At 44.5% G+C, this 57,671-nt stretch carries 42 protein-coding genes (2 of these 42 only partly in view); 25 read left to right on the top strand and 17 right to left on the bottom strand.

Annotated elements, in window-relative coordinates; translation table 11 throughout:
* The 7 genes from ACFSR5_RS17665 to ACFSR5_RS17635 all read right to left on the bottom strand — a co-directional run.
* Positions 1 to 958: the 5' portion of a hypothetical protein gene (locus tag ACFSR5_RS17665; RefSeq protein ID WP_380905796.1), read on the bottom strand. Its footprint begins 455 nt before the window's first position; 958 of the gene's 1,413 nt are visible here — the first part of the coding sequence; its start codon is at positions 956 to 958; its stop codon lies beyond the left edge, outside the window.
* Complete coding sequence (locus ACFSR5_RS17660) at positions 933 to 1,730, bottom strand: hypothetical protein (RefSeq protein ID WP_380905795.1); 798 nt, start codon at positions 1,728 to 1,730, stop codon at positions 933 to 935. Before ACFSR5_RS17660 ends, ACFSR5_RS17665 begins: the two co-directional genes overlap by 26 nt.
* 25 nt (positions 1,731 to 1,755) lie before the next feature.
* Positions 1,756 to 2,274 carry a hypothetical protein gene (locus tag ACFSR5_RS17655; protein ID WP_380905794.1) on the bottom strand — a complete coding sequence of 173 codons (519 nt, stop codon included), beginning with the start codon at positions 2,272 to 2,274 and terminating at the stop codon, positions 1,756 to 1,758.
* A 308-nt stretch (positions 2,275 to 2,582) separates the two neighbouring features.
* Complete coding sequence (locus ACFSR5_RS17650) at positions 2,583 to 2,936, bottom strand: VOC family protein (protein WP_380905793.1); 354 nt, start codon at positions 2,934 to 2,936, stop codon at positions 2,583 to 2,585.
* 160 nt (positions 2,937 to 3,096) lie between these two features.
* Complete coding sequence (locus tag ACFSR5_RS17645) at positions 3,097 to 4,203, bottom strand: Fic family protein (protein WP_380905792.1); 1,107 nt, start codon at positions 4,201 to 4,203, stop codon at positions 3,097 to 3,099.
* 153 nt (positions 4,204 to 4,356) lie between these two features.
* On the bottom strand, positions 4,357 to 4,701 hold the full coding sequence (locus ACFSR5_RS17640; protein WP_380905791.1) for a DUF3024 domain-containing protein: 345 nt from the start codon (positions 4,699 to 4,701) through the stop codon (positions 4,357 to 4,359).
* Between the two features lie 12 nt (positions 4,702 to 4,713).
* Positions 4,714 to 6,090: a Fic family protein gene (locus ACFSR5_RS17635; RefSeq protein ID WP_380905790.1), complete on the bottom strand. Its 1,377-nt coding sequence runs from the start codon at positions 6,088 to 6,090 to the stop codon at positions 4,714 to 4,716.
* 1,088 nt (positions 6,091 to 7,178) lie between these two features.
* Here ACFSR5_RS17635 and ACFSR5_RS17630 point away from each other — a divergent pair.
* From ACFSR5_RS17630 to ACFSR5_RS17620, 3 genes are all read left to right on the top strand, one after another.
* Positions 7,179 to 9,584 (top strand): TonB-dependent siderophore receptor, encoded by a 2,406-nt coding sequence (locus ACFSR5_RS17630; RefSeq protein WP_380905789.1) that lies wholly within the window; start codon positions 7,179 to 7,181, stop codon positions 9,582 to 9,584.
* A gap of 180 nt (positions 9,585 to 9,764) precedes the next feature.
* Positions 9,765 to 10,547 carry a hypothetical protein gene (locus ACFSR5_RS17625; RefSeq protein ID WP_380905788.1) on the top strand — a complete coding sequence of 261 codons (783 nt, stop codon included), beginning with the start codon at positions 9,765 to 9,767 and terminating at the stop codon, positions 10,545 to 10,547.
* A 97-nt stretch (positions 10,548 to 10,644) separates the two neighbouring features.
* Positions 10,645 to 11,802, top strand: coding sequence for a sialidase family protein (locus tag ACFSR5_RS17620; RefSeq protein WP_380905787.1), 1,158 nt, complete (start codon positions 10,645 to 10,647; stop codon positions 11,800 to 11,802).
* Between the two features lie 175 nt (positions 11,803 to 11,977).
* On the opposite strand, the gene ACFSR5_RS17615 is transcribed toward ACFSR5_RS17620, so the two are convergent.
* Positions 11,978 to 13,219: a tyrosine-type recombinase/integrase gene (locus tag ACFSR5_RS17615; RefSeq protein ID WP_380905786.1), complete on the bottom strand. Its 1,242-nt coding sequence runs from the start codon at positions 13,217 to 13,219 to the stop codon at positions 11,978 to 11,980.
* 475 nt (positions 13,220 to 13,694) lie between these two features.
* Here ACFSR5_RS17615 and ACFSR5_RS17610 point away from each other — a divergent pair, with 475 nt between their 5' ends.
* The 22 genes from ACFSR5_RS17610 (at position 13,695) to ACFSR5_RS17505 (ending at position 39,608) form a co-directional block, all read left to right on the top strand.
* Positions 13,695 to 14,525 (top strand): helix-turn-helix domain-containing protein, encoded by an 831-nt coding sequence (locus tag ACFSR5_RS17610; protein ID WP_380905785.1) that lies wholly within the window; start codon positions 13,695 to 13,697, stop codon positions 14,523 to 14,525.
* 959 nt (positions 14,526 to 15,484) lie between these two features.
* The gene (locus ACFSR5_RS17605; RefSeq protein ID WP_380905784.1) at positions 15,485 to 16,903 is read left to right on the top strand and encodes an exopolysaccharide biosynthesis polyprenyl glycosylphosphotransferase; all 1,419 of its coding nucleotides are present in this window, start codon (positions 15,485 to 15,487) and stop codon (positions 16,901 to 16,903) included.
* Positions 16,904 to 17,140: 237 nt separating this feature from the next.
* Positions 17,141 to 17,893, top strand: a complete 753-nt coding sequence (locus ACFSR5_RS17600; protein WP_380905783.1) for a tyrosine-protein phosphatase — start codon at positions 17,141 to 17,143, stop codon at positions 17,891 to 17,893.
* A gap of 29 nt (positions 17,894 to 17,922) precedes the next feature.
* Entirely contained in the window at positions 17,923 to 18,735 is an 813-nt protein-coding gene (locus ACFSR5_RS17595; RefSeq protein ID WP_380905782.1) for a polysaccharide biosynthesis/export family protein, read from the top strand.
* An 84-nt stretch (positions 18,736 to 18,819) separates the two neighbouring features.
* A complete protein-coding gene (locus ACFSR5_RS17590; protein WP_380905781.1) occupies positions 18,820 to 21,186 on the top strand; it encodes a GumC family protein in 2,367 nt (788 codons plus the stop codon).
* 24 nt (positions 21,187 to 21,210) lie between these two features.
* Positions 21,211 to 22,752: a hypothetical protein gene (locus ACFSR5_RS17585; RefSeq protein WP_380905780.1), complete on the top strand. Its 1,542-nt coding sequence runs from the start codon at positions 21,211 to 21,213 to the stop codon at positions 22,750 to 22,752.
* Positions 22,749 to 23,735, top strand: coding sequence for a nitroreductase family protein (locus ACFSR5_RS17580; protein ID WP_380905779.1), 987 nt, complete (start codon positions 22,749 to 22,751; stop codon positions 23,733 to 23,735). The genes ACFSR5_RS17585 and ACFSR5_RS17580 overlap by 4 nt, the downstream gene beginning before the upstream one ends.
* Positions 23,735 to 24,820 carry a polysaccharide pyruvyl transferase family protein gene (locus ACFSR5_RS17575; RefSeq protein ID WP_380905778.1) on the top strand — a complete coding sequence of 362 codons (1,086 nt, stop codon included), beginning with the start codon at positions 23,735 to 23,737 and terminating at the stop codon, positions 24,818 to 24,820. Before ACFSR5_RS17580 ends, ACFSR5_RS17575 begins: the two co-directional genes overlap by 1 nt.
* Positions 24,821 to 24,827: 7 nt before the next feature.
* Entirely contained in the window at positions 24,828 to 26,087 is a 1,260-nt protein-coding gene (locus ACFSR5_RS17570; protein ID WP_380905777.1) for a hypothetical protein, read from the top strand.
* Entirely contained in the window at positions 26,074 to 27,186 is a 1,113-nt protein-coding gene (locus ACFSR5_RS17565) for a glycosyltransferase family 4 protein (RefSeq protein WP_380905776.1), read from the top strand. Before ACFSR5_RS17570 ends, ACFSR5_RS17565 begins: the two co-directional genes overlap by 14 nt.
* Positions 27,179 to 28,306 (top strand): polysaccharide pyruvyl transferase family protein, encoded by a 1,128-nt coding sequence (locus ACFSR5_RS17560; RefSeq protein WP_380905775.1) that lies wholly within the window; start codon positions 27,179 to 27,181, stop codon positions 28,304 to 28,306. The genes ACFSR5_RS17565 and ACFSR5_RS17560 overlap by 8 nt, the downstream gene beginning before the upstream one ends.
* Before the next feature lie 2 nt (positions 28,307 to 28,308).
* The gene (locus ACFSR5_RS17555) at positions 28,309 to 29,190 is read left to right on the top strand and encodes a glycosyltransferase family 2 protein (RefSeq protein ID WP_380905774.1); all 882 of its coding nucleotides are present in this window, start codon (positions 28,309 to 28,311) and stop codon (positions 29,188 to 29,190) included.
* A gap of 26 nt (positions 29,191 to 29,216) precedes the next feature.
* Entirely contained in the window at positions 29,217 to 30,287 is a 1,071-nt protein-coding gene (locus ACFSR5_RS17550) for an acyltransferase family protein (RefSeq protein WP_380905773.1), read from the top strand.
* Positions 30,288 to 30,298: 11 nt separating this feature from the next.
* Positions 30,299 to 31,087: a WecB/TagA/CpsF family glycosyltransferase gene (locus ACFSR5_RS17545; RefSeq protein ID WP_380905772.1), complete on the top strand. Its 789-nt coding sequence runs from the start codon at positions 30,299 to 30,301 to the stop codon at positions 31,085 to 31,087.
* A 17-nt stretch (positions 31,088 to 31,104) separates the two neighbouring features.
* A complete protein-coding gene (locus ACFSR5_RS17540) occupies positions 31,105 to 32,490 on the top strand; it encodes a nucleotide sugar dehydrogenase (RefSeq protein WP_380905771.1) in 1,386 nt (461 codons plus the stop codon).
* Between the two features lie 63 nt (positions 32,491 to 32,553).
* Entirely contained in the window at positions 32,554 to 34,104 is a 1,551-nt protein-coding gene (locus tag ACFSR5_RS17535) for a capsule assembly Wzi family protein (protein ID WP_380905770.1), read from the top strand.
* Between the two features lie 318 nt (positions 34,105 to 34,422).
* On the top strand, positions 34,423 to 34,911 hold the full coding sequence (locus ACFSR5_RS17530; protein ID WP_380905769.1) for an adenylyltransferase/cytidyltransferase family protein: 489 nt from the start codon (positions 34,423 to 34,425) through the stop codon (positions 34,909 to 34,911).
* A gap of 71 nt (positions 34,912 to 34,982) precedes the next feature.
* On the top strand, positions 34,983 to 35,426 hold the full coding sequence (locus ACFSR5_RS17525) for an adenylyltransferase/cytidyltransferase family protein (protein ID WP_380905768.1): 444 nt from the start codon (positions 34,983 to 34,985) through the stop codon (positions 35,424 to 35,426).
* Positions 35,427 to 35,434: 8 nt separating this feature from the next.
* Positions 35,435 to 36,433 carry a mannose-1-phosphate guanylyltransferase gene (locus tag ACFSR5_RS17520; protein ID WP_380905767.1) on the top strand — a complete coding sequence of 333 codons (999 nt, stop codon included), beginning with the start codon at positions 35,435 to 35,437 and terminating at the stop codon, positions 36,431 to 36,433.
* Position 36,434: 1 nt separating this feature from the next.
* Complete coding sequence (locus ACFSR5_RS17515; RefSeq protein WP_380905766.1) at positions 36,435 to 37,313, top strand: aldose 1-epimerase family protein; 879 nt, start codon at positions 36,435 to 36,437, stop codon at positions 37,311 to 37,313.
* A gap of 70 nt (positions 37,314 to 37,383) precedes the next feature.
* Positions 37,384 to 38,406, top strand: coding sequence for a class 1 fructose-bisphosphatase (gene fbp / locus ACFSR5_RS17510; protein ID WP_380905765.1), 1,023 nt, complete (start codon positions 37,384 to 37,386; stop codon positions 38,404 to 38,406).
* Positions 38,407 to 38,606: 200 nt separating this feature from the next.
* Positions 38,607 to 39,608, top strand: coding sequence for an acyltransferase family protein (locus ACFSR5_RS17505; protein ID WP_380905764.1), 1,002 nt, complete (start codon positions 38,607 to 38,609; stop codon positions 39,606 to 39,608).
* Positions 39,609 to 40,077: 469 nt separating this feature from the next.
* Here ACFSR5_RS17505 and ACFSR5_RS17500 read toward each other — a convergent pair whose 3' ends face one another.
* The 9 genes from ACFSR5_RS17500 to ACFSR5_RS17460 all read right to left on the bottom strand — a co-directional run.
* A complete protein-coding gene (locus ACFSR5_RS17500) occupies positions 40,078 to 40,890 on the bottom strand; it encodes a hypothetical protein (protein WP_380905763.1) in 813 nt (270 codons plus the stop codon).
* 579 nt (positions 40,891 to 41,469) lie between these two features.
* The gene (locus tag ACFSR5_RS17495; RefSeq protein WP_380905762.1) at positions 41,470 to 42,588 is read right to left on the bottom strand and encodes a glycoside hydrolase family 26 protein; all 1,119 of its coding nucleotides are present in this window, start codon (positions 42,586 to 42,588) and stop codon (positions 41,470 to 41,472) included.
* Positions 42,589 to 43,836: 1,248 nt separating this feature from the next.
* Positions 43,837 to 45,027: an ATP-binding protein gene (locus ACFSR5_RS17490; protein ID WP_380905761.1), complete on the bottom strand. Its 1,191-nt coding sequence runs from the start codon at positions 45,025 to 45,027 to the stop codon at positions 43,837 to 43,839.
* Between the two features lie 345 nt (positions 45,028 to 45,372).
* On the bottom strand, positions 45,373 to 47,859 hold the full coding sequence (locus ACFSR5_RS17485) for a sugar-binding domain-containing protein (RefSeq protein WP_380905760.1): 2,487 nt from the start codon (positions 47,857 to 47,859) through the stop codon (positions 45,373 to 45,375).
* A 96-nt stretch (positions 47,860 to 47,955) separates the two neighbouring features.
* On the bottom strand, positions 47,956 to 49,869 hold the full coding sequence (locus tag ACFSR5_RS17480) for a family 43 glycosylhydrolase (protein ID WP_380905759.1): 1,914 nt from the start codon (positions 49,867 to 49,869) through the stop codon (positions 47,956 to 47,958).
* A 131-nt stretch (positions 49,870 to 50,000) separates the two neighbouring features.
* Positions 50,001 to 50,678, bottom strand: coding sequence for a DUF3823 domain-containing protein (locus ACFSR5_RS17475; RefSeq protein WP_380905758.1), 678 nt, complete (start codon positions 50,676 to 50,678; stop codon positions 50,001 to 50,003).
* A 12-nt stretch (positions 50,679 to 50,690) separates the two neighbouring features.
* Positions 50,691 to 52,538 carry a RagB/SusD family nutrient uptake outer membrane protein gene (locus ACFSR5_RS17470; protein WP_380905757.1) on the bottom strand — a complete coding sequence of 616 codons (1,848 nt, stop codon included), beginning with the start codon at positions 52,536 to 52,538 and terminating at the stop codon, positions 50,691 to 50,693.
* Between the two features lies 1 nt (position 52,539).
* Entirely contained in the window at positions 52,540 to 55,668 is a 3,129-nt protein-coding gene (locus tag ACFSR5_RS17465; RefSeq protein WP_380905756.1) for a SusC/RagA family TonB-linked outer membrane protein, read from the bottom strand.
* Positions 55,669 to 56,458: 790 nt separating this feature from the next.
* Positions 56,459 to 57,671 carry the 3' portion of a two-component regulator propeller domain-containing protein gene (locus tag ACFSR5_RS17460; RefSeq protein WP_380905755.1) on the bottom strand. 2,807 nt of this gene lie beyond the right edge of the window, so 1,213 of the gene's 4,020 nt are visible here — the last part of the coding sequence; its start codon lies off the right edge, out of view — the gene reads right to left on this strand; the stop codon is at positions 56,459 to 56,461.

The raw sequence follows: 57,671 nt of genomic DNA, 5'->3' as shown, positions 1-57,671 counted from the left end.
GATAAGCAGAGGCAAGCTTATTCCAGGCATATGTGATAGGAACGTTGTAAGTTCCCGCTTGGACAAAGCTTGATTTCAGGTTTGCTCCAGAAATCGAAAAGACGGCTGTGAGCGTCTGGTTGTTCGTGGGAGGAACGGCTATACCAGCCGTTGTGGTCAATCCCTGTACGGCAGTCGACAGCGTAATCGGCGATGCATTAACAATACCGGTCAAACCTACTGAGACTGTCCCCACCGGACTGCTGGGCAATTGATTATACGGAACTGTTGTACTGAAGTTAAAACTTGTCGCTCCGCTCTGCAAAGTGGGTTGATAGGGAACCGTCGTGGACATGGCTATAGATTTGTTGACCGCGATGCCAGATACCCCTCGGTAATAACTGAGGTTGTTTACTGCGATCTGCGTATTTCCCACTGTCGCGGGCGGGGCAATGAATCCCGGTACGTTGATCGTGATATCCTGCGTCGGTGGATTGATTTGATTTCCTACGCCGAGAAGGCCAGGCGCGAGAAAACCCAGCTGTCCAGTATAGGCACCCGCCAGCCATCGATGGTTGGCGGTCCGCAGCCGTAGATTCACCGTAACAGGGCCAGAAAGCAAGCTGACCAAGGATGCATAAATTTGCTGATAACCCGTGCTCAGCGCAACTTCGGAGGCTACATTTACTAGTGACACACTGCCCACACTGACCATTTTGATATATGCTAAATTTAAAGGTGCTGTTTCAGTACCTGCGAGTAGATTCGTGAAGTTCGGCGTATTTGATCGGACACTAAAGGTCGGCAGCAAGCCCAAGAGGCTCGTATATTGTCCGGCCGCGATAGTCTGTTGATAGTCTGTTCTATTCTGAATGTTTGCCCTAGGCAGATTGACGGTTACTTGTGCCAATGCGACCGTAGAACATCCGCCTACCAACAACGTGAGATAGCGCTTAATATGTAATTTCCTTTTCCGCAACTTTTAGATCGTATTGCCGCCCCGCATCCAGGATAGCTACCGCTAGATAGCGCCCCGTTAAGTCGGCTGGCAGGTCCAGCTGAATCCATTGTTCTGCTTCCGGCAACATGGCTACGGCAACTGCCTTTACCGGGATTTCTGCACCGGATTCGATACTTGTCAGCTCAAAACGTACGTAAGCATCTTTGTTAATCTGTCCAGTATTTTTTACTTTGACGGCCATGCGGCGTACAACCCGGCCTGCCTGTTCGATCCGACCACGATCTTCAAACGCCAGGAACTCGAGATCGCCAGCGGTGAGCCCGGAGGGAACATGGTAGACCTGAATGCCTACCTCCAGCAAAACATTGACGGCCACCCCTTGTCTGATCATCTTGCTCTGTTCATTCGCCTGCGTGAAAAACAACATGCTGTTCGTCAGTAAAGGCGCATGGTTAGCAAGTGGTATCGTCATTGACAGTACGACGCTCTTCGATTCTCCGGGTGCAAGGCGTAACGTGCTTTCCGATAAAGAAAGCCATTCTGCATTGCTGTGCCTGCCGCCACCCGTCGGATAGTACCGCTTTACCCCCAAAGAGTCCCTATCCCAGTCTTTAAACTGGGCTACAAAATCAAGCGTACCGTTTGATCCGTTTTGAAAGGTGATGGCTTGACTCACCGTCTGTCCTGCCTCCCCTTTAAAAAACACCCGTGACGGGGAAACCGAAATACCCTGACCGAAGACCAGGGTAACCGTAGAGTATAGAAAAAACAGTGCGAATAAATATTTCACAGGCAATCTTTAAGTTGAATGCGTCTTACAATTGGGTTGCCGTATACACTACCGTTGTTGTATAAACGGCGCGCGTCACATCCAACAATGTTGTAGCATCCTCAATGGTATAGTCCACATTGTAAACTGCATTATTAGAGGGTGGTGCATCAGTTACTAATAACGCATCGCCTGTCGCCAGCGTCGCTTCCGTCAACGTCGCGCCGTTTGCTGTCGCAGGTTCAGCGTTGATGGTCACCACGTCGAGTCCGGGACCTCCTGCCGGCGCAAAAGCCGCCGAGGCTGCCACCGTAATACTATAGGGTTCGTTACTTACGACTACCAAATGTCCTGGCTTCGATACCGTCTGAGCAACCGTATAGTCAGCAGCGTCATCATAGGTAAAAAGAACATCCGGTGTCCCGCCCAAATTGATCGAAATAACTGGGGCCGTGAGATCGATGCTGACATTTACGGGGTCAGTATTGTCCGTCTGTGCATGAACGCGCTGTCCAACGCAGATGGCAACAAATACAAGGAGAGTGAGGATTAATTTACTTTTCATAGGTGTGTTATTTATCACATCATCAAAAATCGCCCATATCCCCTACAAACGCAAACGAGGGCCGTCACATAATGATGTTATATTTTCGCATTAATTCTAAAATATTTCCTTGATAAAAGGATCATTCATCCGCCAAACCACTTCTATAAAACTTTAAGAAATTTGATGTATAACCAACATTTCCTTGGCCAGTTAAACAGGCTACGAAAGATCTAATAAAAGAACAAATATGCCATATCGGCTCACGTACTTCCTAAACAGTTCCTTAAAGCATCACTTGGCACAGCCTGGAAACTATGCGATCATTATTACATCGACCATACAGCCAATTCATAGCCATCAGGGTCTGTAAATTGAAAACGCCTACCTCCCGGAAAACTAAAAATATCTTTTATAATAATTCCACCGGCGCGTACGACCCGTTTTTTTGTTTCTTCCAAGTTATCCGAATACAATATGACCAAAATACTGCCAGGTCGCGGCGTACCACCCGTAAACCCACCGTCGACAAAATCCCCTTCGAAAGCCGTATACTGTGGTCCATAATCCGTAAAGGTCCATCCAAATGCGGTATGATAAAAATCCTTAGCGCGTTCAAGATCAGCCGAGAGAAATTCCAGGTACTGAATTTGTTCGTGGCGTAGTTTATTTGGTATTTCCATAGGTTTCCTTATCTAGTTTCTTTTATACGAAGGTACTGAACTTTTTTGCGCCTTATACATTCATACCCCCTTATGTTTTGGCTGACACCTCGATACAAAATGCATTTTATACTGATTAATAGCGCTTTATGAAAACAAGGTACAAACGGGAGCCAAATGGCTATGGTAGGTTCAACTGATACCGCACGGAACGGCCAGCCCCTTCCTGCACCAGTACTCCCATTTCATGCAATTGCTGCAAATCGCGCGTGGCGGTGGCTTTGGAAACCTTGGTAATGCCCATGTACTTCTTGGCTGTCATTCCACCATCGAAGCCCTCTGTTCCCTTGTCCAGCATCTTATTGATCGCCTTCCATTGCCGCTCGTCAAGCTGTGTTTTATAACGGTCATAGAACTGCGCTTTCTTCAACGTAAACAGTACCATTGCTTTGGCATCGCGCTGTGCGTCTAGAATTACGCCGGCAAAATAAGCCATCCATGCGGTAATGTCCAATGCACGCTGCGCTTCCTTCAACGCATCGTAATACGCTTTCTTATTGGCCTCGATAGTTTTGGAAAGGCTCAGCATGATGGGCCGTCCAAGCGATTGCGACAGTGCCTTCTCCACAATCGCCCGGCCGATGCGGCCGTTGCCGTCTTCAAACGGATGGATCGATTCGAAATACAGGTGAGCGATTGATGACTTTAGTATGGCCTCGGGCACCTGCCCTTTTAGCGGCAAGGATACTGAATTATACCACCCGACAAAGCGTTCCATTTCCTCCGGTACCCGTGTCGATGGTGGTGCTTCGTAATGGACGATTTCACGTCCATAAGCACCGGAAATGACTTGCATGGGTGCATCACCCTGCCGCCACTCACCCGGATTGATACGACTTGTAGTGGCTGCAAAGAGTAATCGGTGCCACGATTTTAGCATATCCAGTGTCAGCGGCTCCCGAAAGCCTTTCCTTACTTCCACCATCAACTGGGCTACACCCGATACCCGCTGGTCTTTTACGAAAACTGGGGTATCATTTAATCCCAGGTTATTCCGAATGGAAGACAGCACGTCCTCACGGCTTAGGTACTCTCCCTCTATTTCGGAGGTTTTCACCGCTTCTGAAAGCATAACCTGGAGTAGTGTTTCTTGTTTGAGCGTATCCGGCAACCCTTGGATAAGGCCATTCACCTCCCCTGTTTCCTGCGCAAACGCAAGAACGGGCGGCTGAACCTCCGCAATGTCGTAAGTAAAGTTGGGCCATCCCTTTAGTTGCCAATTATACACCGTGAGCCGATTGCATTTCTTAATCGGCTCAAATATAATTAAAAAATGAGCCGATTACAAACTTTATTCGGCTCATTGAATTAGTCTTTCAAAAAACGTGGTACATTCGCAAACGGGAATACACTTCCCAAATCGAAGCGTTTCTTTTACCGATTATCCGAAAAAACAACCGTACGTGTCATTTTTAATTTCGGTCAACAACTTATGCACGTCAGCATTCTCCGGTTCTGGCTCGTAAGCTTCCCACTTACCAGATCCACGCATCCAATACAATTTCCAAATTTTGGAAGATTTAACAAAACGGAGCTTAGCAAATGGTAATTCTAAAATATTCGTTGGGTCATTCCATTGTGGACTGATCTTAAACAATAAAGCTATTTGTCCATCCCAGAAATATCCAAAATCTAATTGCTTACGAGTTTCTTCGTCTGCTGGCCGTAACGATTCAATAAAGCTCCTTAATTGAACTTCGATCATTGAAATGGGTGGTTTCTCCATGTTCGCAACGTTTTAATCCTTATCAATTTTTTCTGCCAATCGTTTTCCCATCGCCGTCAATACATAACGCTGCTTGCTGCTTGTCGGATTATTAGGGTCAACCAATTCTATAAGCCCTACTTCAATAGCTGGATTCAAATAATTCTCCCGGAAATTTTTTCTATCTGATAACCCAAGAAAGTACTGCAATTCTTGCCTGTTGTGCTCTCCTGTAAAAACCGCCAACAACCGTCCGACTTGGGGGGTGACTTGGGGGGTGACTTGGGGGGTGACTTGTGGGGTGACTTGTGGGGTGACTTGGGAATTAACCACCTCCGAAGCCGGAAATGTCATCCGGATAAAGTTACCCATAAACCGGAAGCATTCTTTTCCATAACTTCCCAAAATACGTGGCACGCCTGAACCAAGCTGCTCCACCAATTCCAGATCCCGATACACCCGCATCAATTCCCGATTCCTTGGAATAGAGACACCATCAAAGAAATCTTCTTCGGTCAATCCCTCCGGCAAAGTACCCGCGGAAGTGATTTCGATACGGTCGGCAAATAGCTCAAATTTGGGCGGCACCTCACGGGTAAAGTCGTTATGCACAATCGAGTTTATCACGGCCTCGCGGATGGCCACCGGATTCCAAAGCCTGCGGTCTATCCGTTCTTTGGACGTAATCTGCGTCGCCGTCCTGTTTTCCAATTCGATTTTATCCAATACGCTTTTTGTTGCTTTTATGAGTGAACAATAACCGTATTCGTTGTTTTCAATTAGGTCTACCCGATTCGTGCCACTATATTTTGCAACCTTGATTGAAACACCGTTTTCATCGGCCAACAGGTAGGCTGCGTAGTTCAACGCACCGTCTTCGGTGAGCAACTCCAGACTTTTCTTGAATTGGCTATTAAGCGGCTTCCGTTTCTCTTCGTAATAAATACGAAGCTGCTCAAAGGTCAAGTCCTGACGGTTCGACCGGATTCTCCCAATGGAGTTGCGCGTGCGAGTGGAAAACAATTTATCAATCATGAGCTGCGGCATAGGCTCCGCTGCGGTACCGATACGGATGAAACAACCTTTCTCCGTCATCCCGTATTTCTTTTTGAAGTATGGTTTTTCGCTGCCGCTGGCCACAGTGGTTTTAATAATATACTCGCCCTCGCGTTCCTCCACTGCCACGTCAAACAAACCCATGGCCGACGGCGATATATTATTTTTGATGCGGTCTTTGATTTTGAGCGCATCGCCGTCCCCATCCTCAACGCCGATTACGTTACCCGTCTTATCTATCCCGATATAAATCACACCCCCCTCGTAGTAATTCAGAAAGGAAATTACTTCCTTTTCAATATCCACATCGGTATTGAGTTCTCGTTTGTATTCTATCCGGTTGGTTTCGGGCATTGCTATTAGTCTTTTATTTGCGATTCGATTTTAATTTTAGACGGGTTGATGGTATCTTAATATTGAAATATCCTTTAATGAACCCAATTTCACTGTAAAAGGCTCTGAATAGTTGCTCTTCAATAGAACCCTAAACTCCTTTTGATAATTATATTCCTTATCTTCCATAAATGGATGTCTACCCCCCATTGAATTTGAAATTGTCAAAATATTGAATTGGCAACCAAGAGAAATCATGACCCGTCGATCTTAGTTTCGCCATGGCGCCTTTCTCGGTTTCAGGATATTAATACTCATTTATTCACCTTTTATTAGTATCCCCTTTATACGCAATCAAATCCTTAGCCTCCACCCCAAAATTTTTGCAACCTTAAAAAGTACCTCCTGCCTCGGTTGTTGCCGGTTCTGCGCATAGACATTTACCATGTTATCACTTTCACCAACTGCAAAGCAAGCCAAGTTTGCGTAATACCTTTCTCCTGAAATACGACTTTGATTCGGTTCATTGTTAGCTGATTGAAATGGCCTTACAAGATACACAAAAACGCAAATATTATATCATTTTGTGTGATAAATCTTAATTTTATTAGATAGGAATCAACGCTTTGCAATGGGAAACTACCCATAGAAATGTGCAATAAATTACTGGAAACCGGAATGAGCTTATCTGAGATCTATCACAATTGTTTCATGTGCCGTTTTGTAATAGTCATCGAGTAAACAACGCCTTTGGGGCGTCATTTACTCGATAATCCATGGATGTGCTTGTTCCAAGAAAAAGTCGTGGCTTCCCGAGATGAAAATCTTATGCTTAAACTTTAAGCCAAAACCAATTAAGGAAATCCTGCATTTCTATCGGGTAAAACACAAATTAAAAACAATAAAAACAAATCTCATTTTCAACTATTTAACATCTATTTATTGATATCTGATTTTGTCCCGAAAAATTCCTAACCTGTGAATATATAGAAATATTCGAGTAGCCTTCCTATCACTAATTTCAAGTTTCTCTTTGAATTGTTACAAAGGAACAATAGATTTGCACAATTTAAATTAAGTCCAAATAACATTAGTCTATTAATCCACATATGACGACGCGAAAAATTCTACTTGCCCTATTATTCGTTCTGCCACTCACCATATTGGCGCAACAAAAAACGGAGATTTCCGGCACCATTCTTTCTTCGGACGGACAGCCCGCCGAAGGGATTACTGTTAAACTCATGCCTCAGGCATTTACCGTATTTACCAACACCAAGGGAAACTTTGTTTTCCGCAACGTGCAGCCAGGGACACATACACTTTCCATTTCGGCGGTCGGCCTACAGGCGCAGAATCAAGAAATTCAGGTGACCGGTGAGAAGCTAAAGATTCCCACCATCTACTTGTCGGAAGATCGTGCGTTCTTGGAAGAGATCGTCGTCAATGGGGTCGCAAACAAATACACAAGAAAGAGCAGCCCCTACGTCGGCAAAATGCCATTGAAGAATCTGGAAAACTCGCAATCGTATACCGCTATTACCAAAGAGCTGTTGCAAAGTCAGGTCAACACCAACTTTGACGACGCGTTGGCCAATGTTTCTGGTGTAGACAAATTATGGTCCTCTACTGGCCGGCCAGGTGATGGAGTAACATACTACGCTCTTCGCGGATTTGCGACACAGGCAGCAATGGTCAATGGAGTCGTAAGCATTGCAAGCACAAGTCCCGATCCTGCCAATATAGAGACGATCGAAGTTATCAAAGGCCCATCGGGAACGCTCTATGGCGGTGCAGCTGTCGGTTTTGGCGGTCTCATCAACAACGTTACTAAAAAGCCACTGGATACGTTGGGCGGACGTGTTAATTACATTTTCGGAAGCTTTGACGAGCACCGGGTTACCGCTGACGTGTATGGCCCTCTAACGGCCGACAACAAACTACTGGGCCGGTTAAATGCCGCCTATACGCACAACGGAACATTTCAGGATGCCGGATTTAAAAAATCTTTATTCATTGCACCGTCTTTATTGTATCGGCCAAATGAACGCTTAGATATTCAATTGGATGCTGAGATTTATCAGAGCAAAGGGACTAATCCCCTGATGGTTTTTCTGAACCGTTCGAGACCACTCATCGCACGTACACCGGATGAATTACAATTTGATTTCGGTAAATCGTACACCAACAACGACGTCACTTTTAAAAATCCCACAACGAATCTACGGGGGAATGTAACATATCGTATTAATGATCAGTGGACATCCAACAGCACGGTTGTGTACAACAACCGAAAATCAGATGGCTACTTCCAGTACGTGATGTACATCGGGAACAGCGACACGCTTATTAATCGTTATGCTGGCGACCAAGACTATACCGCCAAAACAGTGAATGCGCAACAAAACTTTGTGGGCGACTATCATATCGGAGGAATGCGTAACCGCACGCTTGTGGGGGTGGATTATCTCTTTCAGCAAGCTGAAACCCATAATTCGCCCTATGTTTTGGTCGATCAGATCAATACATCATATGATGACCCAGACTATTACAAGTTTAATGCCGCTAGCATAGATGCAGCAATCGCCGCGTCAAAAGCAGCTGAAACGAATAACCGAAGCCGTACGCAAGTGTTGGGCGCTTACGTCTCTAATGTCCTGGATATCACTCCGAGCTTACACTTGAGCTTAGCCCTGCGCATGGATTATTTCGACAACAAGGGCACCTACAATTTTGACAAAGACACGACCACCGGCGCATTTAACCAGGTAGCCTTTTCCCCGCGAGCAGGTTTGGTATACGAAGCGATCAAAGATCAGGTATCGTTTTTTGCCAATTATCAAAATGGATTTAAGAACGTAGCTCCTGTTGTACAACCGTTACCCGATATTTCCGGCGATTTTAAACCACAACAAGCGAAACAAGCGGAGGTCGGTGTAAAATTGAACACCTTCAACAATCGTCTAGGTTTGACCGCCAGTTATTACGATATCCGTGTTAGTAACATGACCCGAGGCGAGTCAATTGAGCGGGATGGAGAGACGTATAATATTACCGTGCAGGATGGCACCCGATTGAGCAGAGGTGTAGAGTTCGATCTTACAGCTGCACCACTGGATGGTTTAAACCTCTTGTTTACCTACAGCCGCAACAGCAGTAAAATTACGAAAGCGGCCGAAAGTGTGAACAACCGACGCCCGACGGAGGCTGGACCAAAACACCTCCTGAATGTATGGGCGAATTATACTATTCCAAACGGCCTGGTCAAAGGATTAGGTTTCGGCGCTGGCGTAAACTATGCTAGTGAAAATATCATCACAGACAGCGCACCAACCGGTCAGTTTATCTTACCAGCTTACACGTTGTTCAATGCAAGTATTTCATACACCTATAAAAACTATGAATTGGCTGTAAAGGGAAATAACCTCTCGGACAAAACCTATTACAATGGATGGACAACCGTCAACCCAAGAATGCCCCGTAGTATACTAGGCAGTGTCGCTTATCGCTTTTAATCATACGGAGCTACCCAATTGCAGGTAGCTCTTTTTTTTCATACTGTTTTTCCAAATCCGCCTTATGCTACCTATTGAGTGATACGAAACCATATTTCAAAAAGAACTTAGGTAAGGACCTGTCGCATTCTCGCTATTGTATCGTTTTATGGAAAACAAACCATTACTTATCCGTATTCTATGAAACATACTTTTACTTTACTTACCGCATTACTTCTTCTAACTGGACAAGTGAACACTGCCCAAGCACAGCGACAGGACAACTCGACCATGACCAACAAGTATTTTAAACTGGATTTTTCCGGAGGAATAAACGGTGATGTTGCTCCCGTCAAACGCGAAAACTCAGCTCTGCTTGGCAGTCGTCCAGATGTTGTGCCAGCGTTTGCCTTCCGCGCTTCTCATTTATTTTCAAAACAAATTGGTTGGTACGCTGGCCTACGCGTAGATCTTTATGAAGAAAAACGGACGGAGTCTTATAAGACTGGGTTCTTTGGTCAGTTTATAGAAGATTTTTTTAGCGAATTGTTTGAACCGATACCTAGCATTTATCCCAGCATCGAAGGAGGCGTCCTTTATCGTATCGAAACCAGCCGTTGGAGCATCCAGCCAAGTGTCGGCTTGGGCTATGCCTGTTACGTCGGGGAACGCAACTCTAGTCGGACAACCAAGGATGACCAGGGACGCAGAATTACGCTATCATATAGACAAGAAGCAGATTTTATTAAAGCTGATCTTGGCCTGACGACCGAATTCTATGTCACCCCAAAAAGCTATCTCGTCTTTCGGGGGAGCTACCAGCAACCCCTACAGAGCTCCACTGCTGAGCTTCGGGCAACTTCCGACGGAGCCATATTATCCGAGTCGGCATATCACACTTCTACTGTAGGACGAAATGTGTATATTGGCCTTGGCTATGGGTTTATACTTGGTAAGAAAAACAAATACATTGCGCTTAATTAATCGGCATTTCGCTAGCGTAAAGCTTGGTTTAAACTTGCCGACCGAACGCAAGTACGGCTAGCGGGCTAGCGATCCATTCCTATTAATTTTATACCACATGATACAACGAATCATACTGACCCTATCAACTATTATTACGATCTTGTTTGTACAGGCACAAGAATTCGCGGTATTTACCGCTGGCCAGGAAGGATATGCCAGTTACCGAATTCCAGCCATTGTCAAAAACACAAATGGAGAACTAATAGCTTTCTGTGAAGGACGTGTGGACCACGCCGGGGACTACGGCAACGTTGACATTGTTTATAAAACCAGTAAAGACCAGGGAAGGACATGGAGCAAGCTGCACATCGCTGTGGACAATGAAAAGCTTCAAGCTGGAAATCCCGCTCCGGTCCTCGACCGACACGATCCACAATATCCCAACGGCCGCTTGTTCCTGTTCTATAATACGGGCAACACCCACGAACACGATATCCGTGCAGGAAAAGGGATCCGTGAGGTGTGGTACATCACCTCCACGGATGGGGCTAAAACATGGTCTGGTCCGGTAAATATCACAGCGCAGGTACACAGGCCCAGACAGCCGCATATCAATACCGCATATCGTTTTACGGATGACTGGCGCGCCTACGCTAATACCCCAGGACATGCTTTGCAGTTTGAAAGTGGCATGTACAGGGGCCGTTTGTATATTCCTGCCAACCATTCGGAGAGCAATCCCAAACCAAGCGGTAAAGATTACTTCGCGCACGCATTTTACTCCGACGACCACGGGAAGACGTTCAAGCTTGCCGAGACCATTTCGTTCGAAGGTAGTAACGAGACAATGGCAGCCCAAATATCTGCGGAAGGTCTGTACATGAACACCCGCAATCAACAAGGTCATGTACGTAATCGTATTGTCAGCTATTCCTCTGACGGCGGGGCGACATGGGATACGACGTTCTACGATAAAAGTCTACCCGATCCTGTCAACCAAGGCAGCACATTGTCCTGGCGGAAAGGACGGCGCTACATCTTGGCCGTATGTAATGCTGCTGATGAACAAAACCGCGACAATCTCACCTTACGCATTTCAAATGACCAAGGGAAGACCTGGCAGATAAATAAGGTCATTGCCAAAGCTCCAACCGGCTATAAAGGTGCGTATACAGCGTATTCTGATCTCGTGCTAACGGGTCGAAAACACATCGGCGTCCTCTACGAAAAAGATAATTACAAAAAGATTGTTTTCACCGTGTTGTCGTATTAAGCAGTCCTTATACGACCGCGCTTCTGATTTATAGCTTTTCCTCAACCAGACAAGCTATAAATCATCAGAGTATAAACGGATTAAACCGCTCACCCGAGAAAAATTAGGCATAGTAAATCCGCTTGACACGTTTCCGAAATCAATTAAGGTTTAAAAACATACGATTTTGTTGCTATTAAGCGACTAAAAACTTACGTTTATAGGCCTCCTCAAGATAATTACCTAGGGTGCGTGTACGTTCGGTATCCACATTGCTGATGTAACGCTGAAACATTTGCTCCGAACTGTGCCCCGTTGCCTCCATTAACAATGCGGTTGGAATTTTCCCATAAAAATTGGATGCAAAACTCCGCCGGCCGATATGGCTGGTGATCGCTTCCCATTTTGGAACTGTCGCTAAACTGGACCGATATCCTCGTCGTTTAAACACTTGGATCAGAGCGTTAATGCCCGCCAACTTGGCCACCTCTTTTATCGCTTCGTTATATCTCTGTGGAGATATCCGCGCCGGAAAATTTGCTCCATTGCGGGCCATGATTATGGATACAGCAGGGTGTAACGGCAACAGGATATTTTTATGCGTTTTCTGCTGCACGAAGGACAAGCATTGTTGTCCGTCAAGCACTTCGAGCATATCCATATTAAAATTCAGAAAGTCCGATACCCGTTGCCCTGTATAGCAACTGATGACTAGCCAATCTTTAGCCGCTTTCAAATGTTCGGGCACCTCCATTTTGTCAATGCGGACGAGCTCGTCCTCACTCAGCGTAACAAAGCGGTTGATCTTTCGTTGTTTCGGGATTTCCAGTTCGTAAACAAAAGTCCGCATCCCCCTCTTTTCCAGAAAGTTGAGAACCGTCCTGATAAAATGTATCGACCGGGATATCGTACTGTGTGTGTAGTGTTCAAGTTCCCCAAAGGCCATAAACTGCTGCACAAACTCTGCATTCACTTCTTTCAAATATAGATTTTTCTGTTGATAGCCTTCAAAACGCTCCAATAAGCGCTGAAACACAACATAGCGCTTATGAGTCGCGTTTGAAATGAGGTGCGATCTGGAGCGGATATACATGTCGACGAAATACAACAGCGTACCTTCCGGATACGATGCCTGTGCTTCGGAAGCACTCTTCGCTACCACTCTCCCTAGCCCCATCAGGGAAAATTTTCGCCTCTTCGTTCGCACATCATTCAAATACTCGTGTACGGCAATTTTTATACGGTTTAAACGCATGTTCACCCTTTTGCTTGGCTTCAGATAAATATTCATCGGCCGGCATTTCTCTACGTCCCACATCGCAGGAGCGATACGTAAAGGTGTCTTCAATCGGTGCTCAAGCCCTTGGTGATCCCATACACACAGGGTGATTGCACTTGTTTTGGCTTTGTGTCTGTCTAAAATAAAATTAAACTTCATGGCATTATCTTAAGTTATGTAGCTGACCCTAAAATAAGTATAAATAATAAGTAGTTTAATTCAGACTACAATTTCACTCAACTAATCTAACATTTTTTTCACACAGAACCAATAAATTTATCGTTGCAAAGGAAACTTTACCGTATTAATACGTACTAATTAGCGATGGTTATTTCAAATAATAAAACGACATCAAACAACATAAATACCTAATAATAAATATATTAAAAAATACTTTTAGTCTGAATTAGACCACAATTCAGAGATGCAATTATCGCATGTTTATTTCAAGATAAAAATATAAATTTTAAAAAAACATTTAACCTATTGAATACAAAATCATACTTGAAAAACAAAAAATAAACACATTAATCAACAAGCTTTGAACGGCAATCCCTTTGTTTAAAACGCTATGCGGGATATCGATAAAATCGGTTTAGCCTAAAAAAACAAGATGTAACTTAATATCACACCTATGGAAAGTATTTCATCTCATTTTAAACTAAAAAAGCTAGAGGGTCAACGCGAGAGTGAATTATGCGGACAATTATCTACTGCTCCGGACTTCTTCACCATTATTAAAACAGCCGGGACCACGACGCTAAAGATCAATAACGACAAGTATCAGGTCGCGGGAAACACCCTCGTATTTATCAGCCCCGGGAAAAACGTACGGTTTAGCTACACAGGCCTTGGCGGATTTATGCTGACGTTCTCAGCATCTTTTTACGAACAGTCTTCTAAAGATACGGTCATTTTAAACTCCGAGCTTTTTTTTGGGTCAGAGAAATCCTTCGAAACCTGTACCATTAGCGAGAACGAAGAACTTATGCAACAAAAATGGTTAGAGAAACTCAACTGGTATCGTATTGCTCCACCCGAGCTTTACGAAGCAGCCATGCACAATTTCGTTGAATCACTGCTGCTATTCGGTCTACAAACAAAAAATAAGTTCGGTCAGACAACCATGTTGAACACTATACCGGGCGTTGGTACCGTCAATACCTTTACCGTTATGATTCATAAAAATTATCGGAAAGAACAAAACGTGGCGTTTTACGCAGACAGACTGAATATTTGCCCCCGGAAGCTTTCCCAGTTATGTACGCGGGTTGTCGGAAAAACTGCGCGAGAACTTATTCGTGACGTGATCGTAAAAGAAGCTTTACGCTATATCCGTAATACGGATATGTCTATTTCCGAAATAGCGTACAGCATGGGTTTCACGGAGGAGTCTAATTTTCGGCACTTCGTAAAGAAGCATACCGGAAAAACCCCATCGACATTTCGTATATACCAGACTTAATATAGAAATAAATACACGATATTTTCCGGTAAGCACAGGATAAACGCAAGGAAAATCACGAATTTTGAAATACATTCTTACTATAAGAGTGTATTTCATAGGTGAAAGTATGGAAGGGAGCCATCCGTTCCATACTTCGTTTTTAGTTAACACCGACCGTTTACTAAGATTCTACAATACGTGCGACCGCCTTAAACTAACACATAAATCCCAATTCACGAGTACCGATTCCATACACTTTTCAATCATACCGTCCTAATTTTAGACATCACGGGGGATTTTTCTATCATATTTACTATTAACACCTAAATCCAGAGCCACCCAGCCGTAAATCTCCACCAACCCAGATCCACCGGATCCTTTTTTTACTACATTTTCACAAAAAAAATTTAAAAATCAGCAATAAAAGACCAAATACAACATAGTTGTTTAGCAACCAGCTGCAAATTTGTTAACAAAAACGCTTCCTATATGTACAATTTATAAAGAAATCAAAAAATTATTGTAAACAACATAGGTTTTGGTTTGATTTTTGTTAAATGTTTGTATATTTGAGTCTACAATCTACAAATTACACTGAGAGGCAGATAACACTGCCAAAAAGGTAGTTGTTTATTAAATCATCAGACGATAAACACTACCGCTATGAAAAACGTGAACAAAATTAGTGTACTAAACTTAAACAAAAAAAAGAAAGAAAAAGGAATCCATACGACTTAACGCCGATCTGTAAGAACGGTATCTAGCGTAATTGCTGTTGACTGTCAGTTAACAAAAGGTTTCAACACCTACCCGAAAGCTTATTGCCTATATTTTTCTAATAGAGAAACATAGCAAACATCGAGCAATTACACTATCGTTATTCAATATAACATTGAATAATAGGATAATTTTTCATCTATTTTTTTCACTACACTTCTTTTGAACGCGAAAGGTTGAATCAACTAAATCAGTGTATTATGCAAAGATATGTTCAAAATCGCGTGTTAGCTTGTATTAAAATGTTGCTCGTCATGACAGACGCACTTTGTTTAAACCTTGCTTTTATATTAGCTTATTCCTGGGCCACCTCCTATGGGTTGGCTAACGCAGAAGAAGCTATGTCCAGTAATTATTTCTCACTGTGGACCATGTATAATCTGGTTGCACTCGTTGTTTCGTTGTTATTGCAATTATATAGTGATAAAACCATGGAACATATCGAATATGTATTTCGAGCGACATTTCGTACAACCATTACCTTTTTGCTGATATTCACCGGCTTCGCATGGATAGGTCACCCATTTACCGGTATCGGCTGGTTTTTGGCGGCAGTATCGAGTTTTGTCGTTCTTTACGGTGTACTTTCGAGGTTTTTCCTGACCTATATTTATACAAATTTGCCTAAACGTTTTAATTGGTATAAACGTATTGCATTAATCGGGCACGATGATTATCTGGGCTCTGTTGCGGGAGCATTTTCGAGACAACATGCATTCTTTAGTGTAGACACTATTCCATACCGTGATCCGGTTTCCGAAACCAGCAGGGAAGAAAAGCTTGCCCGCTTTAAACGGTACTTTGAGGAAGTCTCAAAAGCGGGAATTCATGATGTGTTCTTAATTAGCTCACCGGATATTACGGACGTGAGCAAAGAGCTTATCCTAGCAGCCGACCACGAGTGTGTACAACTCAATTTCGTCCCGGCGATGACTGCTAGTATATCGTATGGCAGCGGACGTCAGGATGCCTTGACCATGCAGCTACCCGTACTGAAATCGCATGAAGAACCCATGTCAACCATGGAAAACCGCATAAAAAAACGTTTGGTAGATCTCCTTATTTCATCGGTTGTTATCCTTTTCATTTTAAGTTGGATGATTCCTATTATAGGTATCATCATCAAAATACAAAGTCCAGGCCCCATATTTTTCAGACAGCCTCGATCCGGACGAAATAATAAATCATTTGGTTGTTACAAATTTCGAAGTATGGTAGTCAACAAAGACTCCCACGCTAAACAGGCGTCTAAGGATGATAAACGGATCACGCCTATTGGCAAGTTTCTTCGGAAGACAAATCTTGACGAATTTCCTCAATTCATCAATGTTTTCCTCGGACAAATGAGTGTCGTAGGCCCTCGCCCCCATATGCTTTCTCATACGGAACATTATAGTCAATTAATTCAACACTATATGGTACGTCATTTTGTAAAGCCAGGCATTACTGGCTGGGCACAGGTAAATGGTTACCGAGGTGAAACCAAAGATCCAGGACTTATGGCTAAACGGGTCGAATACGATTTAGAATACCTGAGCAACTGGTCAGCCATGTTAGATTTTAAAATCGTTTGCATGACCGCAATCAATATGCTTCGAGGTGAAAAAAACGCTTACTAACTTTTTGGAAAGCATATCTAATTAATGAAATACACATATGAAAATAACAGTTTCCAAAGCGCGGTTGAGCATCAGCTTGCAGGACTAGGTGCTCCCGGCTTGGAGACGAGATATAGAAGAGCTCAAGTGTTAACTTGTGATTGTAGGGGAATATACCGGCCGGTCGCTCCGGCCGGATATTTCTAATCTCCACGCATTTTTTACACGCTCTGATTAACACACCCTTAAACAAGACACATGTGGCAAATCTTTAAACCCAGTTCCCGCAAATTTAACCTTCGATGGATGGATGTTGATATGCATTCACACATCCTCCCGGAGCTTGATGATGGCAGTAAATCGGTCGAGCAAAGTGTGACCCTACTGGACGAGCTGATGAACTTAGGATTAACCAAATTTTACTTCACTCCGCACGTTTTCCAAGAAGTGTATCCCAATACACCCGCGCGAATTAAACATGCTTTTGAACAGGTGGACCGCCATATAGCGCTACAAGGCGGATACGCCGCTGAGTATATGGTGGATTCTTGCTTCGACCAGCAACTGGCACAAGACAATGTCAACCTTCTTGCCTTGCCGGGCAAGCACGTCTTGATCGAGATGTCTTATATGCAAGAAAGCCGATCCATCGAAAAAAACATCTTCGAATTACAAACCTTAGGATACAAACCCGTCTTGGCCCATCCCGAACGTTATGTATTCTATCATCGCTCTACCGAATCCATCGAACGCATGCGCGACTTAGGCTGTCTTTTGCAGCTCAACCTACTTTCGCTTACCGGCTATTACGGCAAAAATGAAAAACAGGCCGCAAGTCGACTGATTGAGAAACGCTTGATCGACCTGGTGGGCACCGATGTACACCATGAACGACATGTCAACGTCATAAAACGAGCGCTTACCACACAGGACTTGTCCGCCTGTTTAAAAAGGTGCTCCATCAAGAACCAAGATTTATTCGGACACATCATTCCCATTTCACAACCCTGATCCTACAACACTTACAAACACATATTAACATGGAAAAAATTTTCATTTACCTATTCCAAAAAAAACGACGAACCCTAGCTTGGTTAGTATGTCTGTTGCTGACCCAAGCATGCTCGGTCAAAAAAATTGTCTACTTTAATGATCTTCCTGTAGATTCCACACGCTTGATCAGAGAAGCGTCTTCCTTCCATGAGCCCACTATTCAAAGAGACGATATCCTGAGCGTAACGATCCAGACGATTGACCCGACTTCTGCCGCCGTGGCCAATCAATCCTTGCCCGTTCAGGCGGTGGGCGCCAGCTCCGCCAGTAATGTAGGGAATCAACTAGTCTCGGGATATCTCGTCGACAAGGACGGATTTATACATATGGCCCTGCTTGGAAAAATCCCGGTCAAGGGATTAACCACTTACCAAGCGAGGGAATTGATCACGGAACTCGCCGAAACATACTACAAAGATCCGACCGTGCTCGTACGCTTTGCTAATTTCAAAGTGACCGTCCTTGGCGAAGTTACCCGTCCCGCTACGTACAGCATGCCTAACGAGAAAGTTTCGGTACTCGATGCATTGGGGCTCGCTGGCGACCTGACGATCTATGGACGACGGGAAAACGTACTACTGGTACGCGACCAGGATGGAAAAAAGGAACTTGTTCGATTAGATTTAAACGACAGCAAGTTATTTCAATCCCCCTATTTCTACCTCAAGCAGAATGACGTCATATACGTTGAACCCGGAAAAGCAAAAGCTTCGGCAAACAATGCCGCGCGCACGCAGACCTTCGCTCTTCTGGGATCATTTGTGTCTCTGCTCGTGGTGGTGTTCACACGCGTTCGCTAAGGACATATTTTCGTCAACGAAGACTTCTTTGAATAATTTTTATACATCAACCTAGCCCATAAAGCTGTTAGCACCTCTTTATATATGAAGACAATGAACAATTGGGAAGACGAGCTCACGTTTGAAGAAACGAAAACAGACAATAAAGATTTACTGACCTTCATCGGACGAATCCTCCGAAATTGGTATTGGTTTGTCCTCTGTGGCCTTATCGGGGTCGCACTAGCCTTTTTTTACCTGCGCTATACAACCCCCACGTATATGGTCAAAGCAAAACTACTCGTATCAGACGATAAAAAAGGTGGGGGACTACTCGAACCATCCGCTTTGTTGGATCTTTCCAGTCTGATGGGCACCAAGAATTCCGTGGACAATGAAGTTGAAGTATTGAAAACCGGGGATCTCCTCCGGGAAGCAGTACTTGCCGAACGCTCTTTTATTGGCTACTTCAATGCCGGTCAGATCCATAATGTCCCTGTGGTCCATGTCCCCTTCCATGTCCTTCTTTTGACAGATCCCGATTCAATATCGGAGGGGACAATCCTTAAGGTACGCCGTTTGACAGGCGATAAACTAGAACTTTCTAATACAGATACAGTATTTTCTACATCTTATGATGAAATGTTCGATTTGCAGGGAATCGGCAAGGTTAAGTTGATTAAACAAGATTTCAACGGATCGAAAGACGAAGTTTTTGGGTTTTCGATCACCCCGGTTCGAAAGGCCGTGGGACACTTGTCACAATCCCTCGGTGTAGAAGTGACCAACAAAAATGTTTCCACGATCGACCTCACACTGACCGAAGCTTTGCCCAAACGGGGCGAACAGATCCTACAAACGTTGATCCGAAAATATGTCGAACGCAACCTGCACGATAAAAATGTAGTAGCCGATTCTACTTTATCTTTTATCAGCGCCCGTTTGCGTTCTGTCACCGCCGAGCTGGCCCAAGTAGAAAACAACATATCCGGGTATAAGAAAAGTACGCAGCTGGCCGATATTTCCGAGCAGAGTAAGATCTTGCTACAAACCTCGGCGGCGTATACAAAATCATTGGCAGAGACAGAGACACAACTTGCCATATTAGACGCTATCTCTACGTATCTGCATGACGACAAAAGCCCACGCGTCGTTCCATCCTCCATCATTCCTCAGGATATCGCCTTCAACACGTTCATCCCTAGATATAATGAACTCATCCTGCAACGGGATCGTCTTTTACTGGGCAACACGGTTGACAACCCGATGGTTCGCAACATCGATAAACAGCTGGAAGGGCTGCGTGCAGATATGGTCACCAATATCGCCAACTCGCGCAAACAGTTGGAATTGGCCCAACAAAAACAGCAACAAAGAAGCGATCAATTAACCAGCCAGATTGCCGAAGTGCCTTCGATCGAACGCGGCTTTATTGATCTGGCGAGAATGCAACAAATAAAACAAGAGCAATATCTCTTTCTCCAACAAAAATGGGAGGAAACAGCTATTGGCCGCACAGCAAATGTCCCCAATTCGAAAGTGATTGATTCTCCAAAAGCGGAAGAATTTCCGATCGCGCCCAAGAGAAAACTGATGTACGCACTTGGCCTGTTCCTGGGGCTTTTAATGCCATTGGGCACCTTATACCTGAAAGATATGCTCAATATCCGCATCCGCTCCGTTGAAGACATCCAGGCTAAGACCACGATACCGATATTGGGCGCCATCGCCCACAATACTACTCAAGAGCAGGTGGTCGTCAGCAAAACCTCACGTTCCCCCATTGCAGAGCAATTTCGTGCTCTCCGTACTAACTTGGAATTCGTCCTACAAAGCGGAAAAACAATTCTGTTCACCTCGTCCATGTCGGGAGAAGGAAAGTCTTTTATTGCCTTAAATCTCGCCGTCACGTTGGCGTTACTGGATAAGCGGGTCGTTTTGATGGAACTCGATCTACGCAAGCCTACCCTAACCGCCAAACTTGGATTGCCGGCCGGCAAAGGGTTTTCTCATTATGTTGTACGTCCTGAAATGGACATTGAATCGATTATCACCCCCTCAGGCAAACACGAACTAGTCGATTTGATTCAGGCCGGAGCCATTCCGCCCAACCCCGCCGAACTCCTGGTACTACCTCGCACACAATCCCTACTGAATGAGCTGAAGGAACGATACGATTACATCATTATGGATGCTCCTCCTGTCGGATTGGTCACCGACGCCCAATTGTTAAATCGTTATGCCGACGTCTGCCTATACGTGATCCGACAGGATTTCACCTACAAGGATCAGTTATACATTCCCAACGATCTGGAGAAAAAAGGGAAAATAAAACCCATACAATTTGTCATCAACGATCTGAAAGCCAAAGGAACTTATGAACGCCAGTACGGATATGGCTACGGGTACGGCTATGGTGACTACGGACAAGAGAAGAGACAGCCTTGGTGGAAATTCTGGAAACAAAAATAATATACGAAAAGGTTCACATCAATCATGACACAGCACGCAAAGAAGGTTATCCACAATACAGCATTTCTATACGGCAAACTGATCTTTTCCGCAGCCGTTACCCTGTATTCCACCAGGCTACTATTAAACTCTTTGGGAATTGCAGATTTTGGCATCTACAACCTCATTGCCGGCGTCATCTTGATGCTCACCTTCATCAACGGGGCCATGACCATCACCACGCAGCGTTATCTCTCTTTCCACCTTGGCGGCGGCGACCTCCAGCAGTTGAACAAAATTTTCAACAGCAGTGTCAGCATTCACTTTTTGATTAGTATGGGGATCGTACTCCTTTTGGAATCGTTAAGCTTTTGGCTCCTTCACGGATTTCTGCATATACCAGCCGACAGAATTTCTGACGCGGCTTGGTGTTATCATCTCATGGTCATCAGCACTTTTTTCACCATTAATGCCGTTCCGTACGACGCCCTAATAAACGCCAAAGAAGACATGCGTTTCGACGCCATCATTGGCATGGCAGAAAGTCTACTCAAATTTGTGGCGGCGTATTCCATCGCATTTTTCGATAGCCACAAACTTATCGTATACAGCACGGGCGTGGTTATCACCACCATACTGATACGTGTTGTCAAATCGCTGTGGTGCCGGCTTAAATACCGGGAATCGGCGCTTTCATTTCGGTGGCTGAAAGAGGGATACCTCTTTCGAGAGATGCTTTCCTATGCGAGCTGGAATCTTTTTGGATCTATTTGCTACGTTGCATCCAGCCAAGGAATCGCTATCGTCTTAAACCGCTTTCTAGGTGTCGGCATCAATGGAACCTATGCCATAGCGCAGCAGATGAACGCGCAGTTGCAGTCCTTTTCCGTCATCATTGGCAAGGCATTAAATCCCCAGATTGTTAAAAGTGAGGGCTTCGGAGATCGGCCACGCATGACACGCCTGGCCTTATTATCCTCGAAAAGTTCTACCTTCTTATTGCTTTTTATTGTTGTTCCCCTCGTTGCAGAAATGAACGGTGTTCTCACGATTTGGCTCGCACAAGTGCCTCCGCAAGCCGCAGTTTTCTGTACCATTATCTTAGTAAATGCATTGATCAACCAACTGTCAACCGGAATCAAGTCAGCCGTGCAAGCGACCGGAAATATTAAGCTCTATCAAAGTGTTGTCGGAACAACCGTCATGCTTATTGTCCCAATAGCCTACCTGCTTTTGCATCTAGGAGCCTCCGTATTTCACGTCCTACTGGCATCCACGGCCATGGAAATCATTTCACTTTCGCTTCGTCTGTCCATCTGTCGGCGTATTTCTGGTATATCGTACGCTAGGTTTCTGAACGACGTGCTGGCGAAGGTAATCTTGGTTGCCGTTCTTCCGATCCTAACGGTCATCATATGGCAGTCTACAGTAGCATTCTCCATCTTTAGGATGGTGGGTACGGTCGTCCTCCATACCCTCGTTTTACTAACCAGTATCTATCTGGTAGGCATGACCTCGAACGAAAAAACATGGGTCACGATGGCCATAAAAAAAATAAAAGGAAAAAAAATCAAACTCAGTGTATGAATCGCTTAAAAACACTACTCGGGAAAAACGCATTGGTCTATATGCGTGTTCTGCGCATCTACTTTTACGACCTAACCAGGTTCTACAAACAATCCAACGTAAAACAACTATTTCGCAACCAGGACGCTTACAAGGGCCGGTTAACCATCCTGTATCACGTTATCGAAAAAGGATTGACGATGCCCCAGACCCGACTCGGCTTCGGCGGACCGGTGGTGATGGATCTGATGGATCTTCTCGCACAGTTCAAACGGTTAGGATACGATGTGAACTGCATGGAATTTAAGCATAGCTCGAATGTGCTGGCCGAATATTTCACCTTCCATGCCGAGCGAAACTTCGAGTTACCTTCAGAATTAGCGGAGCGGTACAAGCAATTCCAGCACATGGTAACTGCCGGAAATGCTACCCAGCAACTACGCTTTACACGGACAGAATACTTTAGGCATAAAGATGCCTCTTTCGACCAGTTTTCCCTTTCCCGATATTCCTGCCGCAATTATTCCGACACGCCTATCCCACGGGAGGTTATCCAAAAGTGCATCAGGCTGGCGATGAAATCGCCGACCTCCTGCAACAGGCAGCTGAATCGTATTTATGTCGTCAGCGACCCAGCCATCAAAGAAGAGGTCCTAAAGCTACAGTACGGAAATAGAGGGTTCGGACACTTGGCCACTACGTTATTTATCCTAACCGCCAACATTTCCTATTTCCAAGGGGTAAACGACCGTAACGAATCCTATATCAACACCGGTATGTTTGCCATGTCTTTGCTCAACGCCTTACATCACAACGAAATAGGTGCATGTCCCTTAAATTGGAGCGTCGACCACAAGCGGGATGCTGCCTTGCGTAAGCTGCTATCCATTCCCGACAATGAACGGATCGGATTAGTGATATCGGCAGGTTATCTCCCCGAATCGTTTGATATCGCCTCATCCCCTCGCTTAGAAGTTGATCACATTGCTAAATTTTTTGCCTAATGAAAATCGGAATTGTCACCTTTCATAACGTATACAACTATGGAGGCATGCTACAAGCATTTGCCTTATGTCATTTCCTTCAGGAAACTTATAGCGCATGCTATTGCATCGACTATCGCCAAGACGCGCTCACAAAAAAATACAGACATCGGTTATGGGATAAGGAAAAATCTGTCAAACAGAATACAAAGCACTTTATCGCGTATTATCTGCTCCGAAAAAACTATGAGAAAGAGAAAAAATTCAACGCATTTCTATCGCGCCACATTCCGCAGACAAAAGCCGTCAGCAGCCTGGAAGCGTTTCAAGATGTAACGAAAGATTTTGACATCTTGATCAGCGGAAGTGACCAGCTCTGGAATCCACAATTTACAGGCGGGCAACTCGATCCGGTCTATTTTCTGGAAACGAACACAAAAGTTCGAAAATATGCTTACGCCTCGAGTGCTGGAGCGCGTATTTTTAACCCGTCCGAGATACGACAGATCCAACAGTATCTACAAGGCTATCATTCCGTGGCCGTACGTGAAGATTTCCTCAAACAGCAATTGCTTCCCGTCCGCCGCGATGTGGAAGTCGTTTTAGATCCTACCTTACTTCTCGATAGCGTAAAATGGCTGTCCCTACGGCAACATATTGGTGGGCTTCCTCCTCGGTTTGTGCTCCTGTATACGTTCGACAATGATGCCAAGACGATTGCAATCGCCAAACGTGTGAGCCAGCAGCTCCGGATTCCTATTGTTTCCCTGTTTCGGGTCAAAACAAAGCTAGAGATCGAGTACACGCGTGACAATCTTGGTCCACAAGAATTTCTAGATCTGTTAGACAAGTGCAGTTTCGTGGTGACCAACTCCTTCCATGGTACGGCTTTTTCCATCAATTTCCAAAAAGATTTCTTCAGCGTCTACAAGACGTCCAATCCACATCGTGTATTGAACCTGGTAGGCCAATTAGGCTTGTCGGAGCGGGTACTAAAAAGTTCAGAGGAACTTCCCGAACCTTCCGGGTGGAAAATTGACTACGCAGAGCCTATGCAGGCTTTGCATGTACAGCGCACTAAAGCCAAAGAATTTCTAACTTTTTAACACATATATGGAACTGCTGCAGAAACGAAATAGATTAACGGCCACGGGCGGATTTGTGCTCTTATTCTGTATGCTATATGTCCGTCTTTTTAGACCCATAGGTTTTACCGACGACGTATGGAAGCTCGTCTTCTATCCTGTGCTCCTATACCTCCTTGCTATCGTTTCCAAAGGATTTTTTAAATCGACCTATGTCGAGGTCTTCTCGAATCCGATTCGAATCTTCACCGGCATTATCGTGCTGTCGTCCATAGTTTGTATGCTGACTTGGGGGCAGAACATCCTAGATACGCTCGTCTCCTGTCTACCCTATTTTTCGTTTCTATTGTATTTCTACCTATTACAACGTAACCTCAAATTGAAGGAAACGGAATACATCATCTGGTGGTTCACCGCCATCTTTATACTATGCTTTTATCTCGCACTCGCCGCTGCCCCTACCCGACTTTTTCTCGGATACGGTGAAATCGGGAAAGAGATTGATACAGATCGGGGCCTATCTAGAATTCGTTTAACATTAATAGGCGGAGGCCCTTTGTATCTTGCCTTCTTCCTGGCGATCAATAAATTGAAAACTTCCAGAAAAAAATGGAAGTGGATCTCACTGATCGTGTTGTTCTTTTTGACAATTGTGCTTCAGCTAGGGCGGCAGGCCATCGTCATCAGTTCGTTTTTAGGTATACTGCTTTACCTAAAAGAAGCTGGCTTTGGCAAAAAATTGGTATCGATACTCGTATTATCGGGACTGATTTTCCTTCTGCCGATAATAGCTTCAAACATATTCCAAGGCTTACAGGAGCGAACGAACCAAGAACTCGAATCGCAAGAGGACGGGGAAGATAACGTCCGCATCGCGGCCTACAAATTCTATTTTAACGATGTGTCGCGAAATATCCTCAATGACCTATTCGGTAACGGGATGTTTTCATTAGGAAAATCCCGTTATGGAGATTTCGTCGATAAGAACGGACGTAGCCAGGGGATGATACCCGCTGATGTGGGTTACGCGTCGATTTTCCTGTATTTTGGCGCGGTCGGGCTCTTGTTCTTCTTTATTATACTCTACCGCGTTATCCGCTTGAAAGTCCCTCCGACATTTAGTTATGCAAAGTACTACATCTACTTTTTATTTCTGGGAAATATAGCCGGATCCACCCTTTTAGGCACCATCCCTACATTATGCTTAGCACTCTACATATTAAGTAAAGGTCAACTTTTCTATCAAGCCAAACTATCTAACATGAAAATATCCTATGCAAAAACTTAAGGTCATCCACGTTGTACACGATTTTCTTTTCGGGGGGATAGAAAGCTACTTATTCTATCTGGTGCAGGCGCAGCTACAAAACCCTGCGCTTGAAATTACGATCTTATGCTGCCAGCGAGAAGAAAAAGTAGCCAATCCACGTATCAAGGCCTTGCCGGTACACATTCTTTACGTCCCCATAAAGCCCTTCGATATCGGTATTGCCAAATATAAACGGATAAGTACGATCGTTTCAGGCTACGACATTGCACAATTACATATATTTAAGCCTCTCCTACTCATCGCGCTCGCACAATCCGGTTCACGGGTCGTCTTTACGGTCCATACCGCTGGAGCCGTTCGCCGGGAACAAACTTTTTATCAGAAGCTAAAGGCCCAGTTTCAAGTTTGGCAACTCAACAAACAATGCCACGGCATCGTCAACAATTCCCGCTATTCCCAACAATATTGGCAAGAGAAAGGTCTACGTGCCCCAAACAACGCCGTCATTTATAATGGCGTCCAATTCAATCTCTCGGTCGAAAGCGAGTTGGTATACGAACGTTATCCATTTTTACGCGGAAAGTTCATTGTTGGCACAACCAGCCGATTTATCAACTGGAAACGAGTCGATTATCTGATCCGGGGGTTTGCCAAGCTGGCACAGGAAAATCAAGAGGCCAGACTGTTATTGGTAGGAGACGGTACCGAGATGGACAACCTGAAGAAACTGGTGGACGAGCTACAGCTTAATGAGGCCGTTCTGTTTACGGGTTTCCAAAAAAACGTGACGGCCTATCAGTCGATCATGGATGTTTGCGTCTTTCCCTCCGTATCTGAGCCTTTTGGATTGGTAGCGATCGAATGTATGCACTTGGGAAAACCGGTCGTCGTCATGCAGGATGGCGGTGGCCTTACAGAACTTCTATCACAGGTGGAACCCGGCCACATTGTCGAGGACATCCATCAATTATCCGAACTTCTGCTTTCCCTTTCGCATCTCCCTTCAGACAACATGGCGCATTCCGGAAAGCGGGTAGCATTTGCAGAGCATTTTAACGTACTGAATATCGAAAAAGAATATTTCCATTACTATAAAACGATTGCCGCTTATGCGTAACATATTATACTATAAAGGCTATACGCAGTACCATAATATTGGAGACCAGCTTATTAATAGAAGCCTGCTGGATTATTTCCGAAAATTCAGCAAGGTCATTGTCAGTACCGGGGGGATGCCCCTGTTTTACACCGACGCCCTCGCATTGGAAGCCGAGGAACGTTCCTCCGCGTACGCAGGCAATTTCCACATGCAGCTGCTCTTACGCGCGCTCACCGCCGTATTTCAGAAAGATACGCGTATCTACTTTTTAGCCTCCCCTCCAGGCGATCAGTCGACCTACTCCTTTCTGGCCGGTTGCAAATATTTTCTTTCGGGAGGTCTTTATCTTTTGCTATATCTTTTAGGTGTCCGGATCATTAAGATAGGCTTTTCTATCGGTCCGCTCGGCCGTATGGCCAAGGCTGGTGAACGGTTCAGGGCACTTTTCATCCGCCATTACTATGTCCGTGATTCGATATCCCTTCGTTTTGTCCAAACGATGGGTATTAAACAAGCGAAATTATTCCCCGACCTCTGCTGGAGTTATCAACCTACGACTTATCCCCAGAACATGGACATTCCGTCTGCCGAATCGCCTAAAATCATGCTATCCTTCCGCGACGGCGTGCACAGCGAGCACCCGACAGAAACCTACCAGGACAGTTTAGTCAGCCTTCTCAGTCAGTTCGTTCACGCACATCAAGAGCAATATCGCTTTCAGGTCAGCTTTCAAGTAGCCTCTGATGCGACCTTTAGTGAGTTCCTTTATACCCACATAAAATCGTTTGCACCGGTTTCCTTTATGACCGAGCAAATTGATCTTGCTGACGCTTTCCAGTATCAGTCAGCGTCTCTAGTCCTCACCAACCGGCTACACGTTGCCCTCCTGGCAGCCAAGTTTGGTTGTCTGCCCGTCATCGTCACTGACATTGGTCGACATGTTAAAATTAAAGGCATTTTTCAGGACGCAGGACTCCATCCGCTGTTACTGGACACCCAACAGGCCCCTACAGATAATCTGACGCGGCTAGCCGGCATATTGACCAACAGACAAGTGTACCTCGCCAAAATCCAACAGGCTGAAAAAACATATGCGCAATTGTCCACAAACATTATGAATCATATTTTTTCCTCATAAACATGCTGTATTCCATCATCATTCCCCATAAGAACGCAGCAGATCTACTCGACAGACTGCTAGATTCTATTCCATCTCGCTCCGACCTGGAGGTTATCGTTGTCGATGACGGCAGTCACGATCAGGAACGCGTCAAACTACAGGAACTCTCTGGCCGGTATGCTTTTACTTTGTATACAAACCCACATGCCAATGGCGCCGGTGCCAGTCGAAACATCGGGTTGGAACATGCACGCGGTACCTACCTCATTTTTGCAGACTCGGATGATTTTTTCGGGCCAGATTTTGCCAGGGAACTTGATCGTATCCCGAGTTATGGTACAGACCTGTTATTTTATAATGTGCACTCCGTCGATTCCACGACGTATCGAGACGGTTATCGGCACCTCTTCTTCAATCAGCTCATCAACGATTATCGGCAGAAAGGCGCTGAAGATATACGCTACAAGTACTCCGTACCATGGGGGAAAGTTTACCGACGAGCGTTCATTGAAAAAAATCGGATCCGTTTCGCCGAGGTCATTGCCGGCAACGACATGTGGTTTTCCTGTCTGTGCGGCATCTTCTGCTCCTCTTTTACCGTGAGAGATGCAACAATTTATACTGTAACTGTGCGGGAGGGAAGCATTGTCAGCACTGTAAATCCGACCTATTTTTTATCCCGTTTCCAAGAAACACTCCGGGTAAATGACTTGCTCCGAAAACATAACTTATCTAAATACCAATACTCCGTACTTTACTTCATTTCGAACGCCCATAAATTTGGTGTAAAAGGGTATGTTGCAAAAAAAATACTTGCACACAGAAGCAACCTATTCATTGGCATCGAAAAGATATTTAGCTACAAAAAGGTCATGATCGACCGAGAAAATAGAAGGAAATAAAAAACACGATAAATAACCGATGCATTATGAAATTGGACAATAAAAACATCAAACAACTTGACGGTATCCGAGGCATCTCGATCCTAATTGTGTTCTTTTCGCACATAGGCCTGGGGCATCTTGTTCCCGGCGGATTTGGGGTCACCGTCTTTTTCTTCATCAGTGGTTTTTTGATCGCCAAATTGCTGCTGCATGAACTTCAATTATCAACCCGTATCAACTTCCGTAACTTCTATATCCGGAGAGCATTTCGACTGTATCCGGCTCTTTTATTTTTCACCGCACTGACTGTACTGGTGTTGCTGTTACATGGCGTAGGTCTGATTCCATCGCAACTGTTTGCTGCCCTGTTTTACCTAGAAAACTACTATTACGTTTATTTCATCAATTATCAGGAAGTCCATCTCCTGTACAGCATTTTCAAGATCCTGTGGTCGCTATCCATAGAAGAACATTATTACCTCTTCTACCCCGTATTTTTGGTTGCCACGCACAGACATACCGGGCTACATATCGGGCTTTCGGTGCTTCTTCTTCTTATCCCCTTACTTTTACGCATTCATTACGCAAACAGCCTGGTCGATCCGCATCTCTTTGAAAAATACAACTATTCCCTCACGCACACCCGGATCGACTCCATTTTATATGGTTCCCTATTGGCGTACTTGCTTTACAAAAGCAGATACAGCGCTAGAGCCTATGCCTTCTTGCGAAACCGGTTTGTCCTAATTATAGCCATTGCCGTCCTGTTACTCACTTTTATCTGGCGTGACGATGTGTTCAGGGAAACGTTTCGGTATTCCTTACAGGGACTGTTCCTCGCACCGCTAATCGTGTTTACCATCTATGGCGGCAATTCCTGGCTTAATCGCATGTTTTTCTGTAACGACCTGTTGGTATACATTGGCAAATTAAGTTATTCCATCTACCTATTTCATTGGCTCGCCATTCCGCTAGCGAGCTATCATTTCGTTAAGTTCGGTATGACCTGGCAAGCTTTCGTGGTGTTACTCACCGTGGGTCTATCTCTTTTTTCCTACTATCGGGTGGAAATGCCCTTTGTGAAACTGCGGAAGAAATTTGGTTCTAACGTATAAATCCAAACCTTATGGAAAAACATAAAATATTAAACATTGAGTTGCTGAATATCGAATTGCCAAGCCTGTTGCAACAATTAGAAAGAGGCGTGCTGATCACGCCTAATGTAGATCATTTGATGAAACTTCAAAAGGACAGAGGTTTCTATGAACTTTACCGCAAAACGGAATGGATCATCTGTGACAGCAATATCGTGCAGCTCGCGCTTCGCTTTTTGGGAAATCCTGTCCGACAGGTCATTCCCGGATCGACTTTTTTCCCGGCCTACTGCGCCCATCACAAAGACCATGAGCATATCCGCCTGTTCTTATTGGGAGCCGCTCCAGGTATAGCCGCAAAGGCTGCCGAAAACATCAATCGCAAAGCGGGACGCTCGATGGTGGTCGCCGCACATTCACCCAGTTATGGATTCGAAAAAAACGAAGCAGAGTGTTTGGACATCGTAGACAAGGTCAATGCATCAGGAGCCACCGTGCTAGTTGTGGGCGTCGGAGCGCCGAAACAGGAAAAATGGATTTTTGCGTACAAAGAGCTCATGCCCAATATACAAGTATTCATGGCGTTGGGTGCTACCATAGATTTTGAGGCGGGTACGCTCCAACGCGCACCTCGCTGGGTGCAGAAGCTGAGCATGGAGTGGCTCTACCGCTTACTAAAAGAACCGCGCCGCTTATGGAAGCGCTATATGGTAGACGATCTACCGTTCTTCTACTTGATCCTCAAAGCGAAGATGGGGCGGTATCGTGATCCGTTCTCCGGCAATATCGCGCCTCGTCATTTAACCTCTACCACACGATAAAACAATCAGACTGAACCATGATGAAAAACATAACAAAAATTACCTGTATCGGAGCCGGCTACGTCGGCGGGCCGACCATGTCTGTGATTGCGCAAAAAAATCCAGCTATCCAAGTAAAGGTAGTCGACCTGAACACCGCGCGTATCAGCGCCTGGAACGACGAGGATCTCAGCAAGCTGCCTATTTATGAACCGGGGCTTGCCCAGGTCGTCCAAGAAGCCAGGGGACGGAATCTCCATTTTTCTACCGATGTGGCCGGCGCTATTGCAGAAGCGGACATGATTTTTATTTCGGTCAATACGCCAACTAAAACCTACGGCAAAGGACGTGGGCAAGCTGCAGATCTCAAATTTATCGAACTCTGTGCGCGGCAGATTGCCGAGGTAGCGACATCCGACAAAATTGTTGTCGAGAAATCGACCCTACCGGTGCGTACTGCCGAAGCCCTAAAAAGTATATTGGACAACACCGGGAACGGTGTTAACTTTCACATCCTGTCGAATCCCGAATTTCTTGCAGAAGGAACAGCCATCGCGGATCTTCATGCTCCCGACCGCGTATTGATTGGAGGAGAACATCCCGAAGCGATTGCAGCACTGGCACAGATATACGAGGCTTGGGTACCGAAAGAACGTATTCTGACAACCAACGTGTGGTCATCCGAGCTTTCCAAGCTTGTAGCAAATGCCTTTCTGGCACAGCGTGTATCGTCCATAAATGCCATTTCCGAACTCTGCGAAGTAACAGGAGCCAACGTAGAAGAAGTAGCACATGCCATTGGCAAAGACAGCCGTATAGGACCTAAATTTCTGAAAGTATCAGTAGGCTTTGGAGGATCGTGCTTTCAGAAAGACATACTCAACCTAGTCTATATTGCGCGTTCGTATCACCTGGACGCGGTGGCGAACTATTGGGAGCAAGTCATTTTGCTCAATGACCACCAGAAGATGCGTTTTGCCGAACACATTATCAAAACGATGTACAATACGGTCAACGGGAAGCAAATCACCGTATTAGGCTGGGCATTCAAAAAAGATACGAACGATACTCGGGAATCAGCTGCTATTTACGTAGCCGATCATCTGTTAGCCGAAGAAGCACAGCTTGTCGTATACGATCCCAAAGTTTCGGCTGAACAGGTTTATCGGGATTTGGATAGCCTAGGGTCACGTACGCCTGCGGACAACCGGCGCCTCGTCCGGGTCGAAAATGATCCGTATATCGCTACTGCGAACGCCTATGCTGTAGCGATCCTGACCGAATGGGACGAATTCCGATCGTACGACTGGGAGCGCATCAAAAAACAAATGAAAAAGCCTTCCTTCATCTTTGACGGACGGAAACTGCTGGACAAAATAGCACTGGTCAACTTAGGATTTCACTACTATGCCATCGGCGAATAGTAAACGGGCTTATTCGTGTTTCTAACAATACGAACGTGGATAGCTTGACAAGTATAAAGCACTATGGATAAGAAAAAACGGACTATCGTACACCTTCTCGGATTTTACCTTCTCAGCCTAGCGAACATAGGCTATGCGCAACAAGACAGCCTTTCCCGGCACAATTTTTCCGTGGAATTGCAATCGGGCTACATTAACAATAAGGGTGTCCCTTTGTGGATGCGCTCCAACCAATACGGTTCTATACCGCTTAGCGGAGCGTCAGTAAGCGTTCTGGGCCGGGCATTTAAGGATTACCGCACGGTCGAATGGCAAGGAAAGAGCACACCCAATTCCCCTGTTGTCGATTGGGGCTACGCCATAGAAGGACGCGTTAATGCGGGGCGCAAATTTCAGGGACAATTGATAGAGGCTCATGTCAAAATGCGGGTTGCTATGTTTGAAGCGCGCGTAGGAAGAAGTAAAGATGTCATGGGATTGAACGGCGATACCGTCCTGACGTCCGGCAATTTTTCCGTTTCCGGCAATGCACTTGGCGTTCCTAAGTTCGAAATCAGCATTCCTTCTTATTATCGACTACCCTGGCTCGGTGGTCTGTTGTCCTTCAAAGGAAATTTTGCGACCGGCTACATGGGCAAAATGGATATGAATCCCAGCGCCTTTCGAGTGCCTACAAGCGATTACGCCGTCGAGACATTCCTTCATCAGAAATCGTTGTATGGGCGACTCGGCAAGCCATCTTGGCGCCTACAGCTATACGGGGGCTTCAACCATCAGGCCCAATGGGGAGGTGAAAAAAAACGGTATGGCGAAGACTACAAACTCAACTTCTTTCAAACCCTAACCCATGTAACACTAGGACAAGCGTACGGGGGTAAGGGTAATCCGATCCCACGTTCCAAGGTAGGCAACCATCAAGGATCTATCGATTTAGGGGCTTCCTACAATTTTGGACCGGTAAGTTTGATGCTCTATCGCCAAAGTTTTTACGACGTAGGTGCAATCTCTAAACTGGCCAATATTGCCGATGGTCTTAACGGAATCACAATGAAAAACAATCGTTACCAACCCAAAAGTCCTAAAAATTGGGATTGGGAGAAGCTCCTGTTTGAGTTTTTCTACTCCAAAGACCAAGCCGGCTACCCTTGGTCAAAGCCGACCAGTTCGGGGGATGAAGACTATTATAATAACTCCGAGTATATGGAAGGATGGTCCTATCTCGGCACCGGTATGGGGAGCCCGCTTATTCCAACGGCGGCCTCCGTTAGGCCAGGGCAGGCACATTATCCGAAAGACTATTTTATTAGCAACCGGGTGGTTGCCGGACATATCGGCGCCAGTGGTAGGCTATATCAGTGGCACGTACTAACAAAAATCACGTTGGCGCGGCACTTCGGTACTTTCGCAACCAGCGAATTCGGCAAATCGACCGGTAGCCACTTCCATCGTCCGTATGTCGATCGCTTCGAACCGGTCCATCAATTTTCGTTCTTTTTGCGGACAGAACGCGCCATTGATCAGAAAACCAGCGTTGGTGGATCATTCGCTACCGATCAGGGCAAACTATTATATAGTGGATCGGGCGTGCTCATCCATCTGCGCCGCACATTTTAAAAACCATTTTATACATAGGAAAGGAGGTCAACTATGTCGTAAAAAGAAATCATTATGCAGGAAGATCGACACAGAACTAAAAAAGCTTGGATTTAACGGATTTTTAATCTACAAATAACAAGAATCAATAGTTATGACCATATTTTTTTAGTATATTCGATTATCAATCCATGCCTGCAAGCAAAAAGTAAAATTTAGTACTACAGATTCTACGAATCTACAACTGTTTTAACGTCAGCGACAGATGAAACCATAAAAAAAAGGAATACATCTCGTGCTAATCGTGCTATCGTTTAAACTAACTTAACATTTTTTCTTATGAAAATTGGAATTACTTTTTCTGCTTTCGACCTTTTGCACGCCGGACACATCAAAATGCTGGAAGATGCGAAAGAACAATGTGATTATTTAATTTGCGGTCTGCAGACAGATCCTACCCTAGACCGGCCGGAAAAAAACAAGCCTACCCAGACCGTGGTAGAGCGCTACCTCCAACTAAAAGGATGCAAATTCGTGGACAAGATCGTACCCTATGCAACCGAGCAGGACCTGGAAGATATCCTACGCTCGTTTAAGGTTGATCTCCGTATCCTGGGTGATGAATACCGGGAGAAAAATTTTACGGGAAGATCCTACTGTGAGGAAAAAGGCATCGCTTTTTATTTTAACAGGCGGGATCATCGTTTCTCCAGTTCGGGCCTACGGCGTGTGGTGGCCGAAAGAGAAATGGAACGGTTCAGTACCATCATCCCCTTAGACAACACGGTACATAATGACGTAAAAAAGACCAACAAAAAAGCGCAATAAAGAACTAATCCGTAAGGGTATACCCTTGCAGTACCTTATTAGCTCGCAAAAAGCATTAAAAAAATAAAGTTATGAGAAGAGGAATCACATTTGGGGTCTTCGACCTCCTCCATGCCGGCCATATCATGATGTTGGCCGAAGCCAAGCAGCATTGCGACTACCTGATCGTCGGTTTGAATACCGATCCCTCTGAGGTAGATCCGACAAAAAATAAACCTACGCAGTCCATTGTCGAACGGTTTATCCAATTGGAAGGTTGTCATTATATCGATGAAATCATACCCTATGAAACCGAACAGGATTTAGCGGATATGATTCAAGCTTTGCCCGTCCAGGTACGCTTTATTGGTGAAGAGTACCGCGACCGCGACTTTACGGGCCGACGATACTGTATCGAAGAGGGTATCGAAATTTATTACAACAAGCGTACGCATCGTTTTTCCAGTCATGGGTTGCGGAAAGTCGTTGCTGACAAGGAAGCCGAGAAAAGAAACATACAATTAGCCAACAGTTAAACATTTCCATGGGTACTACGATTCATGTCATCTTATCCGGAGGGGTAGGAAGCCGCCTTTGGCCGCTGTCCCGAAAAAATAATCCAAAGCAGTATTTACCCCTGTTCAACGAAGGCTCTCTATTCGCAATGACGGTCCAGCGTAACACGGCACTGACCAGCAAAGTTATCGTCGTAGGCAACCGCGACAATTACATCTTGAGCCGCGAGGCGTTGGCCAATCACGACATTCCGCATCAGCACATCATAGAAGCCACGCCGCGTAACACCGCAGCGGCCATCGCCTTCGCTGCGCTGGCCTCTGATCCTGACGATATTTTGCTCGTCACGCCATCGGATCATGTTATCCTGGGAGACGAAGATTATGCCCAGTCGATCGAAGAAGGCATCCGTAAGGCCGAAGAAGGGTATATTGTCACCTTTGGGATCAGCCCCACCCGTCCTGAAACAGGTTACGGTTACATCGAATACGAACAGGATCAGGTCCTTTCCTTTCGGGAAAAACCGAATCACGATACGGCTGAAGATTTTATCGAACGCGGAAATTTTTTGTGGAACTCGGGTATGTTCTGCTTTCGAGCCGATGTCCTGCTCGAGGAGCTGTATCGCTTCGAACCGGCGATTTACCGTGCCGCACAGGACGTTTGGAAACAACAACAAGAAGGACGTTTGGACGAACAGCTTTCAAAAAAAATTCCGTCCATGAGCATCGATTACGCAGTGATGGAGCGATCAAAAAAAATCCGCGTGGTGAAGACGCAATTTCAATGGTCCGACCTAGGTTCGTTCGAATCCTTGTATGATTACTTTATTTCGACCGGGTATCCCGTAGATGAACACGGCAACATGGTGATCGGAACCGATTTATATACGGCATTTGTCGGACTAAAAAATACCATCATCGTCTCCACACAAGATGCACTACTCATGGTACAAAAAGAAAAATCCCAAGATGTAAAGAAGGTATACAATACCTTGGAAAAGCATCAGTCTAGGTTGATCGATTAATATGGATTCGCTGTACACTCTAGAAAATGAATCGCTTGCTGCGGCTGTAACAGCGGTTGGTGCGGAGCTGCAAAGCCTCGTTCACAAAAGCCGTCGTCGGGAACTGCTTTGGCAACGTGACGCCGCCTATTGGGCGAGGTCATCCCCCGTCCTATTCCCATGTATTGGCGAACTAAAGAACGGAGGGTATACCTATCGGGGAAACAGCTATGTGCTGCCTAAACATGGGTTTGCACGCGACCGGACGTTTCAGTTCCTTAGCAAAAACGAGCAAGCCTTATCTCTCGGCCTTTCTTCCGATGCAGCGACACGCTCTTGCTATCCCTTTCCTTTTGAGCTGCGCATACACTATATGCTGGATCAGCGTCAATTAGCCTGCACTTACGAAGTGTATAATCCCGGGACCGAATGCTTACTATTTAGTATAGGCGGCCATCCAGCCTTCCAGTTGGAGCAGCATGAAGGCCAACGTTGGTCGGATCATACCCTTCATTTCGAAGCCGATCAGCACCTCCGCCGTTATTTTCTTCAGGATGGACTACTCCGAGAGGATCATGAACGGTATGCACTCGATAACGGACGTCTCCCCCTCTCGACCAATATGTTCAGTCAAGACGCTTGGGTCATCAAAGAGCTGCAATCCACCGGTGTCACCTTGCTGGGAAGTGACGATGTTGTCCAACTTCATTTCGATTTCGAAGGCTTTCCTTATCTCGGGCTTTGGGCGCCGGTTGGTGCTCCATTTTTATGTATCGAACCTTGGTGCGGCTTGCCCGACGGCGTAAGCCACAACGGAAATTTGGATCAGAGGGAAGGCATACAACGGTTACCGAGTGGAGCGCTATGGCAAAGAACTTGGCGCGTGAATGTGCCCGCCTGACAGGGTCCTTTTTACAGGTTGTCAGACGAAAAAAAAACAACAGAATAGTCAGACGAATAAAACAAACACTATGACCACATTTAAAACGCTAGGACAATTCATCATCGAAAAACAAGCCGATTTTCCGTATGCCAAAGGAGAACTTTCACGACTCCTGCGCGACATTGGGATTGCCGCCAAAATTGTCAACAGAGAGGTCAACAAAGCCGGACTTGGCGATATCCTCGGCGATGCCGGTGCAGTAAACGTACAAGGAGAAGGCCAAAAGAAACTTGATGTCTATGCCGACGAACAATTTATCCGTGCACTGACCAGCGGCGGCGAATGCTGCGTCGTTGCATCCGAGGAACACGAACATCCGATCTATATAAACTCAGACGTCTCGAAGAATGCAAAGTATATCGTTTGTATAGATCCGCTTGACGGCTCTAGCAACATCGATGTAAATGTTTCGGTCGGCACGATATTTTCAATCTATCGGAGGCGATCAACCGGTGGCCAGGCCATGCCTGAGGACATCCTTCAACCCGGCAATCAACAGGTTGCCGCCGGATATGTCGTATACGGCTCTTCTACGATGCTGGTCTATACCACAGGGAATGGGGTAAACGGCTTTACGCTGGATCCCAGTATAGGAGAATTCTGTCTCTCGCATCCGGACATCAGAATTCCTGATCAGGGCTATATATATTCCATCAATGAGGGAAATTATAAAAAATTCAGCGAAGGCATAAAAAAATATATAAAATATTGTGAGGCTGAAGATCCGCAAACACGGCGTCCATATGCCTCCAGGTACATTGGATCCTTAGTTGCCGATATCCATCGTAATCTATTACTCGGTGGTATTTACATGTACCCCCATACGCTATCGCATCCCCAAGGAAAACTCAGGTTACTATATGAATGCAATCCGATAGCCTTCATCGTGGAACAGGCCGGGGGCAAGGCGACCAATGGAACGGAAAGGATCTTAGACCTTATACCAAATCAATTGCATCAACGATGTCCATGCTTTATGGGTAGCAAACAAATGGTCGACATGGTGGAGTCATTTATACAACGTGTGGATCCTGCATCGGTTATGACCTGACAACGACCGTTATCTGGTCTATGAATTACGTGTCAGTTTTGGGTGAATGCGTTATGCACCAGATAAAAGATACCTCGTTTATCTACGGCGGTTTGAGAGTTCTGCCATAAATGGACCATTGCTTTCAACTACTCAACCTCATAGTATAATCCAAACAAACTTAGAACCACTGCACATATCCATTTTGAACAAGCATATTTATGGAAAGAATCAAGTCTCTCGACATCAGTAAAGGAATAAGTATCTTATTAATGACCTTTAGTCATTTGTTAGTCATCAAAAAGCATCCGGAGCTTACAGAATTAAACATTCACTATTTAATGATATTTAAAATGCCGCTGTTCATCATCATTTCCGGCTTTCTCTACAGTAATAAAAGGACTTTACGTACCTATGCCTTATCAAAAGTTGATTCCCTATTGAAACCAACCGTGAACACGATTGCTCTTTTCTCCTTATTTGCTCTTCTGTTTTCAGGAAGTTCCCCTAACGTACTGACCAGCATCAAAAATGCAGTGGCACAAGCCATTGTGCTCGCGTTCCCCTTATGGTTCATTTTCAGCCTTTTCCTTTCCTTGTTAATTTTCAGGTTGATTTTCTATGTCTTGGAAAGCAAAAACAATGACGTTAAATTTCCAGTCATTTTCTGTATACTCCTGATCTTATCTCTTTTGAATGTATACAACTTAAAATATTATTTTTTCAACCCCTCGACCATTATATACTTTTTACTATATCTGTCTATAGGTTACCTCATAAAAACAAAACATTGGCTGAACGGTCTCCTATCAAAACATGTATGGATATACTCGGTTCTTATTTTTTTCACCTTTATACTCGCAAAACAAAAGATCGACATTAACCTGAGTCTGACAAATAATGTCTTCGCGCCGTTTTTTTTAACCTTATTATATTCGATCGTAGGCACAATCATGATATGGAATGTCTCCAATCTGATCGCCAGACAGAAGTGGTTAGCGTGGTTTCTTAATCTATGCGGCCAGAGTAGCTTTTTTATTTTAAGTTTTCACATCCTTTTCGGAAACGTCCTTATCCCAAAGCTATTACCCCAAACCAACCAGTCCTATTTTTTCGATATACTCACACTGATCTTAACGATAGCCGGGTGTATTCTAATAAAAGAGGGGTTCGCAAGAATCAAAATTACACGGTACTTGTTTCTTCCGAATCAGAAGTACTAGTTTTTCCTTGTATTGTTATGTAACGATCAAGAAAGGCACCTTTTTCAGGAGCAATTGATTAACAAACAGATTCTGTTATTTCGGTCATTGCTGTCACATTAAAGTCTGAAGAAGTTTGGTTCATCAGTTTTTATCGCAATTGGCCATAACTCTATATTGTGGTGTTCGAATAGATAGATTAAACTCCGATTTTACAAACAGCATATTTTCGTAGCTTCTTGCATCAAAACCGTTTTCCTTTGCTTGTTCACTCTTTTGTTCACTTTTACTGTTTGTAACACTTTCTAATAGTTGAAACCCCGGAGTTTCCCATGCTTCGGACAAAGCCTGTCCTTTATAGTCCCTAAATTGGTCGATCGTATATTCAATAATATTTGATATATTTTTATATTGATTATCTGATCGATTTTACAAATTTTCATATTGGTTTATTGAATAACGCATCTTGGCAGAGAATTTAGCTTCGAGATTATTCTAATTTATCCGCATTCTTTAAAAATTTAGCACTCTGAAACCCGAATTTGGCAATTAAGCTATTCAGATTATTTTTGCTGTCACTGCCCAACAAAAAATCCGGAGCATTTCCTGCCCTAAACCACCCGACCATATCAAGTGTCCGGTTATAAAAAATCGTATGCTCGTAAAATTTGAAATCGGGCAATCTTAGCAATAGATCCCCAAATTCCTTTTCCACCTTATCATCCCGCTTTATACCCGTAATTCCTTTTATTTTGGTTTTAATAACGTTTCCCTTGTTGACAATAATAATGTTTGCAAACAGCGTTGTCAGTTTCTGAAACAATGGCATATCATCTTTTTGATAAAACCAGTACTTTTCGTAGGACAGGCTCCAGCCATTTTTAAGGTCAATACCATAGACCGGATTTTTGGTATTTTTTGCCGTCGCATATATTAAAACATCGGTTTTAAACCAGCATTCATCCGTGTAATAATCTTTAACAACCACGCCCTTTTCTATCCAGAAATTTTCGATAGTCAATAGCCGGAACTTTTGGAACTTCAAAGTTTCTTTCGCCAACTCATCGATATTTTTACCAATATTTGCATACAACATTCTGATTTCAGCGGGTAAGATGTTGCCTAACGCTCGTTCCAAAAAATCAAATTCCGTCTCATCTATGCCTTTTATTTGCAGAAACCCTGCTAATATAGCAACCCATTGTGCCATTTTATCCAAATCTTTGTCATCTGCTTTGCGATTTTTAAAGGTATTCGGGGTATTGGCTATTAGATCGTCTATTGATTGAAATTTTATTTCCATTGCCATTCAATTGTTAAACACACTTTCTTTTTAAAACTCCTTCTTTAAAAATGTAAAAAGTTTTTATTGGTTTTCTGGTTACAAAACATTCGTCGAATTGAGCTTGACTTTCAGTTTCGCTCTTTAATTTATTCACTACAAAACTATTGCCAAAATTTTCAGTAGAAATCCTCCAAAGCGACTGAATCAGAAGATTATGCTTCCAGTGATATAAGAAGTAAAGCTAAAAAAAGATAGGCCAATTCTCTTCTCACTTCGCTAACAGCCTATTTTGAGAAAGATGGTTTGAAAACCTCAACGTGACACCCCCGACAACCCTGATTTTTCTACCAATCGTTTCAATGCTTTAGATACGGCTTTAGACGAACCCAAATTATGAAAATCTTCCATAAACAATAGCATCAACTCTTGGCTTTTCAATATTCGCAACTATTTTATTATCAACACCTTTAAATTTTCTTATTGATTTTTTTGTTGTAAAAACAGTGAAAATTTTCGACAAACATGGGCTACGATTTTAATTTTTTTGATCCAGGACATAGAGCAACCTGCTGGAATTAAGGGCCAATTACATCTACATTAACTAAAAATATTAAGCATCCTGACATCCTTTTCCATCAGGATCAGGGCATTATCTATCAGCGCTAAAAAGTCTTCTTTGTTTGGATCGGAAGGAAAGCTCATGTAATAGTTCTTAGGCGTATTGGCCCAGAAACTACAAGCGATGAGGTCCTCCGCAAAATATTGGGCAGCACGTGTAGTAAAGTAAAGCTGTTCCTGATAATTTTTACGCCCACATTCGGCAATAAAGCACCCCTTATCCAGCTCTTTGGCACTGCTCGTGAGCACGTGAAGCGATTTGCTAAGGGCTTGCTGAAAGTCGGTAGGACTAAATTTCGGAGAGTCGTAAAAATCCATGGACAGCAGATCTATATATTGATTGCCAGGATACCGCTCCTTAAAATCCGATACCTTATAAACCTTGTCCGTGTTATACACCCAGAGCACGTTATCCACCCCCTTTTCCTTGGTGAGGTAGTCGTGCGTCAATCGGTATAAACGAATATATTCTTCAGACGAACATTGTTTACTCCCCCACCAAAACCAGTGGCCGGAACATTCATGAAAAGGTCGGAACAGCACGGGAATATCATGTCCAGTTTCATCAACGAGCTGTCCGAAAAAATCAGCCAACACATCCAGCCAGCTTAAGTAAACGTTCTTTACGCGTGCATCCGTTAACACCTGTTCAACGGTGTTCCCAAAATCTTTAACCTTACCCGCTGCCGTTCTGTTCTTTTGGTCATGAGCCACATCGATTGGATTACGTGTATGCCAAGAAAGACACACCGGCAGCCCTAATTTCCGGCAATATTTGATCGCCGCGATCAGTCGATCTACGGTACCGTCCAACCATACCTTTCCGTTATTGAGCTCCATCCAGCCCAGGTCGTAACTGACCATGCCCGGAAATTGTCCACAAACACGCTTGATATCTGAATCCGCTATCGTTAGAAAACCCGACCGCGTTAGCGTATTGGTACTTTGATGCCCTAAAATCACGCTTGCACTTTTTCCAATCTTCTGCAAATGATACAACAGATTTCGGGTGTTGTGCGTTGCATAACGATTCGAGGGATTGAGCCAAATTTGTTTGGATCTTTTGGCGTGAGAAGAGGTAGAAAAGAGCGTGTTCATGGAATCAGGAGATTATTTTAGCCGTGCAGAGCAACTTGTACTACAAAACTTTAAGATCGTTATTTTTCCCGTAGGATCCAACATTTTTCGCCTAAATCAAGTATCATATGGTACCACCCAAAAAGCGGCGACTACGTTTTTGCAAATACAACCGTAGCAGCTCCCGCTTTTGCCGATCTGCTTCCCTCCCTCTGCTCCTGTTCGCTGAAACTCTTTCCTATTCATAAAGGTGCGCAGTTTGATTAGGCGTATTAATACGCTAATTGCTCAATTCGCGTCTGCGCGTAGAGGATGCGGGGATTATATTACTTGAATACAATAGTAATACAGGAAAGTGGGATCCAAAAGAAATAACCACGCAAAATGGTCAAACAGTTATAATTCCAAACCCTTGTTAATAAATTAACTATGAATAACTTAACAAAAATCCTAATGCTTTCAATTTTCGCGATTATTGTAGCATCTACAGGTACTGCTCAAGATTTCAAACAACTACGACCTGAAGATCATGTTATTAACAAAACATCAATCAATTTGAAAGGACATGGGAATCTATAAACAGTCCGTTCATCCTAACTCTCAATCTCAGTAAAGCCTCTTTACTTGTAGGAAGTGTGAAGATTGATTGCATTATCGGATACCATCAACTCATTATCGATAATAAAATTTTGTCTATAAGCCATCCGCCGAAGGACACAAGCGAAAGGATTAAATCTGCAACTTTTTCGGCAAAGGGACATAAATCGAATGCAAATATAATTGAAGGCTACTTTGCCCTAGATATTAACTCAACAAGATACAAGGCTAAGATCAATATGTTAGAAACTAAAGATGAGCTGATTTTGATCCTAACGCCAAGTACCTCGCAGGGAGTCATTATCAATAAAGAGAAAACGGAGGACGTTTACAAGCTTCCTAGCAAAATCAAATTAAAGCGGAAGATATAACGTTTATTAGTTCAACGATATTAAAAGCCGTTTGGGCTCCAGTTACCAAACGGCTCTCTATCTATCCCAAACAACAACTGGCTATTATTAACGAGATAGCCAAACTGACATATAATGTTGATTGTAGCGGTAAATGTAACTTTGCAATCTGTAAAAAAAGAAGGGTCGTTTTTCCAGCCCCTCGCGCGCCTGTTATCGTAATAAGCCGGTTCCCCAAATCTATTTGGCGAACATGATAACGTTGTATATCCAAAAATACACGGGCCAGTCTCGATTGAAATTTCAATTTAATTTGAGAAGGCTAATACATAAATCCGAATAGCCAAACCGGAAGGATATTCCCAAATCCTATTTCTATACTATCTTTCACTAGGTAGGAATTTGCCACGTTTGCTATTTGTTTCCTGGTTTTGTTTTTTCCTCCAATTTCAAATGTATAGGTTTGGTCAACAATAAAGTCCGCAGTTTCTGGAAGGTTTATTTCATGTAAACCTTTGAATTGGTTTAAGAAAAATGTTTCACGGACGTTACCTATGTCTGTGTTCTCTTTTGCCAATGCATACATCAAGTTACTATTGTTCAAATATAATTTTTCAGGTTTAGTCAATACGCCGATTCCCGAGGTGTCTTTATACAACTCATTGACGAGCCCGGCACGTTCCAAAAGTTTTATGCTGTGTACTAACAAATTTCGTGAAACACCTACTTTTTCGCTCAACTTCGTAATATTAGGCGTAAACGGAGCACTGGACGCAACTGTAATAAGTAGTTTTTTCAGCTTCACCAACGTGTCGTATTGCAAACTCTCCACTGCATTGATATCTATTTCGATGATCAAATTAATGGTATTTTGCAATTTTTGTATGTAGAGAGTTTCATTTTCTTTGTAATAAGGGTAAGCTCCCGTTTTCAGATATTTTTCAAATAGCGGCAATGGTTTTATTGCATCCAAAAGCCCTGTTGTTATACTGTGATGGTTTTCTAAAATTTCAGCTAATGAATACGTCGGCAATATCTTCTTGGTCTCAAAGATAATAAACTCCCGAAACGATAATTCCTTCAGATTATAAGTAACGGCTCTTCTACTTAAATCCGACTCTGCTTTGTAAATTTCAAGCATTGAAGAGGAGGTAAAGATCATGTTGAGGTCAGAAAAATTGTCATAAATGAGCTTTATCTCTCTTGACCAATTAGGATACTTGTGAACCTCGTCCAACAATAAATGTGTTCCTCCAAATTGAGCAAATTGTTTAGCAAGATCATAAAGTTTATTATCAAAAAAATAAATGTGATCTAAACTGACATATAATGTTGATTGTGACGGTAAATGTAACTTTGCAATCTGTAAAAGAAGGGTTGTTTTTCCAGCCCCTCGCGCACCTCTTATCGCAATAAGCCGGTTTCCCAAATCTATTTGGTGAACAAGATAACGTTGTATATCTAAAGATACACGGGCCAGTCTCGATTGAAATTCCAATAACAGCGTTTCCATAATTGCTTTTTATAAAAAACAATTATACCTAATTTTTGTTAAATACAAAAAGCAATTATAGATATATTTTGTTAAATACAAAAAGCAATTATTCTTATTTCTAGCTTACTGTAAGAAACAATTTCATAGAAACTACAAATCTGCCCATTTGATGCTCAAGCCAACTAAAATAAAATATGTAAGACGCGTGTTATCAACAATTTTTCCATCGGTGTACCCCATTCATTCCAATGCCGGGTCGACTAATTATGCTGAACGTCCACTCCTTTGCAAGTACGACGCCCCATAGTCTCAAATCAACTTACAAGCTATCGTGGGTTGAAACAATATTTCCGTTTGCCATCCTTACCGAATAAGGACCTGAGCCGTAGCCGCTTTTAACCACGGCGCGGTAAACCGGATATCGATCTTGTCGCCGGGGTTCCCAAGCGCTTGCACATATACGATCAACTTACCGTGGTATACGCGCTGCCGGTTATCGGTATAATCGCCCATATCGGCATTGTTTCCAGCTTCCATACCTAATAGACGAGCGTTTCCAGCAATCGCGCAAGTTATTTCATCCTCCGACAAAACGACCGGAACTCCCTGTTCATCCACAATTTGTACAGCAACCTGAACAACATCGTCTGGTTTAATTTCGTTACGATCAACAACAGTCGCTTCGATCGCCACTGGACGGCCGCTCGACTGGATGTGGTGGCGCGTCACTTCGTTGCCGTGGCTGTCCAAACCAATTACTTCAAGTTTGCCGGTAGTATAAGGAATATCCCAGAAGATAATACCCGTACTTGTTTCTTGTGTTTTGTCTTCTCCCACAATCTTACCATTAAGTTCCAATCGTGCCTGTGGGGAATTGGTATAGCAAACTACGCGAATTAACTGCCCTTCCGAGTAATTCCAAATCGGCCATGCATCCATCGAAGGCGCCTCATTCGTCCGCTGCCCTTGTTCAGATTCCAAAGCAGACCATACATCGGTAGCGCCTGCTCCCCCCTGTAGGGAATACGTGCCGATATACGCCATCGGTTTCTCAGCCCATAGGGCCTGACGGTAGTAACCCCGTGGTTTTACAAAGCCAGCAAAGTCCAGCAGACCCGAATAAAATCCGCGAGACGGCCAGCGCCCGGACTCGCCTAAATAATCAATCCCTGTCCATAAAAATTGACCGAAAATATGCGCGTTGTCGCGTACTGCCAACCAGGCTGGGTAGTCGTGCCTATTTTCACTTCCAAAAATCACACGCTCTGGATACCGGCGGTGATCCTCTTGATATCGGCTTTCCGTATAATTGTATCCAGCAATATCTAGAGATCCCGGATAAGCCGTTTCGTTTGACATGGCTACGCCAGCCAAGCCTGCAGTTACGGGCCTGCTTTTGTCGTGTGCTTTAACAACGGCTACCAACCGCTTCGCAATATCGCCCAAGCGCATAGCATCCGGCGCATCCTTTTTATACCCGCCATAGGATGCCTGTGTAAAACCCCCATCTTTTTTTTCGCCGCCCAAGATCGGGTGCGAGTAGGGGTCGTTGGGATAATCTACTTCATTGCCTATACTCCATGCAAAAATAGAGAGGTGATTTCGATCCCGTTTCACCATGTCCGCCAGGTCACGCTCACCCCACGCTTCAAAGAAATCAAACGAACCTTCAAAGCCGGGGGTGCCTACATTCCAGCCCTGCAACCACTTCCGCTTCGGAAATTCCCACTCGTCGAACGCCTCATCCATCACTAAGATGCCCAGTTCGTCACATAAATCATATAATGAAGAGGCCTGTGGATTATGGCTGGTTCGAATGGCATTTACGCCCAACGATTTCAACGTTAACAAGCGGCGTCTCCATACTTCAGGATATACTTCCGCCCCCAACACACCGGCATCGTGGTGTAGACATACTCCTTTTACCTTCATCCAAGTTCCGTTCAGCGCAAAGCCTTTATCGGGGTCAAACGTAAACGTACGAAATCCAGTTTTCACTTCTGATGCATCCAAAATTTTGCCTTTTTGCTCCACAGTTGTCTTTAATCTGTACTGAGTCGGCTCGTGGAGGTTCCATAGCTTGGGATTGGAAACTGCAAGCTGCAGTTGTACCGATGCAGATTTACTAGGGGCGACGGTGATTTTCTGCGTTTTCTTAGCCACTACCTTTCCTGTGTAATCAACTAATTCTTGGTTTACGGCAACAGATTCGGCGACAGCTGCACTGCTTTGTACCGTCACTTCCGTATGTAATATGCCCTTCCCTTTTTGCACTTCTGGATAAGCGTATACACCCCATTGAGCCAAGTGAACAGAATTCGCTTTCACGATCCATACATCGCGGTAAATGCCCGAACCTGTGTACCAGCGCGAATCCGCATTTTGGCTATGGTCTACCTTGACGGCAATGGTATTTTCTTTCCCATATTGAATATGGGGTGTAATGTCATACGAAAAGGAAATGTAGCCATTTGGACGTGTTCCAACGGATTGACCGTTGATAAACACTTCGCTACGGTTATACACTCCTTCAAAATACAAATAGAGTTTCTTACCCTGATCTTCCTCCGGCACCAGCAGTTGTTTTTGATACCAGCCTATGCCCCCAGGAAGATAGCCGGTGGCACTGGCCAAACTCGGGCTCAATGGAGATTTCACGCTCCAGTCGTGCGGAAGTTGTACCCTTCGCCAACTGCGGTCGTTCTGGTCTTTTTTTAGTTGGCCTTCGGTATCCCCTTTGTGGAAACGCCAATCCTTATTCAGCTTTTCAGCTTCTCCAAACCCTGGTTGAGCAAACAGCTCGTTCGAACACAACAACGCTAATGCGACAATCCAGGCTATATTCTTCATCGGCTTTATCATTGTTTTAATGTTTTTTTCTGGTATTTGTTTATATTATTCATACGAGTATCAAGCGTTCGTAATTTACGCTGAACACAATCTATGCTAGTCCGTTGTCATAACAGGAACAATGCTTCCCTCGGCATCGAAATACAACCGATCCATACAAACTTCACGATTGAATCCCGCGGCGTCTCCCATATGGATACCATCGGGCTTATTGAAGCGGTGATACACAATATACCATTCATCTGTTCCCGGCACTTGTAATACTGAATTATGCCCCGTCCCGTAAATACCTTGTGTAGGATCCTTTTGCAAGATTAGGTTGTTTTCTGGGATAGTGATCGGCCCGTAAGGTGAGGAGGACGTACCGTAACGAACTCTATAGTTTTCGCTACGCGTGTCGTCTTCCGACCAAAGAAAATAATATTTGCCTTGACGGTAAATCACGTAAACCCCTTCCCGAAATGTCTTATCCGGCGTCAAGACTTTGATCGTATTTTTTTTAATCGACATCATATCTTTATTAAGCTCCGCGACAGCCAAATATCCATTCCCCCAATACAAGAAGCTTTTTCCCGATTTTGGATCATGGAACACCGCTGGGTCAATTTCCTGTCCCCTCTTTACGCCATCCGGTTTGAAGTCAATCAACGGTTTTCCCGAATCTTTAAAAGGACCTGTCGGCAAATCTGACACAGCCACGCCTATTTTTTGCGCCGCGGTGAAGTAGTAATAGTACCGATAATCGCCGTTGACTTTTTTCTCGGCAATTGTGGGCGCCCACGCGTGGCGAGGACCCCACGGAACATCTTTCTTCAAGTCTAAGATAACGCCTTCATCCTTCCATGTTTTTAAATCCGGGGACGAAAAGGTTTTAAAATAATATCCGCCCCAGCCGTCGAACCCATCACTGGTTGGGTAGATGTAATATTTTTTCGTTTTATGGGAATACAACACATCTGGATCTGCATAAAAACCGTCCAATATCGGGTTCTTTCGGAAGCTCAAGTCGACACCCTCTGGTTTACCCCACCGATCAGTCAGGGCTAATAGCTCCCGCCGTGAAAGCGGGATGACCGATCCATGGCGCGGGTGGAAATCCATCGAAACCTCATGATCGATAACGCGGAAACGATCAAGATCCACCGATTCACAGAATTGGTATTTTCCTTTTCCATACACGTCGTACATTAGTATATATTTATCCGACTGGTTCATTTTAAATACGCTGGATCCTTCCACCGCATCTTTTGTTTGCTGTTTGTAACCGGGTTGTTCCACCCAGTTTCCAGAGGTCAGGGAATCAGTAATGGCCAATTTGATACCATTTCCGTGTCCTTCCGTTTTATAGAATAAATAATACAGGCCATTCTTTTCCACGATGTCACCATCTATGCAAGACTTCCTATTTTTTGGCAAAAAAAGCACTTTCGGTTCGGATTCAAGATCAGTAAAATCTTTATTCGCATACGCATAATAAATGATATCCGGACCATTGCCGTGCTGCATAGACCAGTACACCATATATTTGCCCACAGAAGCATCAAAAATCGTCTGGGGCGCCCACACCCTCTTCAGGTCTTCATGCCCCTTATAACGCTGTTGTATATGGATGATATGGTGTTCCCAATGAATGAGATCAGTTGATGTCAAAAGCACCATCGCTCGGTTAGAATCCCAACCCTTAGACGAGGTCATATCCGTAAGTACCATATAAAATGATTTTCCATCCTCTCCGCGGAGAATATGTGGATCGCGGACACCACCTGTAGAGCTTATCGTTTTCGAATCCAACACCGGTTGATTGCTATTTAACGCGCGGTAGGTGTAGCCATCTGTGCTTATAGCAAAACATACAGCCTCGTCTTTTACAGCATTTCCTTTAAAATAAGCAAACAAATAGCCGGCGAAGTCCTTCTCGGCGGGGCCATACCGATAACCTTGTGCATAGGCCGTAACCGCCAGCTGCATGATCCATACCAAAATAAACGTGATCGCTTTATTCTTCTTCATTCGGGTTTAGTTTATAGTATATACGTATTATTTTAATAACATGCCAAAAGCACGAGATATCCTCTCGCGCTTCTGGGGTTTTATGCCTTTTTATAGAAGCGCAACATCCGGTACGCGCTCGTGTAATACTGCTATTTTAAGGCTATTTTTTGTACTTGCGTATAGATGTATTCACTCGATACAGTCGATTTAACGCCAACCCGAGCAAACACAAAGTCTAGATTTTTCAAATTATCCGGTAGCTCGCCCACTAGAGTCACCGGCTGTCCAAGTAGGATATTTGATACATTGGCGTCTACCCGCAGTTCATGCCTCACCTGATCCGTTAGAATGGATCCTCCAATATACAAACGAACCAACTCTATATTCGCCGTGGGAACAATCTTGTTGACTGTAAACTGCGCCGTGATGCTACTGCCGGAGCTTTGGCACGTTTCATTTGTAATTGTAAAATAAGGAGTTACAGGCACGTCAATAGTTGTATTGCCTTTCACCTGCACCACGATGGTATCCGTTGCCTGATGTAGCCAAGGCGAGTCGCCCATGCGCACTAATTTATACTCTCCGTCAAAAAGACTTGCCGAGAAACTACCGTCCTGATCAAAAAAAACATCAATCTTGGATCGCAACGGAAAACCGTCCTGCCATAACTCGAATTTTGGCCCGTTATTCCGAACAGCTAGAGGACTACCTTCATAGACGACCCTCCCGGTCAGCATCGATTTTGGTGCTTCATAATTATCATATTCACACCCGACCAGCAAGAGGCATACGGCTGCTACTAATAGATTTAAAATTTTCATTTTCATAACAAAAACAGGTTAATGGAATGGATTCCGAATAATTTTAGGATTCTTGTCTATGACAGACTGCTCAATCGATGCATAATAATTGGCCATGCGGAAAAACCGTGCACGCCGGAACCGCGCGGGTCTTACCCGCTCGTATATATACTTTCCGTGGTCGGGGTGTCCCGGTCTCACCACGCGGTAGGCGTACAGACCGTGAACGACACTGTTATCATCATTTTCCGAACCATCCCATACCTGATGAGCTATGCGCCATCTTTTTAAATCGAAAAAACGGTGATCCTCAAATGCTAATTCCACCCGGCGCTCATTACGCACGATATCCATTGTGATGTTGGTAATACTGTTTGCCGAAAAGCCGGCACGTTCGCGCACCATGTTCACGAAATTCCGTGCATCGGCCGCTTGTCCAAGCTCAAGTGCCGCTTCAGCAGCATTGAGATAGATTTCACCTAAACGAAACCATGGCCACCAATTCGCAGCAGAAGTCCCGCGTGTGCTGGCGGCGGGTGCATCACTAACAAATTTGCGAATATAGAAACCTGTATTACTAACATCTTGCGCATCATAAAGGGGGCCATCAAAGCCTGTCCATAACCCACCTGAACCATGCGCCTCGCCGAGCTGCGGAGCCGCTGTAAACTGATAAGATCCATTTACCCAGCTTGCAACACCTGCTTGGATACTTACTGGTCTTCCTTTAAAGGATGTCCCGGGATAAATAACCGTTCCGTAGAGCCTGCCGTCTTTGTTAGCAAAAATATCATCGATATTCGTATAGGCAATATAATTGCCAGAAGCATCTTTGTCCCGCAGTTTACCGCTCGTTCCGTCCAAATTCTCAAAACTTTCCACAAGGCTTAACGAAGGTGATATAGTTGACGATGATTCATTATCTTCCGTCATACTTTTAACAATGTTATCGTAAGCAAACCGATGAACCTTCAGGCTGGTAACGAAATCTTTAGCAAAAATCACTTCGCTTCCTGTCTTTTTATTCAACATATCGTAGAAATTCGCCCCTTTGTCCGGATTCTCATCGTACAGCTGAAACGGGCCGTTGATAATCTCTTTCGAGGCTGCCAAGGATTTAGTGTAATAGTCGGTAGCCATATTTGCGGGAATCCCAACTTCCCCACCTGCGGTTGTAATTGGTGAAGCCATTTGATTGTTGTATTTTGCCAGAGAAGCGGCGTAAAGCATGGCGCGGCTTTCCAGCGCTAGTGCGGTATATTTATTCGCGCGTGTTTCGCTCCCGTTATTCACCGCAAGGTCCTCTTTAATAGCTTCCAGTTCGTCAAAGATAAAGTCATATACTTCGTGTTCCTTTGCGCGGGGAACCTGTAGTGGCGTAGGATCTCCACTGAAGTCATAAATCAGCTGCGTGGTGACGATCGGTACCCCACCCATACGCTTTACTAGTTCGAAATACACAAAAGCGCGCACAAAGCGGATCTCGGCGATATATTGCTTGCGCTGCGCGTCTGTTAATTCAGAACTGAGTTTTTCTATATTCTCCAGCGAAAGGTTAATGTCGCGAATAAAACCATAATCCCAGTAGCGGCCGTAGTCGTCGCCAAACTGAAAGTCGTTTCGCCAGTTCTGGTCGCGGTGCCCGGACCACATTGCGTCGTCCAATTCGGTCATACCGCCGGTATTAAAAACCCCATGTAAGGTCGGCAATCGATCGTAAAAATTAGCCAACAACGAGTTTAGCATTTTAGGATCATTCCAAAGCTGTTCGTCTGTTATCAAATTTTTCGGGTCCCTGTCAAACCAATCTTCGTGGCTGCAGCCCGCCGTTGTCAACATTGACAATGACGCTATGCCTATATAAAAATATTTTTTAAGCGATCTCATGTTAAAAAGTCATATTAAATCCAACCATAAATACCCTTTGTTGCGGATACACTACCGCCGCTCTTGCCTCGATCTCCGGATCAATCTGAAAATCCTTGACATTATCAAACGAAAACAGATTCGACGCGTTGATATAAAATCTTACTTTCTCCGCTTTTACCTTTTCAATGATACTTTTTGGCAAGTTGTATCCAACCTCCAGATTGCGTACACGCAGGTACCGCACATTCGTCAGCCAGAAATCACTGTTCCTACTGTTAGGGCCGGTATTCCCATTACGGATAGCTGGATAACGTCCCGGAACCCACTCGCTATTCGGATCGTAGGGATCCTTCCGGTGCCAACGGTCTTCTAGCAAATAAGCCGGCGAATTACCTCCTCCATGGAATGCATTGCGCAGCTCATAGTCCTGAAACCAGGATTGCACCGCCCCTCCTGCTAGATCGATATTTAGATTTATCCCTTTCCAGTCCAAACCTACACGGCCGCCAAAGCTCATCATTGGCGCCCACCCCGTTGGATAACCGATCGGACGCTCGTCCATGCCGTTTATTACACCGTCTCCATTGACGTCTTTGTAGATTAAGTCCCCCGGCAACTGCGTACGGTTGTTCTGACCATCGTTGTTAATTGGATGGTTGCGAATCTCCTCTTCCGACTGAAATTGTCCGACAACTTGATAACCCCACCAAACACCTCCCCAACGGTCTTCGATCGAACTCCGGTATTCATTCCACGAACCGCCAAACCTCGGTTTATAGGTCTCCAAGTCGCGGAATCGAGAAAACGTCATATTTCCACTGACCACGTAGTTTAATTCCCCTACTTTATCCGTATAGGTGATTATACCCTCCGCTCCGTAATATCCATTTTTTCCGAGATTCTCATTTGGTAACTCATAGCCTATTTCCGCAGGCAAGAGCACATCGTAGCGTTTCCCTGGGAATCCCGTACGGATAATCTTAAAAGCGTCTGCAGTTATGGTCAACTTATTGTTTAACAATGCCGCATCAATACCGATATTATAGTTAGTGTTCTTTACCCAAGAAAGATTACGAATAGGTAGTCCTCGCGGGCGCACCCCCGGTACAAACGATCCATCCAGGACCGCATTACCGGAAGCCCAGTCGTATCCGGCTAAATAACCATGCATTCCGACACCTTCCTCCAATCCGGTCTGTCCGATGGACGCACGTATTTTAAGATCGTTAACTGTTGTTTTTATAGGCTCAAAAAATGCTTCATCGGACACTCGCCAACCGAGTGAAGCTCCAGGGAACAAGCCCCAACGTCTACCCTCATAGTATTTGAACGAACCATCGTACCGGCCCAATACTTCTAGCAGATATTTACCTCTGTAGTTATAATTGATCCGACCAATATACCCAGCTCTAGCCTCATAAGCCCATTCATCGGATAAACTATTGAGCTCATCCAGACGCAAAAGTGGAATGTAATTGTTCGAAGGGTTGGCTCCCAATACTTTAAGCGTTCTGTCCCAATCCGATCGTTCGTAGCCCAACATTCCTGAAAACGTGTGGTCTCCGATCTGCTTATTATAGTCAATTTGAAACTGTGCAAACCGTGAGACGATCTTTCTATCGGTATCGTAACGCCAACCGGCATCACTCCCTCCGGTCCTTTTATATATGTCATCCTCATATCTATACACGTCATAGGTATACTGAAACCCCTCAAACACATTATTTGTATAGTTGTAAGAAACAGTTCCCTTGGCAGAAAGACCAAAGTTGGTTTTATAGGAAGCGAATAAATTGACGTTTCCAGCCAAGTATTTGTTGTCTTTATAACCGACGATATCTCGGTCGAACAATACCGGATTATAGGGAAAGTCATGTGTATGGGATGGATACAACGGATTGTCATTTGCATACGGAGAAACGGTAGGCCGGTTTTTCATAATCGCCAGAATAGAGGAGAAATAACCATCGCCTCCCGGCAGACCTACGTCTTGCGTGCCTTCATGACGGCCTGATATCTGCGTACCCACTGTGAAGCCTTTTAACACTTCAGCTTCCATATTGGCCTGAAAATTTGTACGCTTGTAGTTGAAATCCTTGATCATAGCTTCCTGATCCATATGACCAATCGAAAGAAAATAATTTGATTTCTGCCCCCCTCCCGTGATATTGGCATTCACATACCGCTGCGGGATGTTCTTACGAATAACCATATCATAGTAGTCATAACCTTGATATCCTGGCTCAGTTCCTGCCTGCCATTTAGCGAGTTCTTCGGGGGTATAGATCACGTTCGGGTCCCGGTTCTCATTCTGCGCTGCCTCAACCAACCCTCGGGTATATTGCGCGGCATTTGCCATCGTTGGAAAGCGGGTCAGATTTTGCCATCCCTGATAGCCATTAATATTAATCTTTGCAGTCTCCCCTTTTGCACCTTTCTTCGTGGTAATCAAAACAACACCTTTGGACGCCCTAAATCCATATACCGCTGCTGCTGCATCCTTCAAAATAGAGATGCTTTCTATATCCTCCAAGTTCAGGGAGTTAAAGATATCCGCTCCAGACCCGTTTTGGGTACCGACCCAATCCGTTCCCTCTTGGCCACCGTACGCGATTCCGTCGATAACATATAATGGGGAACCCATATTCCGGATTTCGATGGCAGCGCCTCTTCCCGGACGGGCGTCTTTTGCGCGTACCGAAATCCCCTGTACCTTTCCGGCTAGCGCACCAGCTGTAGTAGTAGAAGACGAGCGGACGATATCTTCCGACTTGATGTTGCTGACAGCCCCGGTGATGTTTCGTTTGGATTGTGTACCATAGCCGACAACCACCACATCTTCAAGCGTCTGTTCACCGCGTTCCAAGACGATGGAGAGTTGTGTCTGTTCACCTATCGCGACGCGTTGCGTTTGATAGCCTATGTAGGTAATCAGCAGGTGTCCTTTGGCCCCCGCAAGCTGAAACTGTCCTTCAGCGTCTGTATTGGTAATCAGATTGGGCATCCCTTCCACAACGACGCTTGCCCCCACAATAGGTTCATTGTCCTTGTTCACGACCTGCCCTGAAATTTTACCCTGTGCGTATGTTGCCATCGGGACGACCCATAGCATAACATACATAAAAACAAATTTTAGGTTCTTCATCATGGTTAACAGTGCATAAAAATGTTCATACGTTTTATAATTTTGGTTATGCTCAATTGTAAGCACATCTCATGAACACTAACGACCAGCTTGTGAGATCCAAACCCGCTTTACTGCGTTTGTATTTGATGATGTGTTAAATCTAGGAAACTAAGAAGACGATTAGTCTTTGGTTTGCATTGGCATTACTTCTTCACCCAGATTTATAATTGAATAACAAGTCAAACTTAGTCGGTTTTAAGTAATCCAACCATACACAAATTCGTCATTTATAGTACAATTTTCGGTCAAAAATGGGGTTTAGGCTAGCTTTAGGGTTAAAACACGCTCGCCCAAAATGTCATCGACACATTCCATGCTGGCCGAGGACTTCGACTCTATGTTAAGCAAATTGGCGTACGTCAAGATTGATTTGTGCGTAGTTTAATGAACAAGATCAACTGTTAATTATATCAAAATAATGAAGATGCTAACACTACATGAAAGATTGATAAAAAAGCAATACTTTATCTTTCCGTGCATCGCACTCCGAGAGCAGATATACAAGGAATAAAAATATTTGAAATCGGCGAAAAGTATTATTTCGAAGATTTTGGCATCCGTAATAGCGTCAGAAGTACTAAAACAATATAATACAAATCCTCGGTACATCTTTCCACAAGCTTGATATATGCAATATAGGTCAACTGAGCATCCTTTATATTCTTTACGCGCTAAACAAATGGGGAGAGGTTTATGCTACACCATGTAAAGGGATAAAAAAAGCTGATTAGGTAGCCTCTACTAGAACACTTCAGCTTTCTTTATGACCTTTTTGAAAAGCCGAGGGGAGCTGTCCAAATTCCTCTTTAAAACATTGCCGGAAATAGATAGAGCTATTGATGCCCACTACGAAAGCAGCTTCAGTCACATTATGTGTCCCGGCGCGGAGTAGTTCTGCTGCTTTCTGAATACGGATCTTACGTACCAGCTGGTTGATATTTTTTCCGGTTATCCCTTTCAGCTTTCTGTACAAGGTCGATTGACTCATATGAAGCTTCTCTGCTAACTGCGCTGCGTCCAACACCTCGTCTTGCATATGTTGTTCAACAACAGCCACGAATTCCTGTACAAACCCATTTTCCCTCCAGTGATCATCGGCTGTCGCTAGGTCTTCCTCCTTGGTGGCGTGAGACACATCGACTTTAATCCTCTCTAAAATTTCTGAGTACATTGATCTCTGTTTATTTAACAGGTTGTCCACCCGTTTGAAGAGCAGTACCGCACTAACGGGCTTAGTCAGATACGAATCAACGCCTAAACTGTAACCTTGCTGTCGATCCGCGTCGGTATCCTTTGCGGTTAATAAGATCATAGGAATATGGCTAGTGGCTCGTTCCTGCTTCATTTTCTCTGCCAACTGAAAGCCGTCCATATCGGGCATCATGATATCACTGATGACCAAATCCGGTACATGTGTCCTTGCGAGCTCAAAACCGATTGTGCCATTCTCGGCCAACAGTACATCATAGTGCTTTTTTATCGTAACTCCTAAATATGTCCGCAGCTCCACATCATCTTCCACCAGCAAGATCAAAGGCCGTGCGTCCGCTTTAAGTTCGTTTTCCGGAGCATCCTTTAATGGTCCCTTATACGAGTCAAAATGCTCATTCGCCATGAACCGGAAAGAAAACGTCGATCCTTCTCCTTCTACGCTTGTTACGGTAACCTCCCCATGGTGAATAGCCGCCAGCTCTTTCACTAATGCTAAGCCGACACCAGTTCCTTGGACATTGGGCCGCCGGATCTGATAAAATTTGTCAAAAATTCGTTCCACTAAATTTACCTCTATACCACATCCCGTGTCTTCAACCTCCACCACGGCCCAGTTGATCGGCCCTTGCTGTTCATAGCGCAACCGCAAAACGATCTGTCCCTTCTCGGTATATTTATAGGCATTGGACAGCAAATTATCTACGACTAATTGCACGATTTCTGCATCGAACATGGTTCGCAGATCCGGCTCG

It is taken from the genome of Sphingobacterium suaedae, from assembly GCF_042684625.1.
GTDB classification, from domain to species: Bacteria; Bacteroidota; Bacteroidia; order Sphingobacteriales; family Sphingobacteriaceae; genus Sphingobacterium; species Sphingobacterium suaedae.
Note: the sequence above shows the minus strand (reverse complement) of the source record. Positions and strands in the feature narration are given on the sequence as shown.

Bases quoted from the DNA above. Each gene is read 5' to 3' on its own strand.
- ACFSR5_RS17610 (WP_380905785.1), top strand. From the start codon at position 13,695: ATGGAAAGTATTTCATCTCATTTTAAACTAAAAAAGCTAGAGGGTCAA.
- ACFSR5_RS17470 (WP_380905757.1), bottom strand. From the start codon at position 52,538: ATGAGATCGCTTAAAAAATATTTTTATATAGGCATAGCGTCATTGTCA.
- ACFSR5_RS17595 (WP_380905782.1), top strand. From the start codon at position 17,923: ATGGAAAAAATTTTCATTTACCTATTCCAAAAAAAACGACGAACCCTA.
- ACFSR5_RS17575 (WP_380905778.1), top strand. From the start codon at position 23,735: ATGAAAATCGGAATTGTCACCTTTCATAACGTATACAACTATGGAGGC.
- ACFSR5_RS17465 (WP_380905756.1), bottom strand. From the start codon at position 55,668: ATGATGAAGAACCTAAAATTTGTTTTTATGTATGTTATGCTATGGGTC.
- ACFSR5_RS17555 (WP_380905774.1), top strand. From the start codon at position 28,309: ATGCTGTATTCCATCATCATTCCCCATAAGAACGCAGCAGATCTACTC.
- fbp (WP_380905765.1), top strand. From the start codon at position 37,384: ATGACCACATTTAAAACGCTAGGACAATTCATCATCGAAAAACAAGCC.
- ACFSR5_RS17505 (WP_380905764.1), top strand. From the start codon at position 38,607: ATGGAAAGAATCAAGTCTCTCGACATCAGTAAAGGAATAAGTATCTTA.
- ACFSR5_RS17565 (WP_380905776.1), top strand. From the start codon at position 26,074: ATGCAAAAACTTAAGGTCATCCACGTTGTACACGATTTTCTTTTCGGG.
- ACFSR5_RS17630 (WP_380905789.1), top strand. From the start codon at position 7,179: ATGACGACGCGAAAAATTCTACTTGCCCTATTATTCGTTCTGCCACTC.
- ACFSR5_RS17650 (WP_380905793.1), bottom strand. From the start codon at position 2,936: ATGGAAATACCAAATAAACTACGCCACGAACAAATTCAGTACCTGGAA.
- ACFSR5_RS17520 (WP_380905767.1), top strand. From the start codon at position 35,435: ATGGGTACTACGATTCATGTCATCTTATCCGGAGGGGTAGGAAGCCGC.
- ACFSR5_RS17525 (WP_380905768.1), top strand. From the start codon at position 34,983: ATGAGAAGAGGAATCACATTTGGGGTCTTCGACCTCCTCCATGCCGGC.
- ACFSR5_RS17545 (WP_380905772.1), top strand. From the start codon at position 30,299: ATGGAAAAACATAAAATATTAAACATTGAGTTGCTGAATATCGAATTG.
- ACFSR5_RS17480 (WP_380905759.1), bottom strand. From the start codon at position 49,869: ATGAAGAAGAATAAAGCGATCACGTTTATTTTGGTATGGATCATGCAG.
- ACFSR5_RS17570 (WP_380905777.1), top strand. From the start codon at position 24,828: ATGGAACTGCTGCAGAAACGAAATAGATTAACGGCCACGGGCGGATTT.
- ACFSR5_RS17530 (WP_380905769.1), top strand. From the start codon at position 34,423: ATGAAAATTGGAATTACTTTTTCTGCTTTCGACCTTTTGCACGCCGGA.
- ACFSR5_RS17560 (WP_380905775.1), top strand. From the start codon at position 27,179: ATGCGTAACATATTATACTATAAAGGCTATACGCAGTACCATAATATT.
- ACFSR5_RS17625 (WP_380905788.1), top strand. From the start codon at position 9,765: ATGAAACATACTTTTACTTTACTTACCGCATTACTTCTTCTAACTGGA.
- ACFSR5_RS17605 (WP_380905784.1), top strand. From the start codon at position 15,485: ATGCAAAGATATGTTCAAAATCGCGTGTTAGCTTGTATTAAAATGTTG.
- ACFSR5_RS17600 (WP_380905783.1), top strand. From the start codon at position 17,141: ATGTGGCAAATCTTTAAACCCAGTTCCCGCAAATTTAACCTTCGATGG.
- ACFSR5_RS17540 (WP_380905771.1), top strand. From the start codon at position 31,105: ATGATGAAAAACATAACAAAAATTACCTGTATCGGAGCCGGCTACGTC.
- ACFSR5_RS17490 (WP_380905761.1), bottom strand. From the start codon at position 45,027: ATGGAAACGCTGTTATTGGAATTTCAATCGAGACTGGCCCGTGTATCT.
- ACFSR5_RS17635 (WP_380905790.1), bottom strand. From the start codon at position 6,090: ATGCCCGAAACCAACCGGATAGAATACAAACGAGAACTCAATACCGAT.
- ACFSR5_RS17500 (WP_380905763.1), bottom strand. From the start codon at position 40,890: ATGGAAATAAAATTTCAATCAATAGACGATCTAATAGCCAATACCCCG.
- ACFSR5_RS17620 (WP_380905787.1), top strand. From the start codon at position 10,645: ATGATACAACGAATCATACTGACCCTATCAACTATTATTACGATCTTG.
- ACFSR5_RS17655 (WP_380905794.1), bottom strand. From the start codon at position 2,274: ATGAAAAGTAAATTAATCCTCACTCTCCTTGTATTTGTTGCCATCTGC.
- ACFSR5_RS17640 (WP_380905791.1), bottom strand. From the start codon at position 4,701: ATGGAGAAACCACCCATTTCAATGATCGAAGTTCAATTAAGGAGCTTT.
- ACFSR5_RS17580 (WP_380905779.1), top strand. From the start codon at position 22,749: ATGAATCGCTTAAAAACACTACTCGGGAAAAACGCATTGGTCTATATG.
- ACFSR5_RS17535 (WP_380905770.1), top strand. From the start codon at position 32,554: ATGGATAAGAAAAAACGGACTATCGTACACCTTCTCGGATTTTACCTT.
- ACFSR5_RS17550 (WP_380905773.1), top strand. From the start codon at position 29,217: ATGAAATTGGACAATAAAAACATCAAACAACTTGACGGTATCCGAGGC.
- ACFSR5_RS17615 (WP_380905786.1), bottom strand. From the start codon at position 13,219: ATGAAGTTTAATTTTATTTTAGACAGACACAAAGCCAAAACAAGTGCA.
- ACFSR5_RS17585 (WP_380905780.1), top strand. From the start codon at position 21,211: ATGACACAGCACGCAAAGAAGGTTATCCACAATACAGCATTTCTATAC.
- ACFSR5_RS17515 (WP_380905766.1), top strand. From the start codon at position 36,435: ATGGATTCGCTGTACACTCTAGAAAATGAATCGCTTGCTGCGGCTGTA.
- ACFSR5_RS17475 (WP_380905758.1), bottom strand. From the start codon at position 50,678: ATGAAAATGAAAATTTTAAATCTATTAGTAGCAGCCGTATGCCTCTTG.
- ACFSR5_RS17485 (WP_380905760.1), bottom strand. From the start codon at position 47,859: ATGAAGAATATAGCCTGGATTGTCGCATTAGCGTTGTTGTGTTCGAAC.
- ACFSR5_RS17495 (WP_380905762.1), bottom strand. From the start codon at position 42,588: ATGAACACGCTCTTTTCTACCTCTTCTCACGCCAAAAGATCCAAACAA.
- ACFSR5_RS17590 (WP_380905781.1), top strand. From the start codon at position 18,820: ATGAAGACAATGAACAATTGGGAAGACGAGCTCACGTTTGAAGAAACG.